Below are 51,951 nucleotides of genomic sequence, written 5' to 3'. Positions count from 1 at the left end.
GGCTTTCGCCGGGGATCACCGGCGTTCTTGTCTCAAGGGTATAAACGCCGACGTGATCCGGAGTCAGCACGAACGGCAGAAAATGGATGCTGAAACGCGTTCAGCATGACGAACGGATGAGGTAGCGCGTCGAAACCCGACTTAGACCGCCGAGCTGAACCGGCGTGGCGAATGCTGGCGATAGGGGTCGAAGGCCGCCGCGATGCTTCGGGCGTAGGGCAGACCCTCGGGCGGAATCGCGACCGCGCCATGGTCGAACGTGCACAGCCCGGCCTCGACATAGGGTGCCAGCCGTTCCCACGCCTCGTCGACCAGCGGCTTGTCGGCCCGGGCCCGCCCGTGGCAGAGCAATTCGCTGATGACCGCGCCGCGCCGGCGATCCTCGACGTCGCGCGCCTTGCCGAGCGCGATGGGCAGGATGTCGTGCGACAACAGCATGCGATAACGGCCCGAATTCTTTTCATTCTGCGCGAGCAGCGAGGGAAAGCTGCTGATCGCCGACGCGCCGAGACCGATCAGCGCCGGCGCGCCGTCGTCGGTGAAGCCCTGGAAATTGCGCCGCAGCCGCCCGGCGCGCGCCGCCTGCGCGATCGGATCGTCGGGCAGGGCGAAATGATCGAAGCCGATCGGGATATAACCCGCCTCGACCAGCGTCCGATGGCCGAGCGCCGCCATGCGGAACCGCTCGGCTTGCCCCGGCAATGCGCTGTCGTCGATGCGCCGCTGGCGCGGGATCAGGTGCGGGACGTGGGCATAGCCGAACAGCGCGATGCGGTCGGCGCCGAAGCGCACCGTGCGGTCGAGCGTATCGGCCAGATCGTCCTGCGTCTGCCCCGGCAGTCCGTACATCAGGTCGAAGTTGAGCGATCGGATGCCGCCGCGGCGCAATGTCTCGACGCTTGCCTCGATCGTCTCGACCGGCTGGATGCGGCCTATCGCGGCCTGCAGATGCGGGGCGAAGGTCTGGACGCCCAGGCTGGCCTGCGTCGCACCGACCCCCGCGACGACATCGCCCCATGTCGGCGACATCGCACGCGGATCGAGTTCGATCGAGATGGTCGGATCGTCGAGCGGGAAATGGATGACCAGCGCTTCCATCAGGTGGATGAAATCGGTCGGCGCGATCGCATTCGGACTGCCGCCGCCAAAGGCGATGCGGCGCACCCGCGTGCTCGCGGGCAGCAATCCGGCGACCAGTGCGATCTCGCGGTGCAGCGCGGTCAGATAGCTGGTCAGCCGCTGCGCCTTATTGGCGGCGCCCGTGTTGCAGCCGCAATACCAGCAGATATGCTCACAATAGGGGATATGGAGATAGAGCGAGACGTCGCCGGTCGCGGTGGCGACCGCTTCGGCGAACCGGTCGGGACCGACGTCGGGGGTGAACTCCGCCGCCGTCGGAAAGCTGGTGTAGCGCGGGACCGGCGTTGCGAGCAGATCGGGATGATAGGGCCACATGCAGGCGCTTGTCGCCGAAGACGGGCGGGCTGTCATTGCGCCCGGTCAATTTGCTTGCGCGAACGGCTGTTGTGGCACCCCTTCGCGCAGCAGGGCGCGGGCGTGTCGCCCGACGGCGCCTGGCCGCCAAGCGGCACCGACGTCGCGCCGCCGCCGCAAAGCATGACCGCCAGCATTCGCTGCGACGTGCCCGGCAACGGCCCGGTCATCGCCGGGATCAGCGCCGACAGCGCGAAGAGCAGCGGGCTGGGCGTCATATGTCTTCCTCGTCGATCAGGATGCGCGCCGCAGAGCCGTCGGGATCGTCGAACTGGCCGTTCCGAAGCGCCCAGAAGAAGGCACCGAGGCCGAGCAGGCCGAGCGCGAGCGCGGCGGGAATCAGGATCGCAAGGCCGGTCATCGCGCGATCCTCGCCAGACGCAGCGAATTGCCGACGACGATCAGCGAACTGATCGACATCGCCAGCGCGGCGATCAGCGGCGTCACCAGCCCCGCGATGGCGAGCGGCACCGCGAAGATGTTGTAGAGGATCGCCAGCGCGAAATTCTGCCGCACGATGCGCATCGTCGCGCGCGATGCGCGCACGGCGCGGGGCAGGGCGATCAAAGAATCCTGCACGAAGACGAGGTCGGACGCCTGCAATCCGACATCGCTGGCCGTGCCCGGCGCGATCGAGGCGTCGGCGGCGGCGAGCGCCGGGCCGTCGTTGAGCCCGTCGCCGACCATCAGCACATGGTGTCCGGAGGCGCGCAGCCGGGCGATCGCCGCCTGCTTGTCGGCGGGCGTCGCGCTCGCCTGCGCCGTCAGCCCGGTTTCGCGCGCCACCTCGGCGACCGCGGCGATGTTGTCGCCCGACAGGATCGAGCATTCGACGCCGAGCGCGCGCAGCCCGGCGAGCGCTTCCGCCGCGTCGGGACGCAGCCGGTCGCTGCAGACGATCAGCCGGGCGGGGGCGCCGTCTATGTCGAGCACCACGGCCGTGCCGGTCGCCTGTTCGGGACGGCGCAAGGCCACCGCGCCATCGTCATGATGCGCGAACACACCTTCGCCGGGCCGCTCCTCGACGCCCCACAGGCTCGCGGCGCGGACGCCGCGGGCCGCAAGCGCACCGGCCAGCGCGCGCGACAGCGGGTGGCGGCTGTGCGACGCCAACGCGAGCGCGATTCCGGCCTCGGTCGGCGGCACCGCGTCGAGCGCGGCCGGATCGGGCGTCAGCCGCCCCAGCGTCAGCGTTCCCGTCTTGTCGAGCAGCGCGCGGTCGATGGTCGCAAGCCGCTCGAGCGCCGAGCCGTCCTTGACCATCAGCCCCGCTCGCATCAGCGCGCCGCTCGCCACGACCTGCGCCACCGGAACCGCGAGGCCGAGGGCGCAGGGGCAGGTGATGATCAGCACCGCGACGCCGATGACCAGCGCCTCGTACAGGCTCGCACCCGCGATCAGCCAGCCGATCACCGAGACGGCGGCGAGCGTGTGGACCGCGGGCGCATAGAGGCGCGATGCCCGGTCGGCGATGCGGACGTAGCGCGACCGGCTCTGCGTCGAGGCTTCCATCAGTCGCGCGATCTCGGCGAGCGTCGTGTCCTGCCCGGCATGGCTGACGCGCACGTCGACCGGCGCGTCGAGGTTGAGCGTGCCCGCGAGCGCGGCATCGCCGCGATGCAGCGCGATCGGCGCACTTTCGCCAGTCAGCAGCGACTGGTCGAAGCGGCTCTGACCCGCGACGATCTCTCCGTCGGCGGCGAGGCGTTCGCCCGCCGCGACGCGCATCACCATGCCGGCGGCGAGTTCGTCAGCCTTGCGCCATGCCAGCGTGCCGTCGGCGGCGACCACCGTCGCGCCCTGCGCCGCCTGGCGGATCAGCGCATCGACACCGGCGCGCGCCTTGTCGCGCATCATCGCGTCGAGCACCCGCCCCGCGAGCAGGAAGGTCAGCAGCATCAGCACACCGTCGAACCACGCATGCTCGCCGCCGACGGCGGTCTCGTAGAAGCTGAGGCCGGTAGCGATCAGGACGCCGATCGAGATCGGCACGTCCATGTTGGTGCGCCCGTGCCGCAGCACGCGCCACGCCGAGGCGAAGAAGGGGCGTCCGGCGTAGGCGACCGCGGGAATCGCGATCGCCGCCGAAATCCAGTGGAACAGCGATCGCGTCGCGCCGTCGGCGCCCGACCAGATGCTGACCGACAGCAGCATGACGTTCATCGCGGCGAAACCCGCGACCGCGAACGGGGCGAGCAGCGGCTTCACCGCCGACAGATTGGGTGCGAGTTCGTCACGGCGCGGCTGCGCCTCGAACCCCAGCACCGCAAGCGCATCGACCAGATCGCGTTCCTCGACGCGGTCGCCGTGCGCGACGGTCACCGTGCGCGCCGACAGGTTGACACGTGCGCCCGAAACGCCGGGCAGGGTGCTCAGCCCGCGTTCGACCTTGCTCATGCAACCGGCGCAATGCATCCCCGGCACCGCGAGCACGGTGCGCAGCGGCGCGACGTCGGGGCGCGGCTGTGCGCTCATTGCAGTGCTTCTTCGCGGCGCCAGCGCTGTGCGCCGTCGGCGACCGCGAGGCGCAGCGTCCACCGGCCCTCCGGCACGGCTTCGTGCGACAGATAGCGGCCCTCGCCGATCGCCTCGAAGCGGAGCGCCCGGTCGGGCAGGCGGCCGAGCGGATGACGCGCGACGCCGGCCACGCTGGCCTCCGCACCCGGTCCTTTCAGCGTCACGAGCAGCCGGCCGTCAGGACGCCACGCCGTCACCGCGTCCCAGCCGAGCGCGCGTTCCGCCTCCGCATCGTCGAGCCACTTGTTGAAATGCTGGCTAGCGACATAGCTGTTCTCGACCACGATGCCGCCGAAGGTCGAGGCGGCATAGCGCGCCATGACGACGTTGACCGCGATGATCGTGCCGAAGAAGCCGACGAGGACGAGCGCCATGTGGCGGCCGGTGAAGGGGCGGTTCATGGATTGACCTCCGGCGCTTCGAAGCGCGTTTCGCCGCTGTCCCGCTCGCCGCGCTCGTCGAGCGATCGGACGGCAAAGGTGATCGCCTGCGCCGGCGTGTCGCGCGGCGCGACGACATAGAGGCGCAGCGGCTGGGTCGCGTCGGCGGGGACGGTCAGGGTCAGCGACCGTGCCGCGTCGGCCCGGTCCATCTCGTCGGTCCACATCATGGCGCCCCGGACGCCGTCGATCGTGATCGCCATGTCGCGCGGACGGCTTTCCATGTTGCGCAGCTTGATCGTGTAGGCGTTGCGGACGCTGCCGTCGCTGAGCAGCATGAAGGGCGGGTTGCGGTCGGGCGCGACCGAAATGTCGGTGCGCGTCCGCGCGCCGAGCAGGAACAGCAGCCCGAGGCCGATCCCGCACCAGGCGAGGAAATAGACGATGGTGCGCGGACGCAGCAGCGTCTTCCACGCCGGACGCGGCGTTTCGCCGGCTGCCTCACGCTTGCAGTCGTCGAGCGTCGCATAGTCGATCAGTCCGCGCGGCCGCCCGATCTCGCCCATCACCCGGTCGCACGCGTCGATGCACAATGCGCAGGTGATGCAGCCGATCTGCGGCCCCTCGCGAATGTCGATTCCCGTCGGGCAGACCGCGACGCACTGGTTGCAATCGATGCAGTCGCCGAACGCCCCCGGGTCCTTCGCCGCCTTCTTGACGCTGCCGCGCGGCTCCCCGCGCCAGTCCTTGTAGGTGACGATCAGCGATTTCTCGTCGAGCATCGCGGTCTGGATGCGCGGCCACGGGCACATGTATATGCACACCTGCTCGCGCATGAAACCGCCGAGGGTGAAGGTCGTCGCGGTCAGGATGGCGACGGTCGCGTAGGCGACGGGCGCGGCGTCGCCGGCCCAGAAGTCGCGCGTCAGCGTCGGTGCATCGGCGAAATACATGATCCATGCGCCGCCGGTCCAGAAGCTGATGACCAGATAGATCGTCCATTTGATCGCGCGCTTCGCGATCTTCTCGGCGGTCCACGGCCCGTTGGCCAGCCGGATCTGCGCGTTGCGGTCGCCGTCGATCAGGCGGTCGACATGCTGGAACAGGTCGGTCCAGACGGTCTGCGGGCAGCTATAGCCGCACCAGGCGCGCCCGACGGCACTGGTGACGAGGAACAGGCCGATGCCGGCCATGATCAGCATGCCGGCGACGAAATAGAATTCGTGCGGCCATATCTCGATCCCGAACATGTAGAAGCGGCGATGCGCGAGATCGACGAGCACCGCCTGATCGGGCGCATAGGGGCCGCGGTCCCAGCGGATCCACGGCGTGATGTAATAGATGCCCAGGGTGACGAACATCACCAGCCATTTGAAGCGGCGGAACGGGCCTTGCACCTTCTGCGGGTAGACGCCCCGGCGCTTTTCGTAGAGCTGCGGCTCGTTCTCGGGCGGAGGCGGCGGCGTGCGTTGCTTGCGGGACGATGCACGCAGCGCCGCGGCGTCCGCCGCGAGTACGGACAGGGGGTCAGGGCCGGACATCGCCCGCCTCTTGCGGCACCGCGCCGGCCTGCGCCGCGGCGGTTTCGCCGGGCGCCGCAGCGGTGGCCGCAAAGGCTTCGCCGCCTCCCAGCGAATGGACATAGGCCGCCAGCATCTTGATCGTCACCGGATCGAGCCGTCCGCCCCACGCGGGCATCACGCCGAGCCGCGCGTTGCTGATCTGCTGCACGACCTGCGCCTTCGATCCGCCATAAAGCCATATGGCGTCGGCCAGGTTGGGGGCGCCGAACTGGCGATCGCCCTTGCCGTCGGCGCCGTGGCACGCCGCGCAATTGTCGGCGAAGATCTGTGCGCCGGTCGCATTCGGTTTTGCCCGCCCCGACAGGCTCAGCACATGGTCGGCGACCGCCGAAATCTGTCCGTCGGTCAGCATCTGGTCGCGGCCGAAGGCAGGCATCAGGCTGGTGTGCGTATCCTTGCCGCCCGGCTGGCGCGTGCCATGGATGATCGTATATTCGATCTCCTTCAGGTTGCCGCCCCACAGCCAGTCGTCGTCGTTGAGGTTCGGATAGCCGATCGAACCCGCCGCGCCGGCACCGTGGCACTGGACGCAATTGACCTTGAAGGCGGCGCGTCCGCCCGCAACGGCGGCGCGCATCAGCGCCGGATCGTCGGGCAGTTTCTCGATCGGCATGTCGGCGAGCGCCGCGACGGTCGCGGCGCGCGCCTTGTCCTGTTCCGCGATCTCGGTCGCGAGTTGTCCGCGGCTCGACCAGCCGAGCACGCCCTCGGTCGCGCGATCGATCATCGGCCAGGCGGGATAGGCGATCACATAGGCGATGCCCCAGACGATCGTGGCGTAAAAGGCCCAGAGCCACCAGCGCGGCATCGGCGTGTCGAGTTCCTCGATGCCGTCCCATTCGTGGCCGACGGTCTGCGTGCCCGTCGCTTCGTCCAGGCGGCTACCGGATGCGAGCTTGTCATTCGCCATCTTTGTCGTCCTTGAAAATCGCCTCGGCGGCTTCCTGATTGCGCGACCGGGCGCCGGGCCGGAAGGGCCATGCGCACAGGATCACGAACACGACCAGCATCGCGAGCAGCCCCCAGCTGTCGGCGAGGTGGCGCAGCGTTTCATAGGTCGAATGATCGTTCATCGGCCCTTCTCCGACGCCAGCTCTTCCTGCGCCGCCGCGCTGTTCACGTCGACCAGCGTGCCGAGCATCTGGAGATAAGCGACCAGCGCATCCATCTCGGTGACGCGGCCGGGGTTGCCGTCGAAATCGCGAATCTGCGCCTTGGGATAGCGCTTCGCGAGGTCGCCGGCGTCGGCATCGGGGTCGGCCTGCGCGCGCAGGTCGGCTTCGGCCTGCTCGATGTCGGCCTTCGTATAGGGCACGCCGACCTTGCGCAGCGCTTCCAGCCGCGCGGCGGGGTCGCCGACCTTCAGTTCCTTCTCGGCGAGGAAGGCGTAGGGCGGCATGATGCTTTCGGGCACGACAGACCGCGGGTCCTTGAGGTGCTGGACGTGCCATTCGTCCGAATAGCGGCCGCCGACGCGCGCAAGGTCGGGCCCGGTGCGCTTCGACCCCCACTGGAACGGGTGGTCGTACATGCTTTCCGCGGCGAGGCTGTAGTGGCCATAGCGCTCGACCTCGTCGCGGAACGGACGGATCATCTGGCTGTGGCAGGTATAGCAGCCCTCGCGGACATAGATGTCGCGCCCCGCCTGTTCGAGCGGCGTATAGGGACGCATCCCCTTCACCTTCTCGATCGTGTTGTCGATCCAGAACAGCGGTGCGATCTCGACGATGCCGCCGATCGCCACCGCGATGAAGGCGAAGACGCCGAGCAGGGTGACGTTGCGTTCCAGCTTCTTGTGATGTTGGGTGACACTGGCCATGGCGACTATCCTTATTCGGCCGGGGCGGGCGCGATCGGGCGATCGGCGGCCGCGTCATAGGGAGCGGAGGACATCGGGGCCTCCTCGCGCTGGCGACCCTGGATCGTGCGCCAGACGTTGACGACCATCAGCACGCCGCCCGCGAGGTAGAGCACGCCGCCGAACGCGCGGAGCAGGTACATCGGGTGCAGCGCGGCGACCGTGTCGACGAAGCTGTTCACCAGATAGCCGTCGGCGCCATATTCGCGCCACATCAGCCCCTGGGTCACGCCGGCGACCCACATGGCCGAGGCATAGAAGACGATCCCCAGCGTCGCGAGCCAGAAGTGCCAGTTGACCATGCGCAGGCTATAGAGCCGCTCGCGGTTCCACAGCCGCGGAACGAGGTAGTAGACTGCGGCAAAGGTGATCATCCCGTTCCAGCCGAGCGCGCCGGCGTGGACATGGCCGATCGTCCAGTCGGTATAGTGCGACAGCGAGTTGACGACCTTGACGCTCAGCATCGGGCCCTCGAACGTCGCCATGCCATAGAAGGCGAGGGCGACGACCATCATGCGGATGATCGGGTCGGTGCGCACCTTGTCCCACGCGCCGTTCAGCGTCATCAGGCCGTTGATCATGCCGCCCCAGCTCGGCATCCACAGGATGACGGAGAAGACCATGCCCAGCGTCTGCGCCCAGTCGGGCAGCGCGGTATAGTGCAGGTGATGCGGGCCCGCCCAGATGTAGAGGAAGATCAGCGACCAGAAGTGCAGGATCGACAGCCGATAGCTGTAGATCGGCCGCTGCGCCTGCTTGGGCACGAAATAATACATCATCGCGAGGAAGGGCACGGTCAGGAAGAAGGCGACCGCATTGTGCCCGTACCACCACTGGACCAGCGCATCCTGCACGCCCGAGAAGGCCGAGTAGGACAGCGATCCCGTCCACGACACCGGCACCGCCAGATTGTTGAGGATGTGCAGCATCGCGATGGTGATGATGAACGACAGGTAGAACCAGTTCGCTACATAGATATGCGGCTCCTTGCGCTTCAGCAGCGTGCCGACGAACACCGCGCCATAGAGGACCCAGACGATCGTCAGCCACAGGTCGACATACCATTCGGGCTCGGCATATTCGCGCGACTGCGTGATGCCGAGGACATAGCCGCTCGCCGCGAGCACCAGGAACATCTGATAGCCCCAGAAGACGAAGCGGGCGATCCCGGGGAAGGCCAGCCGCGCACGGCAGGTGCGTTGCACGACGTAGAAGCTCGTTGCGATCAGCGCGTTGCCGCCGAAGGCGAAGACGACCGCAGAGGTATGCAGCGGCCGCAGCCGCCCGAAGGTCGTGTATTCAAGGCCGAGGTTCAGCGCCGGAAAGGCAAGCTGCAGGGCGATGTAGAGGCCGACCAGGAAACCGACGATGCCCCAGAAGACGGTCGCGAGCACGCCCCAGCGCACCGGATCGTCGTCATAGGTTGTCTCGCCCGACGGCATCCGCAGGACGCCGCGCGCGATCGTGCTGTAATCCGCCTTGGAGACGCCGATCGCCATGATGACCAGTGCCGTGAAGGCGACGATCGTCATGTGGATCGAGAAGCCGGCGTCCTTCGCGGTGGCCGCGGCCACCAGGGCCACCAGCATCACGGCGATCCAGATGCCGCCGCGCGCTACGACTTTGTCCATGAATCTTACCCCTACTGAACGGGGCCGCCCTGCGCCCCGCCTGTCGGTGAAACATTGATCCGGATCAATTATCAAGCCGGGAACGACCAATATTTCGCGCCGCTTCGGCGGGGCGGAACCCTTTTTGCGCAGGATCAATGTCGCGGGTCGTGAAGCGGCGCAGCAGGCCGCCGCGCCATAATCACCCTGGGCCGCGAAGGGCGGCCGCTATGGCGCACGGAGACTATCCATGCGTAAGCTTCCCCTCCTGCTGGCAACCGCTGCCTTCGCCGCGGCCGTCCAGCCCGCCCATGCTCAGGAAGGGCAGGGCCGGTTGCAGGTCAAGCTGCTGGCGACGGGCGTGCTGCCCGACGGCAAGATCGACAAGGTGCGCACCGACCTGATCGGCCTCCCCGCGGGCACGCAGACCAGCGCGAACGACAATGTCGTCCCGACGCTGGCGATCGAATATTTCGTCTCGCCCGCCGTGTCGGTCGAAACCATCTGCTGCATGACGCAGCATGACGTCGACGGAACCGCGGGGCTTCCTGGCGCCGAACTGGTGTCCAACGCAAAGCTGGTGCCCGCGACCGTCACGGTCAAATATCATTTCAATCCCGGCGGCGTGTCGCCCTATGTCGGGGCGGGGCCGGCCTATTTCCTGTTCTTCAAGGAAAAGCCCGGCGCCGCGACGCGCACGCTCGGCGCGACGCGCTTCGACATGTCGAACGAACTCGGCTTCGCTCTGCAGGCGGGCGTCGATATTCCGGTGAATGACACCGGGCTTGCGGTCAGCCTCGATGCCAAGCGCTATTTCATCGACACCAATGCGCGCTGGTTCGCCGGCACCACGAAGGTGCTGGAAACGCGCCACCAGCTCGACCCGTGGGTGATCAGCGCCGGGGTCGCCCTGCGCTTTTGATCAGCCGGCGAGCGCCTTCAGCTCCGCGCGGTCGCGAATGACGACCGCGCGGCGCGATGGCAGGTCGACGATTCCGTCGCGCTTCAGCTTGGTGAACTGACGGCTGACGGTCTCGATCGTCAGCCCCAATATATCGCCGACCTGCTGGCGCGAGAAGGGCAGGTCGAAGCGGTCGAGCGGCTGGTCGGGCGTGTCGCAGCCCGGATCGACGAGCCGTTCCGACATGTCGAGCAGGAAGGTCGCGACCCGTTCCTCGGCATTCTTGCGCCCGAGCAGCAGCATCCAGCGTCGCGTCCGGTCGAGCTCGGTCAGCGTGCGCTGGAGCAGCTTGTGTTCGAGCGCGGGGTGGCGGCTCGCGAAGCCGTCGAAATCGGTGCGCGAAAAGACGCAGACCTTCGCTTCGGTCATCGCCGTCACCGAATGCGGCGTCGTGGCGCCGAACGGCCGACCGATGAAGTCCGAAGGATAGACGACGCCGACGATCTGCTCGCGCCCGTCCTCGGTACCGGTGGACAATTTGAGCACGCCTTCGACGACGTTGGCGACGAGGACGGACTCGCTGTCCTCCCAGATCAACGACTCTCCCGGCTCCAGCGTGCGGCGACGGCCGATCGCATTGAGCGCCTCAACCTCGACGGAGTCGAGCGCAGCGCATATCGACCGGTTGCGGACGACGCAGGCATCGCAAGAATTCATGATTTAAAGGTACCATCGGTCCGTCGCGGACGCAATGGAGCGAGGGTCAGACGTCCTCGACCAGCCGGCCATAGAGCTGCGGGCGGCGATCGCGGAAGAAACCCATTCCTGCCCGATGCTTAGCGGCGCGGTCGAGGTCGATCGTCTCGACCAGCACACCCGTTTCCACCGCTCCGAACGCCTTGGACAAATTGCCCCACTCGTCGCTGATGAAGCTGTGGCCATAGAAATCGGATTCGCCCTCGGTGCCGATGCGGTTGGCGGCGATCACCGGCATGCAGTTCGAAACCGCGTGCCCCTGCATCGCGCGGCGCCACATCTGGCTCGTGTCGAGGTCGGGGTCATAGGGCTCCGATCCGATCGCAGTCGGATAGAAAAGCAGTTCCGCGCCCATCAGCGCCATCGCGCGCGCGCATTCGGGATACCATTGGTCCCAGCAGACACCGACGCCGATCCGCGTGCCGAACAGGTCCCAGACCTTGAACCCCGTGTTGCCGGGGCGGAAATAATATTTCTCTTCATAGCCGGGGCCGTCGGGAATGTGGCTCTTGCGGTATGTTCCCATGATGGCGCCGTCGGGGCCGATCATCGCGAGCGTGTTGTAGTAATGCGGCCCATCCTTCTCGAAGAAGCTGGTCGGGATGGCGACGCCCAGTCGGGCGGCGAGCGCCCGCATCGCAACGACGCTCGGGTGCTCGGCGGTCGGCCGCGCGCCGGCGAACAATTCCTCTTCCTCGACCTGACAGAAATAGGGGCCTTCGAACAGTTCGGGCGGCAGGATGACCTGCGCGCCCTGCGCTGCGGCCTCTTCGACCAGTGTCGACACGGCCGCGATATTGGGTTCGACGGGACCGGGCAGGGGAAGCTGAAGCGCGGCGACGGTGAGGGTGCGGGGCATGGCGGATCCGTGATGGGCTCGAAACGAGCCGGAATATAGGGGGCTTTGCGCCCGATGCTAGGACGGATCGCCATTCAGAAGATAGCGAGCCGAAAAGCCGCCATTTGCAAGCCGTCAGGGCTGAATGGCGATCCGCCCTAGGCCGGAAGCTGCTGGCTCGAGCAATGGAAGCTGCCGCCGCCGACGATGATCCCGCGCGCATCGATCCCGACCGTGCGGCGATCGGGGAACAGCGCGCCGATCGTGTCGACCGCCACCCGGTCGTTCGCCGCGCCATAGGTCGGGACGACTACCACGCTGTTGCCGATATAGAAATTCATATAACTCGCCGCCGCAAGGTCGCCGTCGATTTCGATGCGGCCGGGCGAGGGCAGATCGACAATCTCGATCCCACCGAACGCCGCGGTGCGGGCGCGCGCGTCGGCATAGATGGAAGCGTTGGGGTCATGATCGTCTGTCGCCACGGGAATCGCCAGCCGCCCCTCGCCGACGAAGCGCGCCAGATTGTCGACATGCCCGTCGGTATGGTCGCCGATCAGTCCATTGCCCAACCACAGCAGTCGCTCGATGCCGAGCGACTGGCGGAGCCGCACCGCGATATCCTCGCGCGTCAGCGTCGGGTTGCGGTTCGTGTTGAGCAGGCATTCCTCGGTCGTGACACAAAGGCCGGTGCCGTCGACGTCGATGCCGCCGCCTTCGAGCACCCAGTCCTGATCGTCGACCGGCAGTCCGCCTGCATGCGCGAGCGCGGCGCCGACCTCCTGATCGCCGGGCATGACGAATTTCTCACCCCACCAGTTGAATTCGAAGTTTCGCGCCCGCCGCGCCGCGCTGGTTCCGGCGACGATCGGCCCGGTATCGCGCAGCCAGATGTCGCCGAGCGGCTGGACGAGGATGCGCACCGCCGGATCGACGAGCGCCGCCGCGACCTCGGCCTGGCGCTCGTCGTTGACGACCAGCCGCACCTCTTCGCCCCGGCCGCCGTCATGGACCGCATTGGCGAACGCCGCGACGTCGCGGCGCGCGGCGTCGATCCGGCCCGCCCACTCCGCGTCGAGGTGCGGGAAGCCGATCCACACCGCTTCGTGCGGCGCCCATTCGGCGGCCATGCGCAACGTCATGTCTGCTCCCGATCCCTTGTTTCCCGCTCCGCCATGGCGAGCGGAGCGAAGCAATCTCCAGCCGGCGTCCTTTCGGGACGGCAGCCGGAGATTACCGTGCCGCGTCGCCCCTCGCCATGACGAGGAGCGGACTCCGACCTACTTCGTCGGGCGCGACTTGTCGCGCGCGGCGCGGAACTCGTCGCCCTTCACCCAGTTCGGCCAGGCGTCGGTCGATGCGAGCATGCGGCCGGCGGCATAGAAGAGCTTGAGATCGGCGAGCATGCCGTCCCAGTTCTTGATCGCCGCATATTCGTCGGCGGGGGCGTGATAGCGGTTCTTCTCATAATCCTCCGACGCCTTCTTCCCGGCGTCGGTGCCGCCCTCGACCAGATCCTGGCCGGCGCCGAAGTTGAAGAAGGGCACGCCGCGCTTGGCGAAGCTGAAATGGTCGGACCGGTAATAGAAGCCCTTTTCCGGCGTCGGTTCGTCGACGATCGTGACGTTCGCCGCCTTGGCGATCTTTTCGAGATAGGTGTCGAGTTCCGACTTGCCGCGCCCGACGACGACGATGTCCTTGGCGGGGCCGCTGGGGTTCAGCGCGTCCATGTTCACTCCGCCGACCGTCTGGGCGAGTGGGAAGATCGGATTTGCGGCATAATATTCGGACCCGAGCAGTCCCGACTCCTCGGCCGTGACGGCGACGAAGACGACGCTGCGGTCGGGCGCTCCGGCCTTTTGATAGGCCTGCGCGAGCGTGATCAGCGCGGCGGTGCCGGTCGCATTGTCGACCGCGCCGTTGCAGATGCCGTCGCCGTTCACCGGCGTGCAGCGGCCGAGATGATCCCAATGCGCGGTATAGAGCACATATTCGTCAGGCCGCTTGGCGCCCGGCAGGATGCCGACTACATTGTGCGACAATTTCTTGGTGATGGCGTTGTCGAAGCCCAGCGAGGCCTTGACCCCGGTCAGCGGCACCGCCTTGAAGCCCTTCTTGCCCGCGGCTTGGCGCAGCTTGTCGAAATCCTGCCCGGCGCTCGCGAACAATTCCTTCGCCTTGCCGAGCTGGATCCAGCCGTTGGCGGCGGTCTGGTCGGCGCCGCCATTCTGGCTGTCGGCCAGATATTGCGTGCCGGTGTTGCTCGACTCGACGACGTTCCAGCCATAGGCGGCGGGTTCGGTGTCGTGGACGATCAGCGCCGCGGCCGCGCCCTGCCGCGCCGCTTCCTCATATTTATAGGTCCAGCGGCCGTAATAGGTCATCGCACGGCCGTTGAATTCGCCCTTCGCTTCCTTGGCCTGCCAATCGGGATCGTTGACGAGAATGACGACCGTCTTCCCCTTGACGTCGAGCCCGGCATAGTCGTTCCACCCCTTTTCGGGGGCGTTGATGCCATAGCCGACGAAGACGACGTCGCTGTCCTTGACTTCGGTCTTCGGCTGGACGCGATAGCTGAACGCGACATAATCCTTCGCATATTGCAGCGTTACGGGCGTCTTTCCGCCGGTGAAGGTCAGCGGCGTCGCATTCTTCGCGGTGATCTCGACCAGCGGCACGTCCTGCGTCCACTTGCCGTCGTTGCCCGGCTGAAGCCCCGCCGCCTCGAACTGCCTGATCAGATAGGCGAGCGTCTTCTCCTCGCCCGCGGTGCCCGGCGCACGCCCCTCGTAGGCGTCCGACGACAATTCCTTCGTCGCGTCCTGAAGCGTCTGGAGCGACAGTTCGGGAAACTGCACGTCGGGCAGGGCGGAAGAGGCCGCCTTGTCGGGAGCGCTGCACCCGGCAACGGCGAGCAGCGCCGTGACCGAAAGCGCGACCAGAGAGGTGCGGGGCATGGAAATTCCTTCTCGAAAATCGACGAAGGGCGTCTTTTGGCAGTCCGGTCGGACCGATGCAAGGGCGTGGAGACCACACATGAACAGGGTGGCTTGACGATGCCCGGCAGCAGGACCCATGAAGGGAGTCTGCCATGCCGCTCTCGTTTTCGCCCCCTTTTTGGAGGGCGGGCGGAGCATTGGGGAGGGTCGCATTTGGCGGGGGCAAAAGAAAAGGGGGCAAAAGATGACGGGTCTGAAGCGTAGGCGGGTGCTCGCGTGCGGTGTTGCGGTCGCGGCGATGGCACCATTTTGCGGATTGGCGGCAGCACAGGAGGACGATGCGGCGCGGCGCTTCGGAACGCTTCCCGGCGTCATGCAGGCTAGCCTGTCGCCCGATGGACAGCGGCTGGCGTTTATCGCTCCCAACAAAGGGCAGGCGAATGACCTCTATGTCGTCGACATCGCCGATAACAGTGCGCCTCGGCGTATATTGCGTTCGAGCGGTGATCCTGAATGGTTGTACTGGTGTCGCTGGGCCAACGACCGGCGGCTCATCTGCCAGGTCGGCGGTGTGCAGAAATATGGCGACGAGTTGCTGGGGTTCAGCAACATCGTCGGAGTCGATGCCGACGGTCGCAATCCGAAATCGCTGAGCGTTCGCCGCGGACGCAACGCACTGGGCTATGATCTGCGGGGCGGAGGCGTCATCGACTGGCTGCCCGATCAGGAAGATTCGATCCTGATGACGCGCAGCCATGTTCCGGAGGTCAACCGCTATACATCTTCGTTGATTACAAAGGATGCGGAGGGGCTGGGAGTCGACCGAGTCGACGTGCAGTCGGGCAGCGTGCGCGTGGTTGAAAAGCCGCACCCCGATGCCGTCGAATTCATCACCGACGGCAAGGGGCGTCTGCGTATCATGGGGACGCATCCGATTAAGGGGCGGACCGATAATCTGAGCCGCACGCTTACCTATCTTTTCCAACCCGCCGCTGGTGGAAACTGGCAGCCGCTGTCGACGGTCGACGTGCTGACGTCGGACGGGTTCGATCCCTATACCGTCGATGCCGCGACCGATCGTGCCATCGGTTTCGACAAGGTCGACGGGCGCCGCGCGGCGGTCGCCAGGCGACTCGACGGATCGGGGACCACCGAAACCCTCTTCGCGCATCCGCATGTTGATGTTGACGGACTGGTTCGCGTGGGTCGCGATCAGCGCGTTGTCGGCGTGACTTTCGCCACCGAAAAGCGCCAGATGGTCGTGACCGATCCCAAGGTAGAGGCGATGGCCCAGGCGCTGGCGCGCGCGCTCGGCGACAAGCAGGTCAATTTTATTGATGCGTCGGCCGACGAAAAGCATTGGTTGCTGTGGGTGGGATCCGACACCGACGCCGGACGCTATTATCGCTATACGCCTGCCGCCAAGGAATTGCGTCCGTTGCTCGATGAGCGACCGCTGCTGGCGGATATCACTCTCTCTCCCGTTCGTCCGATCCGCTATGCTTCGGCCGACGGCACGTCGATCCCTGGCTATCTGACGCTCCCGCCGGGGCGCAGCGACGCGAAAGGGCTTCCCGCCATCGTCATGCCGCATGGCGGCCCATCTGCGCGCGATGAATGGGGCTTCGACTGGCTCGCGCAATATCTCGCGCACAAGGGTTTCGCCGTCGTGCAGCCCAATTTTCGCGGTTCGGCCGGCTATGGCGACGAATGGTTCGTGATCAATGGTTTCCAGTCGTGGCGGACCGCGATCGGCGACATCGACGATGCGGGCCGCTGGCTGCTGTCGCAGGGCGCCGATCCCGCCCGCCTGTCGATCGTCGGCTGGTCCTATGGTGGATATGCGGCGCTGCAATCGGGCGTCGTCGATCCCGGCCTATTCAAGGCCATCGTCGCGATCGCGCCCGTTACCGATCTCGAAATGCGGAAGAACGACAGCAAGAAATACACTTCGGAGCGCATCGTGCGCGACTACATCGGGTCCGGGCCGCACGTCCGCGAAGGGTCGCCGTTACGGAACGCTGCTGCGATCCGGGTGCCCGTGCTGATGGTGCATGGCACGTTCGACCAGAATGTCGACATCGAACAATCGCGGGCGATGAAGCGCGCGCTCACGGCCGCGGGCGGCCGGGTGGAACTCATCGAATATCCGGGGCTGGCGCACAGTTTGTCTGACAGCAAGAGCCGGACCGAGATGCTCACGCGCATTGCAGCCTTCCTGCCGCATTGAAACGAAAAGAGGCGGCCCGTTGCCGGACCGCCTCTTTGATTTCGTGATCCGGACCGATCAGCGCGAATAGAATTCGACGACCAGGTTCGGTTCCATCTTCACCGGATAGGGCACTTCGTCGAGCGCGGGGACGCGGACGAAGGTGGCCTTGGTGCCGTCGACCGCGACATATTCGGGCAGGTCGCGCTCGGGCAGGCTCTGCGCTTCGGCGACCAGCGCCATTTCCTGCGCCTTCTTGCCCAGCGTGACTTCGTCGCCCGGCTTCACGAGGCGGCTTGCGATGTTGCACTTGACGCCGTTCACATAGACGTGGCCGTGGCTAACGAGCTGGCGGGCCGAGAAGATCGTCGGCGCGAACTTGGCGCGGTAGACGATCGCGTCGAGGCGGCGTTCGAGCAGGCCGATCAGATTCTGGCTCGTGTCGCCCTTCATTCGCGCGGCTTCGATATAGTTCTTCTTGAACTGCTTTTCGGTGATGTCGCCGTAGTAACCCTTCAGCTTCTGCTTGGCGCGAAGCTGGATGCCATAGTCGGACATCTTGCCCTTGCGGCGCTGGCCATGCTGGCCGGGGCCGTATTCGCGGCGGTTGACCGGGCTCTTCGGGCGGCCCCAGATATTCTCGCCCATGCGGCGGTCGAGTTTGTACTTGGCGCTATGGCGCTTCGACATCGGTCGTCTCCAATCTGCTGTGTGCCGAGGAATTTCGGCTTGTGTCCCGGGTCGCACCACAGGAAAGCCTTCCTGCGCGACCGCCGCTTCACCGGGGTGCGGGGTCCATTGCGAAGGCGCGCGGTTAGACGGAGCGTGTGTCCGAGTCAAGTGCGGCGACCCGCTCGACAGCGCCGAAAAAGCCGCTAAAGGCGACGCACATGACAGCCAAACCGCCCGAACAATGCCAGACGATGATCGAGGTGCGCGAAGGGGTCGACCAGGTCGACCGCGAACTGGTCGCGCTGCTGGCGCGCCGCTTCGGCTATATGGACGCGGCGGCGCGGATCAAGGCTGAGCGCGGCGCGGTCCGCGACGAGCCGCGCAAGGCGCAGGTGCTCGACAATGTCGGACGCGCGGCCGAAGCGGCGGGGCTCGACGCGGCGCGCATCCGGGCCGTGTGGAACGAGTTGGTCGAACAGTCGATCGCGCACGAATTCGACCGCTGGGACGATCTGCGCGCCTAATTATCGCCGCCGCGAGCCGATTTCCGCGCTTTCCCCAGCGTCGTAACGATGCCGTGCATCATCCTGATATCATTGTGCGACCATCCCGTCTTGGTCAGCGCGGTGCGAAGCGTGCGCAGCGTCGCGGTGGTGCGTTCGGGCGGAAAGAAATAGCCTGCCGCATCGAGATCGCGGACGAGGTGATCGATCAGATCCTCCAGTTCCCGATGCGGAGCAGGAGGATCGAGCGGCGCCTCGGGCGGGCTCGCGAGCGCTTCGCCCTTCGACCATTCATAGGCGATCAGGATCACCGCCTGCGCCAGATTCAGCGATCCGAAAGCAGGATTGATCGGCACGGTGACGATGTTGTGCGCGAGCGCGACATCGTCGCTGTCGAGCCCCGACCGTTCGGGGCCGAAGACATAGGCCGAGCGACCGGACGTGGCATGAACCTGCGTCGCGGCGGCTTCGGGCGTCAGCACCGGCTTGGTGACGCCGCGCTTGCGCACGGTCGTGGCGTAGACGTGAGTGCAGTCGGCGACCGCATCGGCGAGCGTGTCGAAGACCCGGGCGTTGGCAAGCACGACGTCGGCGCCCGACGCCGCGGGGCCGGCGGCCGGATTGGGCCAGCCGTCGCGCGGGGCGACGAGGCGGAGTTCGGTCAGCCCGAAGTTAAGCATCGCGCGCGCCACGGTGCCGATATTCTCACCGAGCTGCGGACGGACGAGGACGATAACCGGGGCGGGCGCCTTGGTCACGAGCCGCCCTTGTGCGCCGCTTCGTTGATCGTCGAGGCGAACTCCTCGAAATCCTTCGCTTCGGTGAAATCGCGATACACGCTGGCGAAGCGGATATAGGCGACGCTGTCGAAGCCTTTCAGCGCCTCCATCACCATCGCGCCGATCTGCGAGGCTTTCACCTCATTCTCGCCCGATGTTTCGAGCTGGCGCTGGATGCCCGATACCAGCCGCTCGATGCGCGCGCCGTCGATCGGGCGCTTGCGGCACGCGATCTGGACGCTGCGCATCAGCTTCTCGCGGTCGAAGGGTTCGCGGCTGCCGCCCGCCTTGAGCACCGCGACCTCGCGAAGCTGGATGCGCTCGAAGGTGGTGAAGCGCGCGCCGCAGTCCTCGCACTGGCGGCGGCGGCGGATCGCGGCGCCGTCCTCGGTCGGACGGCTGTCCTTCACCTGGCTGTCTTCATGGCCGCAATAGGGACAGCGCATCGCTCAGCGTTTCACCCGGCCATAGAGCGCGATCGCCGCTCCCGCGAGCAGGCCGACCGGCCAGCTCACGACGGGCAGTAACGCACCGGCGACCGCGCCGATCGCCCCGCCGGTCAGCACCGGGCGCGTCGAGGGGTGGTGCATACCCTGCCGGCCCATCGCCTTGACCTCTTCGATCGTCAGTTCGACCAGCGTCGGCTCCTCGGGGTGCTGGCGCGCCATCATCCTATCCCTGATAGATGGGGAAGCGTTCGCACAGGGCGCGGACGCGCGCGCGGACGTCGGCCTCGACATCGGCGTCACCCTGCTCGCCCTTGTCGCGCAGCGCTTCGAGCACGTCGGCGACCATGTCGCCGATCGCCTCGAACTCGGCGATGCCGAAGCCGCGCGTCGTGCCGGCGGGCGATCCGACGCGGATGCCGCTGGTCTTGACCGGCGGCAGCGGGTCGAAGGGGACGCCGTTCTTGTTGCAGGTGATCGCGCTGCGTTCGAGCGCCTCGTCGGCGTCGCGGCCGGTGATGCCGAGCGGGCGCAGGTCGATCAGCGCGAGGTGCGTGTCGGTGCCGCCCGCGACGATATCGGCGCCCCGCGCTTTCAGCCGGTTCGCCAGCGCCTGCGCGTTGGCGATCGTCGCCCTGGCATAGGTCTTGAACTCTGGGCGCAGCGCTTCGCCGAAGGCGACCGCCTTCGCGGCGATGACATGCACCAGCGGACCGCCCTGCAGGCCGGGGAAGACCGCCGAGTTGATCCGCTTCGCGATCGCTTCGTCATTGGTCAGCACCATGCCGCCGCGCGGGCCGCGCAGCGTCTTGTGCGTCGTCGTGGTGACGACATGCGCATGTTCCATCGGCGACGGGTGCGCGCCGCCCGCGACGAGGCCCGCGAAATGCGCCATGTCGACCATCAGCAGCGCGCCGACATCGTCGGCGATGGCGCGGAAGCGCGCGAAGTCGAGCGTGCGCGGATAGGCCGAACCGCCCGCGATGATCAGCGCCGGCCGATGCTCCTTGGCAAGGCGTTCGACCTGGTCGAAATCGACGAGATGATCGTCGGCGCGCACGCCATATTGGATGGCGTTAAACCATTTGCCCGACAGCGCCGGCGCGGCGCCGTGCGTCAGGTGGCCGCCGGCGTCGAGGCTCATGCCGAGGATCGTCGCGCCCGGCTTGGTCAGCGCCAGCATCACTGCACCGTTCGCCTGCGCGCCCGAATGCGGCTGCACGTTGGCGAAATTGCAGTCGAAAAGCTGCTTCGCGCGGTCGATCGCCAGCGTCTCGACCTCGTCCGACGGGCCGCAGCCCTGATAATAGCGGCGGCCCGGATAGCCTTCGGCATATTTGTTGGTGAAGACCGATCCCTGCGCCTCGAGCACCGCCTTGGAAACGATGTTCTCGGACGCGATCAGTTCGATCTGATAGCGTTCGCGTTCCAGCTCATGCTGCATCGCCGCCGCGACCGCGGGGTCGGTCGTACCGACGCCGTCGGTGAAATAACCGGCCGATTTGATGGGCTTGTCGAGCGTGTCTGTGGTCATCGGCTGGTCTCCAGTTGCGGGTTGGAAAGCTTGTCGACGCGGCGCGCGTGGCGGTCGCCGGCGAAATCGGTGGACAGGAAGGCGGTCAGGCACGCCTTCGCCATGTCGATGCCGGTCAGCCGCGCGCCCATCGCGATGACGTTCGCGTCATTATGCTCGCGTGCGAGCCTCGCCGACAGCGGTTCGGAAACGAGCGCACAGCGGCACGCCGGGTTGCGATTGACCGAGATCGAGATGCCGATGCCCGACCCGCACAGCGCGACGCCGCGCTCCGCGCCGCCGGTCGCGACCGCATCGGCGAGAGCGTAGCCATAATCGGGATAATCGACCGATTCCGGCCCGTTGGTGCCGAGGTCGGCAACCTCGTGCCCCTCGCCGCGCAGCCATTCCGCCAGCAGGGCCTTCAGCTCATATGCGGCATGGTCGGATGCAATGGCGATGCGCATGGCGCGTCTCCCGCTGGGTTTCGAGGGAATCGGATGAGCGCGCTTTAGGCGAAGCCGCCCCGCTTTGCCATAAGCGAGGTGGTAAATTTGTGACGCGGGCGATAAGGCGGCGCGATGTCCGACACGATCATGTCCGTTCTGGTGTTCACCGGGGTCGCGCTGACCGGCGGCGGCGCCTATCTCTTTCGCAAGGGAGACCGGCGCCGCGCGCTGCTGATGTTCGTCGCGGCGCTGGTGATGTTCGCCAATGTCGCGATCTGGCTGATCCCGACGACCTGATCCGTCGCCCCCGCGACGGATTGTTACCGGATCGGTGAATCGGGCGCGAGCCGCATGTCCAGATAATTGTCGAGGCTCTTCATCAACTGGTCGAGTTCATGCTCGAAGAAGTGGTTCGCGCGCGGAATCTCGTCGTGATGGATGGTGATGCCCTTTTGCGTCCGCAGCTTGTCGACCAGCTTCTGCACCGCGGTGGGCGGCACGATCTCGTCCGCGCCGCCCGCGACGATGATCCCCGACGAAGGGCAGGGCGCGAGGAAACTGAAATCATACATGTTCGCGGGCGGCGCCACCGACAGGAAGCCCCGGATTTCGGGGCGGCGCATCAGAAGCTGCATGCCGATCCAGGCGCCGAAGCTGAAGCCGGCGACCCAGGTCGTCTGCGCCTCGGGATGGATCGACTGCACCCAGTCGAGCGCCGACGCGGCATCGGAGAGTTCGCCGATGCCGTTGTCGAACGTCCCCTGGCTGCGTCCGACGCCGCGGAAGTTGAAGCGCAACGTCGCAAAGCCGCGCGCGACGAAGCTCTTGTACATCGCCTGGGTGATGCGGTCGTTCATCGTGCCTCCGCCCTGCGGATGCGGATGCAGGATCAGCGCGACCGGCGCGCGCGGGCGCGGCGGGGGAGAGAAGCGGCCTTCGATGCGGCCCTCGGGGCCGGGGAAAATGACGTCGGGCATGGAGCACCTTTATCTGTGTCGGGCTGGCCACCGATTCGCGTGGGGTACGGGGTGGCGGAGCGGAATTGGCGCCTATATAGAAAATCGGTGGCAAGTTGCAACTTTTGCGAATCGTTCGCAATAAGTGCTTGTTCGTCACCCGGATTTGATCCGGGGTCCATTCTTTCGACGCTGCGTGAATGGACTCCGGATCAAGTCCGGGGTGACGATGATGAGAGATGGAAGAGCAGAGACCGGCGGAATGATCTACCTCGACTACCAGGCCACGACGCCGCTCGCCCCCGAAGCGCGCCAGGCGATGCTGCGCTGGCTGTCCGATGACGGCGACAGCTTCGCCAATCCGTCGAGCACGCACAAGGCCGGCCGCGCCGCCGCCGCCGCGGTCGAGGTCGCGCGCGACCAGGTCGCGGCGCTGCTGCCGAAGGGCGGGCGCGTCTTCTTCACCTCGGGCGCGACCGAGGCGCTCAACTGGGCGTTGCTGCGCGGAGCGGAGGCGAAGCCGGGCGGCGTCGCGGGGCTCGCCATCGAACATGCCGCGTCGCTGCAATGCCTCGAACGCCTGAATGCGGCGGCCCTGCCGGTCGATGGCGAGGGGCTGGCGCTCCCCCCCGATGCGGCGCTGATTCCAGAGGGCGGCATCGTCGCGGCGATGCTCGTCAACAACGAGGTCGGGACGATCCAGCCGGTCGCCGATTTCGTCGCCGCCGCGCATGCGAGGCAAAGCCTGCTGCTGTGCGATGCGGTACAGGGTTACGGCCGCGTCGCGATCCCCGACGGGCCGGACCTGATCGCGCTGTCGGCGCACAAGATTCACGGGCCGAAGGGGATCGGCGCGCTGTGGGTGAAGGACGGCGTCGACCTGCCGCCGCTGCTGCTCGGCGGCGCGCAGGAACAGGGAATGCGGTCGGGCACCGTGTCGCCCGCACTGTGCGCTGGTTTCGGCGCGGCGGCGGCACTGATGGCGGAGCGCGCCGAAGCCGATGCGCGCCATGTCGAGCGCCTCTGGTCGCTCGCGCTCGACGGCCTGCCCGGATGGACGGTGAACGGCTCGGTCGAGCGGCGCTACCACGGCAATCTCAATATCCGGCGCGAGGGGGTGAACGGACTGCGCCTGATGTCCGATGCGCGGAACGTCGCCTTCTCGCTCGGCAGCGCGTGCGGCAGCGGCTCCGGAAAGGTCAGCCATGTGTTGCGCGCGATGGGGGTGGGCGAGGCCGACGCGCGCGCCTCGATCCGCCTCGGCTGGGGGCGCTATACCAGCGAGGCGGAATTGCGCGACGGCATGACCGCGATCAGGGACGCGGCGCGGCTGCAGGGAGTCGATTGATGCGCGTCACTTTCATCCACGCCGATGGCAAGGGCCGCACCGAGGCCGAGGCCGCCCCCGGCGACATCCTGCTCGACGTCGCGCAGGCGTATCTGATGCCGCTCGAGGGCACATGCGAAGGCCAGATGGCCTGCTCGACCTGCCACGTCATCGTCGCGCGCGGGGATTTCGACCGCCTGCCGCCCGCGAGCGAAGAAGAAGAGGATATGCTCGACCTCGCCGCCGGCGCGCGCCGCACCAGCCGCCTGTCGTGCCAGATCGTGCTGACCGAGGCGCTCGACGGGCTGACCGTGCATATCCCGGGGGAAAGCCGTAACATGCAGGGGGCGCGTTGAATCGACCTCAGACGATACCATGCTCTTTCAGAAGCGCCTGTTCGTCGCCCGATACCCAGCCGAAAACCTTTGGTTCGCCATCCAGTTTCTGAACGAAATAGTGAACGTCGAAGTCTATTGCCACGTCCGGTCGATCCTTGCGGGCATAATGTGCCGTCCAGGCGACATGGGCCACGCAATGATGCTCATCCATGGGGGAAACGCGGATGTCGCGTATCCGCATCTCCTTCGTTCCCATCGCCCGATAGCGTTCATAGCCCTGCGCCATGACCTGCTTCAGCTGGTCGTCGTTCTTGCCGGTCATCACGCCCGCGGGCGATGCTGCGATGAACTCCGACGCGTATAGCGCCGCGACCTCCTTCATATCGGTGTCGCCGGCGAGGGACCGGTTGAAGAAGCTCTCATATCTTTCGAAGAACCTTCTTATGCAGGCTTCCATCGTTCGTCCTCCGGGTGCGGCCACGATCTGTAGGAAGCCGGAAATGGAAATTCAAATCCGGAAGACATTTACAGAACGGCTCCTGCTTGCATTTCGCGCGATCCGCCGCCATATCCGCGCCGGGAGTCGGGCGGACGCAGTCTTCGCCAACCCGGTCAGGTCCGGAAGGAAGCAGCCGCAACGAATTCGCTGCGGGTCGTTCCGGCTCCCACCCTCACGACATGTCTGAATCGTCATCCCGGGATGACGTAAGCATTGGGGTGCGGCGGCCTCGCATTCCCCTTCGACAAGCGCTCCGGCCGCCCCTAAGACGGGCGCATGAGCGATTCCGCCGACGACGAACCCGCGATGCCGGGAATGGACCTGCCCGAAACGCCGGCGCAGCCCGCCGCGCAGGCCGGGCCTTACCGCGTCCTTGCGCGCAAATATCGGCCGCAGACCTTTGCCGAACTGATCGGCCAGGACGCGATGGTCCGCACGCTCGGCAATGCGATCGCCCGCGATCGGCTCGCGCATGCTTTCCTGATGACCGGGGTGCGCGGTGTCGGCAAGACCTCGACCGCGCGGTTGATCGCCAAGGCGCTCAACTGCATCGGTCCCGACGGGCAGGGCGGGCCGACGATCGATCCGTGCGGCGTCTGCGAACCGTGCCGCGCGATCACCGAAGGCCGCCATATCGACGTGATCGAGATGGATGCCGCGTCGAACACCGGCGTCGACGACGTGCGCGAGATCATCGAGGCGGTGCGCTACGCCGCGGTGTCGGCACGCTACAAGATCTACATCATCGACGAAGTGCACATGCTGTCGCGCAACGCCTTCAACGCGCTGCTGAAAACGCTTGAGGAACCCCCGCCGCACGTCAAGTTCCTGTTTGCGACGACAGAGGTCAACAAGGTGCCGGTGACGGTGCTGTCGCGCTGCCAGCGCTTCGACCTCCGCCGCATCACCCCCGACATGCTGTTCGCGCATTTCAGCGCCATCCTCCAGAAGGAAGGGGTGGAGGCGGAGGCGCCGGCGATCTGGCTGATCGCCAATGCGGCCGAGGGTTCGGTGCGCGACGGGCTGTCGATCCTCGACCAGGCGATCGCGCACGCCGATCTCGAATCCGGCGGCGGCGGTGGCCGGATCGCCGCCGAGCAGGTGCGCACGATGCTCGGCCTGTCGGATCGCTCGACGATCGCGCAACTCATGGCGGCGATCCTGGAGGGCGATGCGGGCGGCGCGATCGACCTCGCCCGCGCCCAATATGCGCTGGGGATCGAACCGGTCGCGATGGTGCGCGGGCTGATGGACCTGACGCATGCCGTCACCCTTGCCAAGGTGTCGCGCCACGAGGACCCGGCGCTGTCGGACGATGACCGCGCGCGCATCGGCGACTGGGCGCAGAAGCTGGGCTTCGCGCCGCTGAACCGCCTCTGGCAGCTCCTGCTCAAGGGGCATGAGGAGGTGCTGCGCGCGAATAATCCGCTCGAGCATCTCGAAATGCTGCTGCTGCGCGTCATCTACGCCGCCTCGCTGCCCGATCCGGGCGAGCTCGCGAAGCGCATCGAGGCGGGCGGTGCGTCCGCCCTGTCGGCGCCCCCTTCGCCGGGTCCCGCGGCGGCCGGACCGGAGAGCGCGGCAGTGGCGCCCGCCGAGACTCCGGCGGTGGCGCTCACGATCCGGCAGATTCATCATCTTCTCGACAGCAGCGGGCACCAGCAGCTCGCACGGCAGGTCCATGACGAGGTGCGCGTGATCGAGCTGGAGCCCGGGCTGCTGGTGTTCGCCGCGGTCCCGACGCTCGACGGCGATTTCGCGCGCCGGCTGGGGGAGGTGCTGCGCGCGCAGACGGGCAGTCATTGGCAAGTGCGCGCCGGCGAAGGCGAGGCGCGCCCGAGCCTGAAGGACGTGGCGGAAGCGAAGAGCGCCGACAATGACGCGCGGATTCGCGAACTGCCTGTCGTGAAGGCTGCCCTGGCGGCTTTTCCCGACGCAAGGCTTGTCGAGGACGAGCATCATCAGCAAAGGTTCCAGTCATGAAATCCATCGAGGAAATGATGAAGGCGGCGCAGGAAGCGGCCGCTTCGGTGCAGGCGCAGATGCAGGAGGCGCAGGCCAAGCTCGACACGATCGAGGTCGAAGGCGTCTCGGGCGGCGGGCTCGTGCGGATTCGCGCCAGCGCGAAGGGGCGGATCAAGGGCATCGCGATCGACGACAGCCTGATGGTCCCGGGCGAGAAGCAGATGCTCGAGGACCTGCTCGCCGCCGCCTTCAACGACGCGCGCGACAAGGCCGACCAGGCGAGTAACGAGGAAATGGGCAAGATGACGAGCGGCCTGCCGCTGCCCCCGGGCTTCAAGCTGCCGTTCTGAGGTCTCCCCGGCGCCCTGAACCCCCGTTCGCGGAGTTGGGAGGTCGCCGTTCAGCCCCGTGTCATTGAATAGGCGGCAGGTTACGCCATATTAGCGATAACGACCCTATGAACAGGGAGGCGCGTCCGCTCGGAGCGCCTTCCAGGAGCCCTGATGAGCCAGACCTTTCCCCTTCTTCCGCTACGTGACATCGTCGTTTTCCCGCACATGATCGTTCCGCTGTTCGTCGGCCGCGACCGTTCGGTCGCGGCGCTCGAGACGGCGATGGAGGCCGACAAGGAAATCTTCCTCGTCGCCCAGCTCGATCCGGGCGAGGACGATCCGGTACGCGACGACCTCTACGATACCGGCGTAATTGCAACGGTGCTCCAACTCCTGAAGTTGCCCGACGGCACCGTCCGCGTGCTCGTCGAGGGCAAGCAGCGCGCCCGGCTGATCGACCTCGCGACCGAGGACAAGGCCGTGATGGCGACCGTCGAGTCCACCGCCGACGCGGTCGACGACAGCGTTGATACCGCCGCGCTGATGCGGTCGGTCGTCGACCAGTTCGAGCAATATGCGAAGCTCAACAAGAAGATGCCCGCTGAAACTGCGGTGCAGCTCTCGCAGATCGACGACGCCTCGCGCCTCGCCGATTCGGTCGCCGGCAACCTCAATATCAAGGTCGCCGACAAGCAGGCGCTGCTTGTGGAAGAGGCGCCCGCCAAGCGGCTCGAAATGGTGTTCGCCTTCATGGAGGGCGAACTCGGCGTGCTGCAGGTCGAAAAGAAGATCCGTGGTCGCGTGAAGCGGCAGATGGAGAAGAGCCAGCGCGAATATTATCTCAACGAACAGTTGAAGGCGATCCAGCGCGAGCTCGGAAACGACAATGGCGAGGGCGGCGACGATCTTGCCGAACTCCAGACGAAGATCGACACGCTCAAGCTGTCGAAGGAAGCCAAGGCCAAGGCCGAAGCCGAATTGAAGAAGCTGCGTGCGATGGCGCCGATGTCGGCCGAGGCGACGGTCGTCCGCAACTATCTCGACACGCTGCTCGGCCTGCCCTGGGGCAAGAAATCGAAGCTCAAAAAGGATATCGCGACCGCGCAGGCCGTGCTCGACGACGACCATTACGCGCTCGAAAAGGTCAAGGACCGCATCGTCGAATATCTCGCGGTGCAGGCACGGACCAACAAGCTGAAGGGGCCGATCCTGTGCCTCGTCGGCCCGCCGGGCGTCGGCAAGACCTCGCTGGGCCGCAGCATCGCCAAGGCGACGGGCCGCGCGTTCGTGCGCCAGTCGCTGGGCGGCGTGCGCGACGAGGCCGAGATTCGCGGCCATCGCCGCACCTACATCGGCTCGCTGCCGGGCAAGATCGTCACCAACCTCAAGAAGGCGGGGGCGATGAACCCGCTGATCCTGCTCGACGAGATCGACAAGCTTGGCCAGGATTTCCGCGGCGACCCGGCGTCGGCGCTGCTCGAGGTGCTCGATCCCGAACAGAATGCGAAGTTCCAGGACCATTATCTGGAAATCGACGTCGACCTGTCGGACGTGATGTTCGTGACGACGGCCAACTCGCTCAACCTGCCGCAGCCTTTGCTCGACCGCATGGAGATCATCCGGCTCGAAGGCTATACCGAGGACGAGAAGGTCGAGATCGCCAAGCGCCATCTGATCGCCAAGCAGGTCGAAGCGCACGGGCTGAAGCTCGACGAGTTCGAACTGACCGAAGACGGGCTGCGCGACCTCATCCGCTATTACACGCGTGAAGCGGGCGTCCGCACGCTGGAGCGCGAGATCGCGCGGCTGGCGCGCAAGGCGCTGCGCCGGATTCTCGAAGGCAAGGCGACGAGCGTCACGATCACGCCCGAGAATCTGGCCGAGTTTTCCGGCGTGCGGAAATTCCGCCACGGCGTCGGCGATCGCGAGGATCAGGTCGGTGCGGTCACCGGCCTTGCCTGGACCGAGGTCGGCGGCGAACTGCTGACGATCGAGGCGGTGACCGTCGCCGGCAAGGGCCAGGTGCGCACGACCGGCAAGCTCGGCGAGGTGATGACCGAATCGGTGCAGGCGGCGCTGTCGTTCGTGAAGGCGCGCGCCCCGGCCTATGGCATCAAGCCCAGCCTGTTCGCGCGCAAGGACATCCATATCCACCTGCCCGAAGGCGCGGTGCCCAAGGACGGTCCGTCGGCGGGCGTCGGCATGGTCACCGCGATGGTGTCGACGCTCACCGGCATCCCGGTGCGCAAGGATGTCGCGATGACCGGCGAGGTGACGCTGCGCGGGCGGGTGCTCGCGATCGGCGGGCTCAAGGAAAAGCTGCTCGCGGCGCTGCGCGGCGGCATCACGACCGTTCTGATTCCCGAGGAGAATGAGAAGGATCTGGTCGAGATTCCGGCGAATATCACCGAGAAGCTCCGGATCGTGCCGGTCAGCCACGCTGACCAGGTCCTGGCCGAAGCGTTGACCGGACCCGTCGAACCGATCGAGTGGACCGAGGCCGACGAACTGGCCGCGTCGCCGCCGCTGGCGCCCGGCGCCGACCCCGAATCGGCGATCCGGCACTGACCGGGCGCCGACCGGGCGTGGCGTACGGAGCGCTTTTCGTCGCAAAAACGCCGATTCGGGGCGTTTTTCCCCGTTTTTTGCTTTGACAAGGCGGGGTGAAACGGCGTTAGTGACGCGCCATGGCAAGGCCATGAATCACTTACAACCACTCACAGGGGTTCCTTAGGCATGAACAAGCAAGACCTGATCGCCACCGTCGCTGACTCGAGCGGCCTGACCAAGGGCGATGCGAGCAAGGCGGTCGAGGCCGTTTTCGACGCGATCACCGCATCGTTGAAGAAGGGCGGCGAAGTCCGTCTCGTCGGCTTCGGGACGTTCTCGGTCAGCAAGCGCAAGGCGTCGACCGGCCGCAACCCGCGCACCGGCGAGACGATGACCATCGCGGCGTCGAACCAGCCGAAGTTCAAGGCCGGCAAGGCCCTCAAGGACGCCTGCAACTAAGGCAGGCGCCTTTTGGCGAACAAATCTCGGGCCGCGGCGCAAGTCGCGGCCCGATTTGCATACGGTGCGTGCAAAAGCTCGTTGCAATCATCGCCGCAGCGGTTATGGACGACCCGCTTTCGGACGCGGCATCAGCCGCAACAGCCGGAACGGGCGCGTAGCTCAGTGGTAGAGCACACCCTTCACACGGGTGGGGTCGCAAGTTCAATCCTTGCCGCGCCCACCATGATCCGGACGGCCGAACCCGAAGCGATATGGGGGCTGACCACGTCATTCATCGCCTATTCAATGCGTCGGACTTACAGGATGCGGTCATGACCCGCGCCCTGATCCTTTCGCTCGCTTCGGCGGTCCTGCTTTCGATGGGCGCCCCCGCGGCCGCGCGCGGCGACCGCGATCAGGACCATCTGCGCGAGGCGGCGGCGCAGGGCGAGGTGATCCCGCTCAACAAGCTGATCGCGGAGGTGCGCTCGCGTCCGCCCTATAATGGAATGACCTATCTCGGCGGGCCGCAGTTCATCGCCAGCCAGATGGTCTATGCGCTCAAGTTCATGGACGGCAGCCAGGTCGTCGTCGTCTATGTCGACGCGCGCACCGGCCGCATCGTGGGCCGCAAGCCCTGAATTCCTTCCGCTGAATCCCGCTTCGTGCAACGACATTTTGCGATGATCGTTCGGAGTTGTTAGACAGTCGCAACCCAGGCGGCCGGCGGGTGCCGGTCCGCGGCAGAAAGGCCTTTGAATGCGGATCCTGATTGTTGAAGACGAACCCACGCTCGGGCCGCAGCTCAAGGCGACGCTCGAAGCGAACGGCTATGCCGTCGACCTTGCCACCGATGGCGAGGAGGGGCATTTCCTGGGTTCGACCGAAAGCTACGATGCCGCGATCCTCGACCTCGGCCTGCCCGAGATCGACGGGCTGACCGTGCTTGACCGCTGGCGCAAGGAAAAGCGCAATTTCCCCGTGCTCGTCCTGACCGCGCGCGACAGCTGGTCGGACAAGGTCGCCGGGCTCGACGCCGGTGCCGACGACTATCTCGCCAAGCCTTTCCAGACCGAGGAACTGATCGCGCGGCTGCGCGCGCTGATCCGCCGTGCCTCGGGCAATGCGTCGAGCGAACTCGTCGCGGGCAAGGTGCGCCTCGACACCCGCTCGGGCCGCGTGACGCTCGGCGGCGAGCCGGTGAAGCTGACCGCGCAGGAATATAAGCTGCTCTCCTACCTCCTGCACCACAAGGGCAAGGTGGTGTCGCGCACCGAGCTGATCGAGCATATCTACGATCAGGATTTCGACCGCGATTCGAACACGATCGAGGTTTTCGTGACGCGCATCCGCAAGAAGCTGGGCGCCGACATCATCACCACCATCCGCGGCCTCGGATACCAGCTCGACGATCCACAGGATTGACCGTCGGCCGATGACCGAGGGGGATGCGGCGAAAGCAGAAGCGGCGAGCGACGATTTCGCATCGCGCCCGGCGCTGACGAGCCGCATCACCGGCTCGCTGGCGCGGCGCATGATCGCGATCGCCGCGCTGTGGATATCGCTGCTGCTGATCGGCGGCGGCTTCGCGCTCGACCGGGTGCTGACTGGCGCGATCACGCGCAATTTCGATTCGAACCTCGAATATGTGCTGATCGCGATGATCCGCTCGTCGGAAATCGGTCCCGACGGGGAGGTGCGGATGATCGAGCCGCTCGGCGACCAGCGATTCCTCGAACCCTACAGCGGCCTTTACTGGCAGATCAGCGGCGGCGGACAGGAGCCCTATCCGTCGCGCTCGCTGTGGGAGCGTCGCCTCGACACGTCGGACAAGCACGACGACCGGCAACTCCATACCTACGACAGCCGCCAGTTCCCCGACGAGGAACTGCGCGTGCTCGAACGCGATGTCGTGCTGCCCGGCAGCAAGGTCAACTGGCGCTTCCAGATCGCCCAGTCGCGCGAGGCGCTCGACCTTCAGATCCGGGCGGTGCGCGCGACACTGATCCCCAGCCTGGCGCTGCTCGGCCTCGGCCTGATCGTGCTCGCGGGCTTGCAGACCTTCTACGGCCTGTGGCCGCTGCGCCATATCCGCCGCGCGATCGCGGCGATGCGCGGCGGGGAAAATCGCCGCATCATCGCGCCGCTGCCGCTGGAGGTGCAGCCGATGGTCGACGAACTCAACGCGCTGCTCGCGCACAATGAAAAGCAGGCGGAGGAGGCGCGGCTGCACGCCGGCAACCTCGCCCATGCGCTCAAGACGCCGCTGACCGTCCTGCTCACCAGCGCCACCGGTTCGACGAGCGACCTCACCGACATCGTGCGGCGCGAGGCGGCGGCGATGCGGCGGCAGGTCGACCATCATCTGGCGCGCGCGCGCGCGGTCGGTCGGCGCGGCGCGGCGCAGGCGCGCGCCAATGTCTTCGCCAGCGTCGACAGCGTGTCGCGCGCGGTCGCCGCGCTCTATCCCGACGTGCGGCTGGACGCCGCGGGCGACCGGAATGTCGTCGCGCGCGTCGAGCGCCAGGACCTCGACGAACTGGTCGGCAACCTGCTCGACAATGCCGCCAAATATGGCGGCGGCAGCGTCTTCGTCACGGTGCAGCGCGACGGCAACATGGCAGAGATATTGATCGAGGACGACGGCGCGGGCATTTCGCCGACCGATCGCGATCGCATCTTCGACCGCGGCGTAAGGCTCGACAGCAACAAGCCCGGAACCGGTCTGGGCCTGGCGATCGTCCGCGACGTCGCCGAAATCTATGGCGGCAGCGTCGCGCTGGAGGAAAGCGAGGATTTGGGCGGCGCGCTCGTGCGCCTACGGCTACCGGCGGGGTAGCGGTACAGGTTGCTGGAGCGGTGGACATTCCCCATCTTCGTCATCCCCGCGAAAGCGGGGGTCCAGAGCATGCGCCAGCTGACCTTTCCTTGGGTTCCCGCTTTCGCGGGAACGACAAGGTGAAAGCAACAATGGCGCGCTCCACCTCCCGGCTCACCGAACCCGCGCGAAATTCCGCTGTCCTGCATTATCCGGCCGTGCCAGCATGACGATGGCTCGTTGACCCGTTCGCCATTCGCCTGCCCGATCGCACATGCGGGGCTTTTGTGGCTTAAGCCGCCCCGACCTCCAGCCCGCGCTGCACCGCCGGCCGCGCAAGGCCGCGGTCGAGCCACGTCTGGACGTTGCGGAACCGTTCGTATCCGACGATGTCGGCGGCGTCGTAGAACCCGATCAGGTTGCGCACCCAGCCGAGCAGCGAGATATCGGCGATGCTGTATCCCTCGTCCATGATCCACGTCCGCCCGTCGAGCCGGTCGTCGAGCACCCCCAGCAGCCGCGCGGATTCGGCCGCGTAGCGGTCGCGCGGACGCTTGTCCTCATAGTCGCGTCCGGCGAACTTGTGGAAGAAGCCGAGCTGGCCGAACATCGGGCCGGCACCGCCCATCTGCCACATCACCCACTGGATCGTTTCGTAGCGGGCGTTGGGATCGGCGGGCAGGAACATCCCCGTCTTGTCGGCGAGATAGATCAGGATCGCCCCCGATTCGAACAGCGCCAGCGGCTTTCCGCCCGGTCCGTCGGGATCGTAGATCGCCGGAATCTTGCCGTTGGGGTTCAGTGCCAGAAAGGCCGGGTCATGGCTTTCGTTCGCCATGATGTCGATGCGATGCGCCTCATAGGGCAGGCCCGTTTCCTCGAGCATGATGCTCGCCTTGACGCCGTTGGGGGTCGGCGCGGTGAAGAGTTGCAGCCGCTCGGGATGGCGCGCCGGCCATTTGGCGAAAATGGGGTGATCGAGGGTCATGCACCGGCCTCCCTTTTGAAATGTTCGTGGTGGCGGATCACTTCGTCGATGATGAAGCGGAGGAATTTCTCGCTGAACTCGGGGTCGAGGTCGGCCTCCCGGGCCAGGCCGCGCAGCCGCTCGACCTGGCGCGCCTCGCGGTCGGGATCGGCAGGCGGCAGGTCGATCCGTGCCTTCAACTCGCCCACCGCCTTCGTCACCTTGAACCGTTCGGCGAGCATATAGATCAGCGCCGCGTCGATATTGTCGATGCTCTGGCGGTAACGGCTCAACTGGTCGTCCATGCGCGGCTCCTCTCGTGCCCGGCACGCTTGGCACCGGCGGGGGGCGGCTGGCAAGCCGAAAGTCGTTGCAAAATCGGGATGGCGCGGCCAAGGCTCGCCGCGTCATGACTGCCGAAATCCTCCAGCTCCACGGCGACCGGCCGCCCTCGCTCGACCCGATGATGGCGCTCGTCGCCGCCGATATGAACGAGGTGAATGCGGTCATCCTCGACCGCATGCAGTCGCAGGTGCCCTTGATCCCCGAGCTGGCGGGTCATCTGATCGCGGGCGGCGGCAAGCGGATGCGGCCGATGCTGACGCTGGCGTGCGGAAAGCTGCTCGATTATCCGGGCCACCGCCATTGCAAGCTCGCCGCGGCGGTCGAGTTCATCCACACCGCGACGCTGCTCCACGACGATGTCGTCGACGGGTCGGACCTGCGCCGCGGCCGCAAGACCGCGAACATCATCTGGGGCAACAGCGCGTCGGTCCTCGTCGGCGATTTCCTGTTCAGCCGAGCTTTCGAGGTGATGGTCGAGGATGGTTCGCTGAAGGTGCTGAAGATCCTCTCCCGCGCGTCCGCGGTGATTGCCGAGGGCGAGGTGAACCAGCTTTCGGCGCAGCGCCGGATCGAGACGAGCGAGGACCAGTATCTCGAGATCATCAACGCCAAGACCGCCGAACTGTTCGCCGCGGCGTGCAAGATCGCGGCGGTGGTCGCCGAGCGCGACGAGGCGACCGAGGCGGCGCTCGACGCCTATGGCCGCAATCTCGGCATCGCCTTCCAGCTTGTCGACGATGCGATCGACTATGTCTCCGACGAGGCGACGATGGGGAAGGGGGTCGGCGACGATTTCCGCGATGGCAAGGTCACGCTGCCCGTCATCCTCGCCTATGCGCGCGGCACGGCGGAGGAGCGCGAATTCTGGAAGCAGGCGATCGTCGGCCACCGGACCTCGGACGACGACCTCGCCCATGCGACCGCGCTGCTGCTGAAGCACGACACGATTGCCGACACGCTGGCGCGGGCGCGTCACTACGGCCAGCGCGCGGTCGATGCGATCGGCGGCTTCCGTGCCAGCCGGGCCAAGGCGGCGCTGACCGAAGCCGTCGCCTTCGCGGTCGCCCGCGCCTATTGAACCGGGGATGACGCGCGGGTCGACGATCCTGCCGATCGACGCGGTGCTGCCCGACATATTGGCGGCGCTGACCCTGAAACCCAATGCTGTCGTCGTCGCGCCGCCCGGTGCGGGCAAGACGACGCGCGTCGCGCCCGCCCTGCTCGACCAACCGTGGTGCAAGGGCGCGATATGGCTGCTTTCGCCGCGCCGGCTCGCGGCGCGCGCCGCGGCCGAACGGATCGCCGAGGAAATGGGCGCCGCGGTCGGTGGGCTCGTCGGCTATGCGACGCGGCTCGACAGCCGCCAGTCGCCCGCGACGCGGCTGCTGGTGATGACCCCCGGCCTGTTCCGCAATCGCATCCTCGCCGACCCGGAGCTTCAGGGCGTGTCGGCGGTGCTGTTCGACGAGGTCCACGAACGCAGCCTCGACGGCGATTTCGCGCTCGCGCTGGCCATCGACGCGCAACAGGGGCTGCGCGACGACCTGCGTCTCGTCGCCATGTCGGCGACGCTCGATGGCGCACGCTTTAGCGCCCTGCTCGGCGACGCGGCGGTGATCCGGAGCGAGGGGAAAAGCTGGCCGCTCGACCTGCGGCATGTCGGCCGCCGTGCCGAGGATCGGCTCGAAGCATCGCTGCTGGCGACGGTGCGGCAGGCGATGGCCGACGAACCGGAGGGCGACATGCTCGCCTTCCTGCCCGGCGCTGCCGACATCGAGCGCGCCGCGGCGGCGGTCGAGGCGGCCGGCCTGCCTCTCGTCGTCCATCGCCTCCATGGGCAGGTCGACCCGGCGCAGCAGCGCAAGGCGCTTGTGCGCGACCCCGATGGCGCGCGCAAGCTGATCCTCGCGACGAGCATCGCGGAGACCAGCCTGACCATCGACGGCGTGCGCATCGTCATCGACGCCGGCTTGTCGCGCCGCCCGCGTTTCGACAAGGCGGCGGGGATCGCGCGGCTCGTCACCGAACGGGCAAGCCAGGCATCGGCGACCCAGCGTGCGGGGCGCGCGGCGCGTCAGGGGCCGGGGGTTGCCTATCGGTTGTGGGAAGCGGCGGCGACCGCGGGCATGCCGCCGTTCGACCCGCCCGAGATCCACGAGAACGACCTGATGCCGGTCGTGCTCGATTGCGCGAGCTGGGGCATCGTCGATCCGCGGCAGCTCGGCTGGCTCGATCCGCCGTCGCCGGCCGCCGTCGCCGAAGCAAAGGGGCGATTGCAGGCGATCGATGCGCTCGGCGACGACGGGCGCATCACGCCGCATGGTCAGGCGCTCGCGGCCGTACCGTTGCCGGTGCCTCTCGCGCACATGCTGCTCGACGCGGCAGGGGCGGGCGAGGCCGGTCTCGCGGCGCGGCTCGCGGTGCTGCTTACCGAGCCGGGGCTCGGCGGTCGCGGCGTCGATATCGAGGCGCGGCTCGGCCGCTGGAAGGCGATGAGGGGCGACCGCGCCGAGGGCGCGATACGTCTGGTCCGGCGCCTTGCCGCGCTGGGCGAACGATTGGCGGAGCCATCCGGATCGAGCGAAACGCGCTCGATCGGCGGCTGGATCGCGACGGCTTGGCCTGACCGCGTCGCGCGCCGGCGCGCTGGCCAGCGCGGCGAATATCTGGGCGTCGGCGGGCGCGCCTATCGCATCGATCCTGTCGATCCGCTCGCGGGTAGCGAATGGCTCGCCATCGCCGACGCGCAAGGGCATGCGGCGGGCGTGCGCATCCTCGCCGCGGCGGCAATCGACGCGGCCGAGGTCGAGGCGATCTTCGCCGACCGCATCGTTCAGCAGACGGCGAGCCGCTACGACGCCGATACCGACCGCGTCGACCACCGCCGCGAACGGCGGTTGGGCGCGGTTGTGCTGACAAGCGGCCGGACGGCGCGCGAGGCCGGGGCCGAGGACGACGGTGCGGTGCGGCTTGCCGCGGTGCGCGATAAGGGGCTCGGGCTGATCGGCTGGGGTCCGGCATCGCAGGCGCTGCGCCAGCGGGCCTCTTTCGCCGGCCTCGACGCGCTGTCGACGGCCGCGCTTGCCGACAGCCTCGACATCTGGCTCGAACCGTTGCTCGGCAATTGCCGGGGGCTGCGCGACATCGGCGACCGGCGGCTGGCCGACGCGTTGGCGGGCCTGCTCGATTGGCCGGCACGGCAGTTGCTCGAAAAGCTGGCGCCCGCCGACTATGCGACGCCGGCGGGCAGCCGCCACGCGATCGACTATGGCGCCGAGGGCGGACCGACGGTCAGCGTGCGGGTGCAGGAGATGTTCGGCCTCGCGCGCCATCCGACCGTCGGCGATCCGCCGATGCCGCTCGTCCTCGCGCTGACCTCGCCGGCGCATCGCCCGATCCAGACGACGCGCGACATCGTTTCATTCTGGAAAGGAAGCTGGCACGAGGTGGCGCGCGAGATGCGCGGACGCTATCCGAAACACAGCTGGCCCGACGACCCGGCAAGCGCGCGGCCGACCTTGCTCACCAAGGCGGCGCAGGCGCGGCGCGATGCGCGATAAGCCCTCTTTCCGGGCGCGCCGCAAATGGCTAAGGCGGCGGCATCGGCACCAGCACCAGTTGAGGACGAACCATGAAAGCGCGGATTTTCCAGAAGCCCAAGAATGCGATGCAGTCAGGCCGCGCCGGAACGCAGCGCTGGATGCTGGAGTTCGCCCCCGCCGAACCGCGCAAGGCCGATCCGCTGATGGGCTGGGCGGGCAGCGGCGACACGCAGCGTCAGCTTCGCCTGGGCTTTGCGACCCGCGACGAGGCGCTCGCCTATGCCGCGCGCGAGGGTCTGGAAGTCGAAATCATCCCGACGCCGACGCGCCGTCTGAAGATCCAGGCCTACGCCGACAATTTCCGCTGACGCATCATCCCGGCAAGGAAGCGTGTATCGCGGCTGAGTTGAGAGCCTGGCGAAACCCGTCAAGGCGGCTCTGGATCAAGGCGCGATAGGCATCGAGCGGCATCTTGCGATCTTCGACGGCTCCGACGCCGCGCGAGGCGGAAGCGAGCACGGGCCCGGTCGGCGTCGCGAGGGTGGAAGTCGCGCGCGGGTCCCCGCCCTGAAAACCCAGGCCCGGCGCGAGAAAAGCCGATCGCGGCATGACGGTTCGCAATCGTTGCCCCTGCGACGGGTAGGTCGCGCCGACGACGGCGCCGACCGCGCCTATCCCATGATCGCCGATGGTTTCGTCCGCCCACTCGGCCACGGTTTCGGCTACGCGCTCCGACACGGGAGCGCCGTCCGCGCTTTGATCCTGAAGCCAACCCGATCCGGGATTGGAGGTCTTGACGAGAACGAAGAGCCCCTTGCCGTAATCGCGGGCGCAATTGACGAAGGGCTCGAGCGTTTCCGGCCCCAGGAACGGGTTGACCGTCAGGCAGTCGACTTCAAGGTCCGAGCCGCCCGGCACCAGATAGGCGCGCGCGTAAGCATCGGCGGTCGATCCGATATCCCCGCGCTTCGCATCGAGGATCACCGCCATCCCACGTTCGCGCGCGATCGCGACGCATCGTGCGAGGCTGGCCACCCCGCCGCTGCCGAACGCCTCGAAATGAGCCGACTGGAATTTGACGAAGCCGACCTTGCCTTCCGCGCCGTCGAGAAGGGCCGTGACGTATCGTTCCAGGAACAGATCGGACCGGTCGCACAGCGACAAGGGCGCATGATCTGGCGCCGGATCGATTCCCAGAACGAGGGAGCCGACCGTTTCGATCTTCGATTTTACGGTGTCGCCCCAGTGCATATCCCGTTTCCCGCCGATCCAGCGCCGGTCATCTGCCACTTCGTCGCCGAATCCGCAAACGATTAGCGTGGACCGAGCAGACGGCGGATGTGGGAAAGGAAACGAGTGATCGCGGCTTGCGGCGGAACGACGGATCAGGCGTCGGCGTCGGGCTGCAGCAGTTTGTGCAGGTGGACGACGACATATTTCATCTCGGCGTCGTCGACGGTGCGCTGCGCGGCGGCGCGCCATGCCTTTTCGGCGGCCTTGTAGTCGGGGAACAGGCCGACGATGTCGAGGTTGTTCAGGTCGACGAAATCGAGGCCCTGGGGATCGCTGACGCGACCACCGAAGACGAGGTGCAGCTTGCTCATTGTCTATATTCCTTGGCGTGCAGCGCTGGGGAGGGAAGGGCGCGCCCCTAACAGCCCCGCGCCGTTACGGCAAGGGGCCACCATGGTCGCAGCAGGCCACCGCGGACCTGCTTCGGCGCTCCCGGCTCAGCGCGCCGGCTCAGTGCGGATGACGGCCTATTCGGAATCCCCGCGGTTCGGCAGCAGCGAGCCGAGCAGAGCCCCCACCGCCGCGGCGCCGGCGAGCAGGGCAAGCGGCTGTTCCTCGGCCACGGTCTTGAGCTTGCCGCCCGCACGCTTCGCCTGGGCCTTGCCCTTCTCATAGGCTTGCTCAGCGGCCTCGCGTGCCGCGTCAGCCTGTTCGCGGCCTTTGGACGCGAGCTCGCTCGTCGCCGCGCGGGCGCGGCCATAGCCTTCCTGGATGCGCGCCTTAGCCGCCTCGGCGGTTGCGCGGGCATTTTCGGCGGTTTTCTCCGCAAGTTCATTCGCTTTCGCCTGCGCGTCGCGGGCGGTCTCACCGAAGGGCTTCATCGTCATTCTCCATCGTCTGTGCACTTTCGTCCGCGGCCGTGTCGGCGGGGCGCAGTCGTTCGGCGAGCGCGTTCGCGAGATCGCGTGCCTTGCGCCCGACCGTGGGGGCGTACGTTCTGATCGGTTCGCGAAACATCCATGCGAGCCCGGCGACGGCGGCCAGCGTGATCGGCAGGCGGTTGTCGCGAAACTGCTTGCGGACCGCGTGCGCGGTGTCGTCGACCGCAGCGCTCAGGCGATATTTGCCGCGATCGACGAGCGCCTGCGGTTTGAAGGCCTGCTGCGCCACGTCCAGTTTGCGGCGCAGCTGCGCGCGCTGCATCATCGACCGGCGCGCGGCGTTGATCAGGCGGTTGCGCGATGCGGGCATCAGTCGTCGTCTCCCTCGTGCATCAGATCGCGGCGCAGCGCCGTCCTGACATCGCCGACGCTGACCTTCGCGCGCCAGCCGGCGAAGCCCGCAAGCGCGATCAGCGACGCAAAGACGATCAGCGTCGCGAGCAGCGGTCCGACGTGCGGGGCGAGGACCAGGATCGCGCCGAACGCCACCGCCAGCATCGCCACGAGCAGCGCGCAGGCGGCGACGAAACCCCAAGCCGACGCCCATTTGACCCCGTGTCCGGCGAGCGCGCCGCGTGCTTCGAGCAGCGCCAGTTCCGCTCTGGCGGTCGTCGACAGATTGTCGACGACATCGCGGACGATGTCCTCGAGCGGCACCGGTGGCGGCGGCGCGGCGGGACCGTTGGGCGCGTAACCGTGGCTTACGCCATCGAAGGCGCGCCTATCGGAGGCGGGCGGCGTGTCGGGATCGTGCGGCGGCAAGACAGATCAGCCGTTGTTCGAGCCCTTCAGCATCCGGGCGAGAACGAAACCGATCACCGCCGCGGCGCCGACAGCAACCGCCGGGCTCTTCTTGACGAAATCGCGCGTCGAAGCAGCGAGTTCGTCGAGGTCCTTCTGGTCGAGCGTCGAGGCGAGGCCCGCGACGGTCGAGGCCGCCGAGCGGGCATAGTCGCCATATTGCTTGCCGAACTTGCTGTCGACGGTACCGGCGCTGTCCTCGAGCATCTTGGCGAGGCTGCCGACGGCTTCGGCGGCCTTGTCCTTGCCCTTGGTTGCCGCGTCGCGGGCCTTCGTCGATGCCTGGTTGGCGAGCGTCGTCGCTTCGTCCTTCAGCGAGGCGGCCTTCTTGCCGGCTTCGGTCTTGATCGTGTCGCGCGTCGCGGCAAGCTGATCGCGGATCGGATGGTCCTTCGCCGCCTTCACGGTCGCGGGATTGCGAGCCGGGGCAGCCTTGGTCGCACCGGCCTTTGCCGGTGCCTTGGCGCGGGGAGCAGCCTTTTTCGTCGCGGGAGTAGCGGCTTTGGCCATCACGTCATCCTCTTCATCTGTGTCGAACGCCACGCCTGCCGTGCCGTCGATGATCCTGTCCCCACTATATAGCAAGGCGCGCCGAATGGTTCCATAGCGCCGCGAATTTCCCGCGAAAATTCCCGCGGCACCGGTTGCCTTGCCGGCGCGGCGTCGATAACAGGCGGGCGCCTTCCTCATCCGGCCAGCGATGGCCTTTTCAACAGGACCCGACCCATGACCGCGATCATCGACATCCACGGCCGCGAAATCCTCGACAGCCGCGGCAATCCCACCGTCGAAGTCGATGTGCTGCTGGAGGACGGCAGCTTCGGCCGCGCCGCGGTGCCCTCGGGCGCCTCGACCGGCGCGCACGAGGCGGTCGAACTGCGCGACGGCGATAAGGCGCGCTATCTGGGCAAGGGCGTGACCAAGGCCGTCGCGGCGGTGAACGGCGAGATCGCCGAGGCGCTGATCGGCATGGAGGCCGAGGATCAGCGCGACCTCGACATGGCGATGATCGACCTCGACGGCACGCCGAACAAGGGTCGCCTCGGCGCCAATGCGATCCTGGGCGTCAGCCTGGCCGCCGCGAAGGCCGCGGCCGATGCGCGCGGCCTGCCGCTCTACCGCTATGTCGGCGGCGTGTCGGCGCGTACCCTGCCGGTGCCGATGATGAACATCATCAACGGCGGCGAGCATGCCGACAATCCGATCGACGTGCAGGAATTCATGATCATGCCGGTCGGCGCGAGCAGCATCGCCGATGCCGTGCGCTGGGGCAGCGAAATCTTCCACACGCTGAAGAAGGGGCTCGCGCAAAAGGGGCTCGCGACCGCGGTCGGCGACGAGGGCGGCTTTGCCCCGAACCTCGCCTCGACGCGCGACGCGCTCGACTTCATCGCCGCGTCGGTCGAGCAGGCCGGGTTCAAGCTGGGCAGCGACGTCGTGCTGGCGCTCGATTGCGCCGCGACCGAATTCTTCAAGGGCGGCAAATATGAGATCAGCGGCGAAAGCCTGTCGCTGACCCCCGAACAAATGGCCGATTATCTCGCGGCGCTGGTCAGGGATTACCCGATCAAGTCGATCGAGGACGGGATGAGCGAGGATGATTTCACCGGCTGGAAGGCGCTGACCGATCTGATCGGCGACCGGTGCCAGCTTGTCGGCGACGACCTGTTCGTCACCAACCCGGCGCGCCTCGAAGAGGGGATCAAGAGCGGGCTCGCCAATTCGCTGCTCGTCAAGGTCAACCAGATCGGCACGCTGTCGGAGACGCTCGACGCGGTCGATATGGCGCATCGCGCGCGCTACACGGCGGTGATGTCGCACCGTTCGGGCGAGACCGAGGATGCGACGATCGCCGACCTCGCGGTCGCGACCAACTGCGGCCAGATCAAGACCGGCAGCCTCGCGCGGTCCGACCGGCTCGCCAAATACAACCAGCTCATCCGCATCGAGGAGGAACTGGGCGATATGGCGCGCTATCCGGGTGCGTCGATCTTCGGTTGAGCTACGCGGCTTCGAACAGCGCCATGTCGATCGTGAAGGAGCCGTCGGCCTCGATCGCATAATGGCGCGCGACCGTATCGCTCGCCGCTGCCTGCAACGCGCGGATCGCTTCGACCTGGACGGACGGCGTTCGCATGCGCGCGGTCCAGTCGGCGAAATCCATTCGCAGCCGTGCCGTGACGACGGCGCCGACCGAGAAGCCGGCGCGCGTCAGCATCGCGGCCCATTCGGCCTGGGAATAATCGCGGACATGCGATGTATCGCGCAATAGCTCGACCGACTGAAGGTGCGTGTCGCGCGCGGCTTCGCCGGGGGACACGATATCGATGAACAGGGCCGGGGCCCCGCGCGCCAGCACGCGCCGCGCTTCGCGCAGCCCCGCCTCGGCGTCGCGCCAGTGATGGGCCGAAAAGCGGCAGGCGAGGAAATCGAAGCCGCCGTCGGGAAGGGGCAGGGCTTCGGCCGAGGCGACGATCGTCTCGATATTGCCGATCTGCCGCCGCGCGGCTTCGGCTTCGACCGCCGCGAGCATGTCGGACGACAGGTCGCACGCCGTGACGGCACCCGCGTGCGGCGCGATCGCATAGGCGACATGGCCTCCGCCGCAACCGAGGTCGAGCGCGCGCCGCGGACGCAACGCCGCGGCGCGCGCGGCGATCCGCGCAAGATCGTCCCCCGTCGCATGCACGGCGCTGGTGACATAGGACCGGGCGGTCGGGCCGAACTGTTCGCGGACGCGATCATCGTGATGGCTGCTCATTTCGGGCGTCTTCCCACAGGCTTTTGCCCCGCGCAAGCCCGGTTCCCGCCTGTTTCGTCCGAAGGCGGAGGAGGATCGCATCATGCCGCTTGACGTCTGGAATCACTTGTGATTCAACGCCCGAATGACGCAGCGCCACAAATTCCGCAAGTCGATGAGCCGGGCCGTCGGTCCCGCCGTGGCGCTGATCGCGGTGCTGGCGATGATCGGCTATATCATCTTCGGTCCGACCGGGCTCTACGCCTGGGGCGACTACAGCCAGTCGGTCGAGAAGAAGCGCGTCGTGCTGAGCGAACTGGCCAAGAAGCAGAACGAACTGCAGAACCGCGTCAACCTGCTCGATCGCCGGCGCGTCGACCCCGATCTGGCGGACGAATATGTGCGCGAGAAACTGGGCGTCAATCACCAGGACGAGGTGATCATTCCGATGGACGGATCGGAAAAGCCCTAGGTCACAGACCTAGACGTCCCGACGGGACGGAGAAACCCGGAAAGGCATATCGGGCGGCCCGAAGCGGGCGTTGCCAATCATGGCTGGGCAGTCCTATAGGAGGCCTTGCCGTAACGGCTAAACGCAAAGGAAACCGCCTTGGCCAAAGCACCTGCGCGCAAGACTGCCGCGCCAAAAAAAACTGCATCCACCCCAGCCCCCACGTCCAACCGCGAAACACCGCGCGATCCCGCCCCCTATGAGGCGACACCGGAGGAACTCGAGACATTCTATCGCGAGATGCTGCTCATCCGGCGTTTCGAGGAGAAGGCCGGCCAGCTCTACGGCCTCGGCCTGATCGGCGGCTTCTGTCACCTCTATATCGGGCAGGAGGCCGTCGCGGTCGGCCTGCAATCGGCGCTCGACGGCGACAAGGACAGCGTCATCACCGGCTATCGCGACCATGGCCACATGCTCGCCTATGGCATCGATCCCAAGGTGATCATGGCCGAACTGACCGGCCGCGCCGCGGGCATTTCGCGCGGCAAGGGCGGTTCGATGCACATGTTCAGCGTCGAGCATAAATTCTATGGCGGTCACGGCATCGTCGGCGCGCAGGTCGCGCTCGGTACCGGTCTTGCCTTCGCGCACAAATATCGCGGCGACGGCGGCGTCGCCATGGCCTATTTCGGCGACGGCGCCGCGAACCAGGGTCAGGTGTACGAAAGCTTCAACATGGCCGAGCTGTGGAAGCTGCCGATCATCTTCGTGATCGAGAACAACCAGTATGCGATGGGCACGTCAGTCAACCGCTCGTCGGCCGAGGATCAGCTCTATCGCCGCGGCGAGAGCTTCCGCATTCCCGGCATGCAGATCGACGGCATGGACGTGCTCGCGGTGCGCGGCGCGGCCGAGGCGGCGCTCGAATGGGTGCGCGCGGGCAAGGGACCGATCCTGCTCGAACTCAAGACCTATCGCTATCGCGGCCACTCGATGTCCGACCCCGCCAAATACCGCAGCCGCGAAGAGGTGCAGGCGGTGCGCGACAAGTCGGACGCGATCGAGGGGCTGAAGAAGCTGATGCTCGATGCCGGGATCGGCGAGGAAAAGATCAAGGAGATCGACAAGGAAATCCGCCAGGTCGTGAACGAGGCCGCAGACTTCGCCGAAAGCGCGCCGGAACCGGAGCTTTCCGACCTTTATACCGATGTGCTGGTGGAGCAATATTGAGATGGCGATCGAACTGAAGATGCCGGCGCTGTCGCCGACGATGGAAGAAGGCACGCTCGCCAAATGGCTCGTCAAGGAAGGCGACGAAGTGAAGTCGGGCGACATTCTCGCCGAGATCGAGACCGACAAGGCGACGATGGAATATGAAGCGGTCGACGAAGGCACGGTCGCGCAGATCCTGATCGCCGAAGGGACCGACAATGTGAAGGTCGGCACGGTGATCGCGCTGATCGCGGGCGAGGGGGAGGAGGCCGCTCCGGCAACTGGGCCTGCCCCCGCCCCCGCTCCCGCGGAACAGGCGCCGACGGCGGCCGAGGCGAAGAGCGAGAGCGCGGAGGCGCCGAAGAAGGCCGAATCGGGCACCGATCAGCTTGCCGTCAAGGCGAAGGCGCAGGTCGCGGACCCCGACATTCCCGCCGGCACCGCGATGGTCAAGCTCACCGTCCGCGAGGCGCTGCGCGATGCTATGGCCGAGGAAATGCGCGCCGACGACCGCATCTTCGTGATGGGCGAGGAGGTCGCCGAATATCAGGGCGCCTACAAGGTCACGCAGGGGCTGCTCGACGAGTTCGGGGCGCGGCGCGTCGTCGATACGCCGATCACCGAATATGGCTTTGCCGGGCTGGGCACCGGCGCGGCGATGGGCGGACTGCGTCCGATCATCGAGTTCATGACCTTCAACTTCGCGATGCAGGCGATCGACCACATCATCAACTCGGCGGCAAAGACCAATTACATGTCGGGTGGACAGATGCGCTGTCCGATCGTGTTTCGCGGCCCCAACGGCGCCGCGTCGCGCGTCGGGGCGCAGCACAGCCAGAATTATGCCCCGTGGTATGCGAGCGTCCCCGGCCTGATCGTGATCGCGCCCTATGACGCGGCCGATGCCAAGGGGCTGCTCAAGGCCGCGATCCGCAGCGAGGACCCGGTGGTCTTCCTCGAGAACGAGTTGCTCTATGGCCGCAGCTTCGAGGTTCCCGACGTCGAGGATTATGTGCTGCCGATCGGCAAGGCGCGGATCATGCGCGAAGGCAATGACGTTACCATCGTCAGCTATTCGATCGGCGTCGGGCTCGCGCTCGAGGCGGCTGAGGCGCTGGCGGGCGAGGGCATCGACGCAGAGGTCATCGACCTGCGCACGCTGCGCCCGCTCGACACCGCGACGGTGCTCGCCAGCCTGAAGAAGACGAACCGCATGGTCGTCGTCGAGGAAGGCTGGCCGACCTGCTCGATCGCCAGCGAACTGGCGATGGTCGCGATGGAGCAGGGTTTCGACGATCTCGATGCGCCCGTGATGCGTGTGACCGACGAGGATGTGCCGCTGCCCTATGCTGCCAATCTCGAAAAGGCGGCGCTGGTCGACACGCCGCGCGTGATCGCGGCGGTGAAGGCCGCGTGCAACCGCGGTTGACCGCATCTTTGCCATGACCGTCGCCCGCGCGGAGGCGGGGCGACGGTCGGGCGGCAAGCGATGAGTGTGTCGAGGTCGCAATGACGGCTTTGAAATGATAGCGCGCCGCACATGACCGGCGACGACGAATCCGAGGCAAGCCTCTATCCCGACCTGCGCGATCCGCGCGTCATGGTCGCCGTGCCGCGCGACCGCCGCGCCGCGATGACGGCGCTGTGGGCGCTGGCCGAGCGGCTGGGCAAGTTGGTCCGCGATGCGCGCGAGCCGCTGATCGCGCAGATCAAGCTCGCCTGGTGGCGCGACATGATGGCGACGCTCGAAAACGACCCGACCGCGCTGCCGAAGGGCGAGCCGCTGCTCGCCGAACTGCAGACGGACTGGGCGGGGAAGGCCGGGCTTGGCGCGCTTCCCGATGCCGCCGAGGCGCTGCTGCTTGCCGACGATGGTGCGGTACGGAGCGCGGCCGCGTGCGACTTCGGCACGGCGCTTTTCGCTCTGTCGGGCGGCGGCGGCGGTGAGCGCTGGGGCCTCGTCTGGGCAGCGACATTGCAGGGCGAAGCGGAGGCGGCGCACCGGCTGTTCGCCGATGCCCGCGACCGTCCGCGACCGTCGCGGGCCGCCGTCGGTCATCGCGCGCTGCTGATGCTTGATCGCTGGGCTGGGGCGATCGCCGCGCATGGGGGCGAGCGCCGCTGGCGCCGCGAGGAACTGCTGCTTTTCCGGATCGGGCTTCTGGGCCGCTGACGAAAGTGCGGCGCCGGGGGTGGAAATGCGCCCGCCGAACCTCTATCTTGCCGCGAACAAGACAGGGTCGCAGGGGAAAAATGCGATGTTCAACGGGCTCGTCGCCTATCTGGATTCGATCAAGGCGCGCGACCCCGCGCCACGGACCCGCTGGGAAATCCTGCTCTATCCGGGCTTGCTCGCGGTCGGCATGCACCGCATCGCGCACTGGTTGTTCGAGGCCGACCTGTTCTTCCTCGCCCGCTTCGTCAATCATCTGGCGCGCTGGCTGACCGGGATCGATATCCACCCGGGGGCGACGATCGGCCGCCATCTGTTCATCGATCACGGCTTTGGCGTCGTCATCGGCGAAACGGCGGAGATCGGCGACAATGTCTCCATCTATCAGGACGTGACGCTGGGCGGCACCGATCCCGCCAACGGCATCGGCGGCAAGCGGCACCCGACGCTGTGCGACGATGTCATCGTCGGATCGGGCGCGCAGATATTGGGGCCGGTCGTCGTCAACGCGCGCGCGCGTGTCGGCGCCAACGCCGTGGTGACCAGGGACGTGCCCGAGGGCGCGGTGATGGTCGGCATTCCGGCGCGCTCGACGCTGGTCGATGCGACCGAATATGCGCGCGAGTTCGTGCCCTATGGCACGCCGTGCAGCGAAACCTTCGATCCGGCTACGCAGAAGATCGAGCTGCTCCAGTGCCAGCTCGACCAGCTTCAGAAGCAGCTCGCCGCGTTGATCGCGGAACGCGATGCCGACGGGGCCGAGGACAATGCGCCGCGGCGCAAGGGAGGTCGGAAAAGCGCCTGATGGGGACGGTCACGCCGCTCCCCTTCGCCGGTCGCGCCGCTCCGCGGCAGACGGTGTTCGACCGGCACGAACTGACCCGCATCCTCGATCTCTACGGCCGCATGGTCGCGGCCGGGAAGTGGCGCGACTATGCGATGGACTTCCATCACGACGTCGCGATCTTCTCCGCCTTTCGCCGCAGCGCCGAGCGTCCCGAATATCGCATAGAGAAACGCCCCGCCTTGCGGAGCCGCCAGGGCATGTGGGCGCTGGTGTCCGAGGGCGGGGCGGTGCTGAAGCGCGGGGACGAGCTGACGAATGTGCTCGCCCCCGTCGAGCGCAAGCTTATGAAGCTGGTTGTGGGCGGATCGTAGCGGGAAGCTGTTCCGCCAGCCCGGCGGGCAGCATCGCGACGATCACCGCGCGGGCGTTCTGCCAGAAGGCGGAAAGCAGCAGCAGCGCCGATCCGATCACGAAGGCGGTCAGCGCGACGTTGAGTTCGACGGCGCCGAAGGTGCGGAAAAGCTGGGTCAGCGCGAAGAGCACGTAGGCGAGCGCCGAAACGAGCAGCGCGCGGCGGTCGACCGCCAGCGCGATCAGCCCGAACAGCACATAGATGCCGACGACCATCACCGCGGCGGCGCTGGAAATATCGTCGCCCTGCGTCACGCCGAGCAGATGGAAGATTGGGTGCGCGATCATCGGCGCCGCGAGCAGGTGCAGCCAGAAGGCGACGTCGCTGCGGCGCGTCGTGCGCGTGCGGTCGCTGCGGTCCCACCACATGGCGAGCGCGAAGACGCCGAGCCCCGCGACCAGCACCAGCGCCATCACCAGGTCGGGCGACCCGAAGCTGCCGACGACCGACAGGATCAGCGCGACCGCCGTCGCGGCGAGCGCGGCGGTGCCGGCGGCGACGGTGATCGGCACCATGAAGCGCTTCCAGTGCAGCCAGGTCGCCGCCGCGGTGACGAGCGCGATGCCGCCGATCAGCAGGGCGCCGGCCGTGTCGCCGAGACGCGGACCGAACAGCGCCTCGCCGTGCCGAAAGAAGAAACCGAGCATCGCCGCGCAGACGCCGCCCGAAAAGGCGAGGACGAGCACGATACTGGGGAGCGCCATCCGGCGGTGCCGGGTGAAATATTCGGCGAGCAGCCACGCCGACGCCGCGACGAAGGCGCCCGCGAGCGCCGTGTGGATCGATTCGCCGATCCAGCCCACCGCGACGAGCAGGATGACCGCCGCGATGCTGACGAAAATATCGTTGAATCCGGTGATGAGGCGGAAGGATTCCTCGTCCGCTCCGGGGGCGTCGCGCACCGATGCGACATGCGACCGAAAAGCCTGAACGGCTTCCGGCGTCAACACCTTCGCATCGACCGCGGCTTGCAGGTCGCTTTCACTATACATCGGGGTCGTCCTTTCGTCCGATCCCCTTGCCCCGCGACGGTTATCGCATGAGCGTGTTAGTGTGTCAATACGGTGAAGCGCTGCGGCCTCCCCATCGCCATGCGACAGGGAGGGTTTTTCGCGTCAGCCCAGCGCCTGCAACGCCTTCATCACGATCATCGACTGCTCGCTGCCCGATTGCGGGACGATTTCGCCGTTGCGGTCGATGATCTTCTCCCATGCCGCGGCGATGCCCTCGGGCGTGCGCTCGTCCTCGGGCAGCGCGACGCCCGGCGTGGCGGTGACATAGGCGGCATGGAAGGCCCCGGCGCCCGCGCCGACGATCATGTTGGTCGGGGCGTCCTCACTGACGAGGAACAGCGCGGCGGGCACGACGTTTTCGGGCGTGAACTTCTCGAACAGTTCGGGCGGGAAGATATCCTCGGTCATGCGCGTGCCCGCGACCGGGGCGATCGTGTTGCAGCGGACGTTGTATTTCGCGCCTTCGAGATGCAGCGTCTTGGTCAGGCCGGCCAGGCCGAGCTTCGCCGCGCCGTAATTGGCCTGGCCGAAATTGCCGTAGAGGCCGGTCGACGAGGCGGTCATCAGGATGCGGCCATAGGCCTGGTCGCGCATGATGTCCCAGCACGCCTTGGTGACGTTGGCGCTGCCGAGCAGGTGAACCTTCACGACGAGGTCGAAGTCGTCCATCGTCATCTTCGCGAAGCTCTTGTCGCGCAGGATGCCGGCGTTGTTGATCAGGACGTGGACGCCGCCCCATTCTTCCTTCGCCTTGGCGACCATTTCGACCATCTGTTCATATTCGGTGACGCTGCCGCCGTTCGACATGGCGGTGCCGCCGGCGGCGCGGATTTCCTCGACCACCTGCAGCGCGGCGTCCGAATGGCCGGTGCCGTCGCGCGCGCCGCCGAGGTCGTTGACGACGACCTTTGCGCCGCGCCGCGCGAGTTCGAGCGCATAGGCGCGGCCCAGCCCGCCGCCGGCGCCGGTGACGATGGCTACACGTCCGTCGAATTTGATCGCCATGATGATCTCCTGAATTGAGCCGTCCGCGAAGCGTTGCGGAAGAAAACGGGGATGTCCTTAGCCGTTCGGGCCGTGCTGGCAAGGGGGAAGGACACAAGGGCGATATTCATCGAAATGTCATTCAAATGACGTGCAACTGTCATCTATCGGTCATACGGCCCCCCCGAATAGCCACCCTTTCGCAATGGAGCGATTTCGATGCGCCTCGCCTGTCCAGCGGCCCTGCTCGCGACCACGATGCTTTGTCTGCCTGCAACCGCGCACGCCCAGGCCATGACCGCCGACGAGGCTTCGGCGCTCCGCGCGGAACTTGCCGCGCTGCGGACGCAGGTGGAGAGGCTGGAGGCGCGGCTCGATGCGGCGGACGCGGGATCGCCGGGCGCGTCGCCTTCCGCCTCCGCACCGGCCCCCGCGGCATCCGCCGCACCGGTGACGACGTGGAAGGGCGCGCCCGAGATCGGCAATGCCGACGGGTGGAGCTTCAAGCCGCGCGGGCGGGTGCAGATCGACGTTGCGGGCATCGACACGCCCGGCGCAACCGGGAACCGCGGTGGTATCGGGAGCGAATTCCGCCGTGTCTATCTGGGCGTCGACGGCAAGATTCCGGGCGGTTTCTCCTATCGGATCGAGGCGGATCTGGCGAACGGTTCGGTGGAACTGACCGACGTCTACCTCACCTATGGTCCCGGACCGCTGTCGGTCACGGTGGGGCAGGTCAAACCCTTCTGGTCGCTCGACGAGATGACGAGCGACCTGTTCACCAGCGTCATGGAGCGTGCCGCCTTCACCCAGGCGTTCGGATTCGAACGCCGTCTGGGGCTGTCGGCGCAGTATAAGGGCAAGGCATTCCTCGCGCAGGCGGGCGTCTTCGGCGACAATGCCAACGATCTGCTCGACGATGCCAACAACAGTTTCGGCGTCGACGGCCGCGCCGTGTGGATGCCGAAGTTCGGCGACACGCAACTTCATCTCGGCGGGTCGGCGCATTGGCGCGACTTCAACGATTCCGCGGCGACGACCCGTTATCGCGCGCGCCCGTTCGCGCACACCACCGACGTCCGGCTGGTCGATACCGGCGCGATCGCGGCTACCGGCGAGCGCGGGCTGGGGCTGGAGGCGGCGCTGTTGTCGGGGCCTTTCCATGCCGCGGGCGAAACCTTCTGGCAGACGGTGCGGCGGCCAGGGCTTCCCGATCCGACCTTCTTCGGCGGCTATGCGGAGGTCGGTATGGTGCTGACGGGCGAGAGCCGGACCTATAAGGACGGCGCCTTCGACCGGCTGAAACCGTCCAGCCCGATCACCGCGGGCGGGATCGGCGCGTTCGAAGTGAACGCGCGGTACGACCATCTCGACCTCAATGATGCGGGCATCGCCGGGGGACGGCAGAGAGCGGCCTTGGTCGGGCTGGTCTGGGCACCGATCGACTATGTCCGCATCACCGCCAACTACGGCAGGCTGTGGATCGACGACGCACGCATCGCGACGGCGGCGGGCGACCGCGATTATTCGGCGGATACGTTCGGACTGCGGACGCAGATCGATTTCTGACGGAGCGGTTTTAAAGGGGCGGCGAGCGTTCCCCAAATTCCGTCATCCCGGACTCGATCGGCATATACACCCTTCAGGCAAGTCAGGAACTGTTCCCCGGCGAAAGCC

General features: G+C 66.9%; 57 protein-coding genes, 1 tRNA gene and 1 other RNA gene. 26 read left to right on the top strand and 33 right to left on the bottom strand.

Going from position 1 to position 51,951, the window contains the following annotated elements; genetic code table 11:
- Window positions 1–141 precede the first annotated feature (141 nt).
- The 10 genes from hemN to ccoN are packed head-to-tail and all read right to left on the bottom strand — an operon-like array spanning window position 142 to window position 9,463.
- Window positions 142–1,455, bottom strand: a complete 1,314-nt coding sequence (gene hemN, locus SGR02S_RS08180) for an oxygen-independent coproporphyrinogen III oxidase (RefSeq protein ID WP_067107794.1) — start codon at window positions 1,453–1,455, stop codon at window positions 142–144.
- Window positions 1,456–1,487: 32 nt separating this feature from the next.
- Window positions 1,488–1,712, bottom strand: a complete 225-nt coding sequence (locus tag SGR02S_RS08175) for a hypothetical protein (protein WP_067107790.1) — start codon at window positions 1,710–1,712, stop codon at window positions 1,488–1,490.
- Window positions 1,709–1,855, bottom strand: a complete 147-nt coding sequence (gene ccoS / locus SGR02S_RS08170; protein WP_067107787.1) for a cbb3-type cytochrome oxidase assembly protein CcoS — start codon at window positions 1,853–1,855, stop codon at window positions 1,709–1,711. Before ccoS ends, SGR02S_RS08175 begins: the two co-directional genes overlap by 4 nt.
- Window positions 1,852–3,969, bottom strand: coding sequence for a heavy metal translocating P-type ATPase (locus tag SGR02S_RS08165; protein ID WP_067107784.1), 2,118 nt, complete (start codon window positions 3,967–3,969; stop codon window positions 1,852–1,854). The genes ccoS and SGR02S_RS08165 overlap by 4 nt, the downstream gene beginning before the upstream one ends.
- Window positions 3,966–4,412, bottom strand: a complete 447-nt coding sequence (locus SGR02S_RS08160; protein ID WP_067107781.1) for a FixH family protein — start codon at window positions 4,410–4,412, stop codon at window positions 3,966–3,968. Before SGR02S_RS08160 ends, SGR02S_RS08165 begins: the two co-directional genes overlap by 4 nt.
- Entirely contained in the window at window positions 4,409–5,932 is a 1,524-nt protein-coding gene (gene ccoG / locus SGR02S_RS08155) for a cytochrome c oxidase accessory protein CcoG (RefSeq protein ID WP_082797030.1), read from the bottom strand. Before ccoG ends, SGR02S_RS08160 begins: the two co-directional genes overlap by 4 nt.
- The gene (ccoP, locus tag SGR02S_RS08150; protein WP_067107778.1) at window positions 5,919–6,884 is read right to left on the bottom strand and encodes a cytochrome-c oxidase, cbb3-type subunit III; all 966 of its coding nucleotides are present in this window, start codon (window positions 6,882–6,884) and stop codon (window positions 5,919–5,921) included. Before ccoP ends, ccoG begins: the two co-directional genes overlap by 14 nt.
- Window positions 6,874–7,047: a cbb3-type cytochrome c oxidase subunit 3 gene (locus SGR02S_RS08145; protein WP_067107775.1), complete on the bottom strand. Its 174-nt coding sequence runs from the start codon at window positions 7,045–7,047 to the stop codon at window positions 6,874–6,876. Before SGR02S_RS08145 ends, ccoP begins: the two co-directional genes overlap by 11 nt.
- Window positions 7,044–7,793, bottom strand: coding sequence for a cytochrome-c oxidase, cbb3-type subunit II (gene ccoO / locus SGR02S_RS08140; RefSeq protein ID WP_067107773.1), 750 nt, complete (start codon window positions 7,791–7,793; stop codon window positions 7,044–7,046). Before ccoO ends, SGR02S_RS08145 begins: the two co-directional genes overlap by 4 nt.
- 11 nt (window positions 7,794–7,804) lie before the next feature.
- Complete coding sequence (ccoN, locus tag SGR02S_RS08135) at window positions 7,805–9,463, bottom strand: cytochrome-c oxidase, cbb3-type subunit I (protein ID WP_067107770.1); 1,659 nt, start codon at window positions 9,461–9,463, stop codon at window positions 7,805–7,807.
- A gap of 229 nt (window positions 9,464–9,692) precedes the next feature.
- Here ccoN and SGR02S_RS08130 point away from each other — a divergent pair, with 229 nt between their 5' ends.
- Window positions 9,693–10,364 (top strand): OmpW/AlkL family protein, encoded by a 672-nt coding sequence (locus SGR02S_RS08130; RefSeq protein ID WP_067107767.1) that lies wholly within the window; start codon window positions 9,693–9,695, stop codon window positions 10,362–10,364.
- Here SGR02S_RS08130 and SGR02S_RS08125 read toward each other — a convergent pair whose 3' ends face one another.
- From SGR02S_RS08125 to SGR02S_RS08110, 4 genes are all read right to left on the bottom strand, one after another.
- Window positions 10,365–11,060 (bottom strand): Crp/Fnr family transcriptional regulator, encoded by a 696-nt coding sequence (locus SGR02S_RS08125; protein ID WP_067107764.1) that lies wholly within the window; start codon window positions 11,058–11,060, stop codon window positions 10,365–10,367.
- A gap of 46 nt (window positions 11,061–11,106) precedes the next feature.
- On the bottom strand, window positions 11,107–11,958 hold the full coding sequence (aguB, locus tag SGR02S_RS08120) for an N-carbamoylputrescine amidase (protein ID WP_067107761.1): 852 nt from the start codon (window positions 11,956–11,958) through the stop codon (window positions 11,107–11,109).
- Between the two features lie 137 nt (window positions 11,959–12,095).
- Complete coding sequence (locus SGR02S_RS08115) at window positions 12,096–13,079, bottom strand: agmatine deiminase family protein (RefSeq protein WP_067107758.1); 984 nt, start codon at window positions 13,077–13,079, stop codon at window positions 12,096–12,098.
- 138 nt (window positions 13,080–13,217) lie between these two features.
- Entirely contained in the window at window positions 13,218–14,894 is a 1,677-nt protein-coding gene (locus tag SGR02S_RS08110; protein ID WP_067107755.1) for a M28 family metallopeptidase, read from the bottom strand.
- 226 nt (window positions 14,895–15,120) lie between these two features.
- Here SGR02S_RS08110 and SGR02S_RS08105 point away from each other — a divergent pair, with 226 nt between their 5' ends.
- On the top strand, window positions 15,121–17,106 hold the full coding sequence (locus SGR02S_RS08105) for a S9 family peptidase (protein WP_082797029.1): 1,986 nt from the start codon (window positions 15,121–15,123) through the stop codon (window positions 17,104–17,106).
- Between the two features lie 57 nt (window positions 17,107–17,163).
- Here SGR02S_RS08105 and rpsD read toward each other — a convergent pair whose 3' ends face one another.
- Window positions 17,164–17,775, bottom strand: a complete 612-nt coding sequence (rpsD, locus tag SGR02S_RS08100; RefSeq protein WP_067107752.1) for a 30S ribosomal protein S4 — start codon at window positions 17,773–17,775, stop codon at window positions 17,164–17,166.
- A gap of 200 nt (window positions 17,776–17,975) precedes the next feature.
- Here rpsD and SGR02S_RS08095 point away from each other — a divergent pair, with 200 nt between their 5' ends.
- Window positions 17,976–18,281, top strand: coding sequence for a chorismate mutase (locus SGR02S_RS08095; RefSeq protein WP_067107749.1), 306 nt, complete (start codon window positions 17,976–17,978; stop codon window positions 18,279–18,281).
- Here the strand turns inward: SGR02S_RS08095 and SGR02S_RS08090 are convergent.
- From SGR02S_RS08090 to rpiB, 5 genes are read right to left on the bottom strand one after another with little or no spacing between them, the layout of a single operon-like run.
- Window positions 18,278–19,018, bottom strand: a complete 741-nt coding sequence (locus tag SGR02S_RS08090) for an RNA methyltransferase (protein ID WP_067107746.1) — start codon at window positions 19,016–19,018, stop codon at window positions 18,278–18,280. The genes SGR02S_RS08095 and SGR02S_RS08090 overlap by 4 nt on opposite strands.
- On the bottom strand, window positions 19,015–19,485 hold the full coding sequence (gene nrdR, locus SGR02S_RS08085; protein ID WP_067107743.1) for a transcriptional regulator NrdR: 471 nt from the start codon (window positions 19,483–19,485) through the stop codon (window positions 19,015–19,017). Before nrdR ends, SGR02S_RS08090 begins: the two co-directional genes overlap by 4 nt.
- A gap of 3 nt (window positions 19,486–19,488) precedes the next feature.
- Window positions 19,489–19,707, bottom strand: a complete 219-nt coding sequence (locus tag SGR02S_RS08080; RefSeq protein WP_067107819.1) for a hypothetical protein — start codon at window positions 19,705–19,707, stop codon at window positions 19,489–19,491.
- Window positions 19,708–19,711: 4 nt separating this feature from the next.
- On the bottom strand, window positions 19,712–21,019 hold the full coding sequence (gene glyA, locus SGR02S_RS08075) for a serine hydroxymethyltransferase (RefSeq protein ID WP_067107740.1): 1,308 nt from the start codon (window positions 21,017–21,019) through the stop codon (window positions 19,712–19,714).
- Window positions 21,016–21,465 (bottom strand): ribose 5-phosphate isomerase B, encoded by a 450-nt coding sequence (gene rpiB, locus SGR02S_RS08070; RefSeq protein WP_067107737.1) that lies wholly within the window; start codon window positions 21,463–21,465, stop codon window positions 21,016–21,018. The genes glyA and rpiB overlap by 4 nt, the downstream gene beginning before the upstream one ends.
- Window positions 21,466–21,579: 114 nt before the next feature.
- Here rpiB and SGR02S_RS20230 point away from each other — a divergent pair, with 114 nt between their 5' ends.
- Window positions 21,580–21,744: a hypothetical protein gene (locus SGR02S_RS20230; RefSeq protein WP_169799658.1), complete on the top strand. Its 165-nt coding sequence runs from the start codon at window positions 21,580–21,582 to the stop codon at window positions 21,742–21,744.
- A 23-nt stretch (window positions 21,745–21,767) separates the two neighbouring features.
- On the opposite strand, the gene SGR02S_RS08065 is transcribed toward SGR02S_RS20230, so the two are convergent.
- A complete protein-coding gene (locus SGR02S_RS08065; RefSeq protein ID WP_067107735.1) occupies window positions 21,768–22,424 on the bottom strand; it encodes an alpha/beta hydrolase in 657 nt (218 codons plus the stop codon).
- A 241-nt stretch (window positions 22,425–22,665) separates the two neighbouring features.
- Here SGR02S_RS08065 and SGR02S_RS08060 point away from each other — a divergent pair, with 241 nt between their 5' ends.
- Both SGR02S_RS08060 and SGR02S_RS08055 read left to right on the top strand, forming a co-directional pair.
- The gene (locus tag SGR02S_RS08060; RefSeq protein ID WP_067107732.1) at window positions 22,666–23,751 is read left to right on the top strand and encodes a cysteine desulfurase family protein; all 1,086 of its coding nucleotides are present in this window, start codon (window positions 22,666–22,668) and stop codon (window positions 23,749–23,751) included.
- A complete protein-coding gene (locus tag SGR02S_RS08055; protein WP_156483009.1) occupies window positions 23,748–24,086 on the top strand; it encodes a 2Fe-2S iron-sulfur cluster-binding protein in 339 nt (112 codons plus the stop codon). Before SGR02S_RS08060 ends, SGR02S_RS08055 begins: the two co-directional genes overlap by 4 nt.
- 7 nt (window positions 24,087–24,093) lie before the next feature.
- On the opposite strand, the gene SGR02S_RS08050 is transcribed toward SGR02S_RS08055, so the two are convergent.
- Complete coding sequence (locus SGR02S_RS08050) at window positions 24,094–24,525, bottom strand: DUF6841 family protein (protein ID WP_067107726.1); 432 nt, start codon at window positions 24,523–24,525, stop codon at window positions 24,094–24,096.
- Window positions 24,526–24,643: 118 nt separating this feature from the next.
- On the opposite strand from SGR02S_RS08050, the gene ffs reads away from it, so the two are divergent.
- The 9 genes from ffs to SGR02S_RS08005 all read left to right on the top strand — a co-directional run bounded on the left by ffs (window position 24,644) and on the right by SGR02S_RS08005 (window position 32,694).
- An RNA gene (gene ffs / locus SGR02S_RS08045) (signal recognition particle sRNA small type) lies at window positions 24,644–24,741 on the top strand.
- Between the two features lie 102 nt (window positions 24,742–24,843).
- Window positions 24,844–26,550, top strand: coding sequence for a DNA polymerase III subunit gamma/tau (locus tag SGR02S_RS08040; RefSeq protein WP_082797028.1), 1,707 nt, complete (start codon window positions 24,844–24,846; stop codon window positions 26,548–26,550).
- The gene (locus SGR02S_RS08035) at window positions 26,547–26,882 is read left to right on the top strand and encodes a YbaB/EbfC family nucleoid-associated protein (RefSeq protein ID WP_067107723.1); all 336 of its coding nucleotides are present in this window, start codon (window positions 26,547–26,549) and stop codon (window positions 26,880–26,882) included. Before SGR02S_RS08040 ends, SGR02S_RS08035 begins: the two co-directional genes overlap by 4 nt.
- A 153-nt stretch (window positions 26,883–27,035) precedes the next feature.
- Entirely contained in the window at window positions 27,036–29,432 is a 2,397-nt protein-coding gene (gene lon, locus SGR02S_RS08030; RefSeq protein WP_067107720.1) for an endopeptidase La, read from the top strand.
- A gap of 168 nt (window positions 29,433–29,600) precedes the next feature.
- Complete coding sequence (locus SGR02S_RS08025) at window positions 29,601–29,873, top strand: HU family DNA-binding protein (protein ID WP_067107716.1); 273 nt, start codon at window positions 29,601–29,603, stop codon at window positions 29,871–29,873.
- Window positions 29,874–30,024: 151 nt separating this feature from the next.
- A tRNA-Val gene (locus SGR02S_RS08020) sits at window positions 30,025–30,099 on the top strand.
- Window positions 30,100–30,187: 88 nt separating this feature from the next.
- The gene (locus SGR02S_RS08015; protein ID WP_067107713.1) at window positions 30,188–30,496 is read left to right on the top strand and encodes a hypothetical protein; all 309 of its coding nucleotides are present in this window, start codon (window positions 30,188–30,190) and stop codon (window positions 30,494–30,496) included.
- Between the two features lie 118 nt (window positions 30,497–30,614).
- Complete coding sequence (locus tag SGR02S_RS08010; RefSeq protein WP_067107710.1) at window positions 30,615–31,280, top strand: response regulator transcription factor; 666 nt, start codon at window positions 30,615–30,617, stop codon at window positions 31,278–31,280.
- Window positions 31,281–31,290: 10 nt separating this feature from the next.
- Entirely contained in the window at window positions 31,291–32,694 is a 1,404-nt protein-coding gene (locus SGR02S_RS08005) for a sensor histidine kinase (protein ID WP_082797027.1), read from the top strand.
- Window positions 32,695–32,965: 271 nt separating this feature from the next.
- Here the strand turns inward: SGR02S_RS08005 and SGR02S_RS08000 are convergent, their stop codons facing one another.
- Window positions 32,966–33,661 (bottom strand): glutathione S-transferase N-terminal domain-containing protein, encoded by a 696-nt coding sequence (locus SGR02S_RS08000; RefSeq protein ID WP_067107708.1) that lies wholly within the window; start codon window positions 33,659–33,661, stop codon window positions 32,966–32,968.
- Window positions 33,658–33,945 carry a chorismate mutase gene (locus SGR02S_RS07995; RefSeq protein WP_067107705.1) on the bottom strand — a complete coding sequence of 96 codons (288 nt, stop codon included), beginning with the start codon at window positions 33,943–33,945 and terminating at the stop codon, window positions 33,658–33,660. The genes SGR02S_RS08000 and SGR02S_RS07995 overlap by 4 nt, the downstream gene beginning before the upstream one ends.
- Before the next feature lie 104 nt (window positions 33,946–34,049).
- Here SGR02S_RS07995 and SGR02S_RS07990 point away from each other — a divergent pair, with 104 nt between their 5' ends.
- From SGR02S_RS07990 to SGR02S_RS07980, 3 genes are all read left to right on the top strand, one after another.
- Window positions 34,050–35,063 carry a polyprenyl synthetase family protein gene (locus tag SGR02S_RS07990; RefSeq protein WP_067107808.1) on the top strand — a complete coding sequence of 338 codons (1,014 nt, stop codon included), beginning with the start codon at window positions 34,050–34,052 and terminating at the stop codon, window positions 35,061–35,063.
- Window positions 35,064–35,070: 7 nt separating this feature from the next.
- Window positions 35,071–37,545, top strand: coding sequence for an ATP-dependent helicase HrpB (gene hrpB, locus SGR02S_RS07985; protein WP_067107703.1), 2,475 nt, complete (start codon window positions 35,071–35,073; stop codon window positions 37,543–37,545).
- 71 nt (window positions 37,546–37,616) lie between these two features.
- Window positions 37,617–37,895, top strand: coding sequence for an ETC complex I subunit (locus SGR02S_RS07980; RefSeq protein WP_067107702.1), 279 nt, complete (start codon window positions 37,617–37,619; stop codon window positions 37,893–37,895).
- Between the two features lie 4 nt (window positions 37,896–37,899).
- Here SGR02S_RS07980 and pyrF read toward each other — a convergent pair whose 3' ends face one another.
- From pyrF to SGR02S_RS07950, 6 genes are all read right to left on the bottom strand, one after another.
- Window positions 37,900–38,778 carry an orotidine-5'-phosphate decarboxylase gene (gene pyrF, locus SGR02S_RS07975; RefSeq protein ID WP_067107701.1) on the bottom strand — a complete coding sequence of 293 codons (879 nt, stop codon included), beginning with the start codon at window positions 38,776–38,778 and terminating at the stop codon, window positions 37,900–37,902.
- Window positions 38,779–38,912: 134 nt separating this feature from the next.
- Window positions 38,913–39,131, bottom strand: coding sequence for a DUF4170 domain-containing protein (locus tag SGR02S_RS07970; protein WP_067107700.1), 219 nt, complete (start codon window positions 39,129–39,131; stop codon window positions 38,913–38,915).
- A 156-nt stretch (window positions 39,132–39,287) separates the two neighbouring features.
- On the bottom strand, window positions 39,288–39,641 hold the full coding sequence (locus SGR02S_RS07965; protein ID WP_067107805.1) for a hypothetical protein: 354 nt from the start codon (window positions 39,639–39,641) through the stop codon (window positions 39,288–39,290).
- The gene (locus tag SGR02S_RS07960) at window positions 39,625–39,966 is read right to left on the bottom strand and encodes a hypothetical protein (protein ID WP_243469403.1); all 342 of its coding nucleotides are present in this window, start codon (window positions 39,964–39,966) and stop codon (window positions 39,625–39,627) included. Before SGR02S_RS07960 ends, SGR02S_RS07965 begins: the two co-directional genes overlap by 17 nt.
- 44 nt (window positions 39,967–40,010) lie before the next feature.
- Window positions 40,011–40,463, bottom strand: a complete 453-nt coding sequence (locus tag SGR02S_RS07955; protein ID WP_067107697.1) for a phage holin family protein — start codon at window positions 40,461–40,463, stop codon at window positions 40,011–40,013.
- Window positions 40,464–40,469: 6 nt separating this feature from the next.
- Window positions 40,470–41,012: a hypothetical protein gene (locus tag SGR02S_RS07950; protein ID WP_067107802.1), complete on the bottom strand. Its 543-nt coding sequence runs from the start codon at window positions 41,010–41,012 to the stop codon at window positions 40,470–40,472.
- A gap of 216 nt (window positions 41,013–41,228) precedes the next feature.
- On the opposite strand from SGR02S_RS07950, the gene eno reads away from it, so the two are divergent.
- Window positions 41,229–42,503: a phosphopyruvate hydratase gene (gene eno, locus SGR02S_RS07945; protein ID WP_067107695.1), complete on the top strand. Its 1,275-nt coding sequence runs from the start codon at window positions 41,229–41,231 to the stop codon at window positions 42,501–42,503.
- Window position 42,504: 1 nt separating this feature from the next.
- Here eno and SGR02S_RS07940 read toward each other — a convergent pair whose 3' ends face one another.
- Complete coding sequence (locus SGR02S_RS07940) at window positions 42,505–43,263, bottom strand: class I SAM-dependent methyltransferase (protein ID WP_067107693.1); 759 nt, start codon at window positions 43,261–43,263, stop codon at window positions 42,505–42,507.
- Window positions 43,264–43,387: 124 nt separating this feature from the next.
- Here SGR02S_RS07940 and SGR02S_RS07935 point away from each other — a divergent pair, with 124 nt between their 5' ends.
- From SGR02S_RS07935 to SGR02S_RS07910, 6 genes are all read left to right on the top strand, one after another.
- The gene (locus tag SGR02S_RS07935; RefSeq protein ID WP_067107690.1) at window positions 43,388–43,714 is read left to right on the top strand and encodes an FtsB family cell division protein; all 327 of its coding nucleotides are present in this window, start codon (window positions 43,388–43,390) and stop codon (window positions 43,712–43,714) included.
- A 138-nt stretch (window positions 43,715–43,852) separates the two neighbouring features.
- Window positions 43,853–44,923 (top strand): pyruvate dehydrogenase (acetyl-transferring) E1 component subunit alpha, encoded by a 1,071-nt coding sequence (gene pdhA, locus SGR02S_RS07930; protein ID WP_067107687.1) that lies wholly within the window; start codon window positions 43,853–43,855, stop codon window positions 44,921–44,923.
- 1 nt (window position 44,924) lies between these two features.
- Complete coding sequence (locus SGR02S_RS07925) at window positions 44,925–46,334, top strand: pyruvate dehydrogenase complex E1 component subunit beta (protein WP_067107684.1); 1,410 nt, start codon at window positions 44,925–44,927, stop codon at window positions 46,332–46,334.
- A gap of 111 nt (window positions 46,335–46,445) precedes the next feature.
- Window positions 46,446–47,078: a hypothetical protein gene (locus tag SGR02S_RS07920; protein WP_067107680.1), complete on the top strand. Its 633-nt coding sequence runs from the start codon at window positions 46,446–46,448 to the stop codon at window positions 47,076–47,078.
- An 85-nt stretch (window positions 47,079–47,163) separates the two neighbouring features.
- Entirely contained in the window at window positions 47,164–47,883 is a 720-nt protein-coding gene (gene epsC, locus SGR02S_RS07915; RefSeq protein WP_067107799.1) for a serine O-acetyltransferase EpsC, read from the top strand.
- Complete coding sequence (locus SGR02S_RS07910; RefSeq protein ID WP_067107677.1) at window positions 47,883–48,236, top strand: DUF2794 domain-containing protein; 354 nt, start codon at window positions 47,883–47,885, stop codon at window positions 48,234–48,236. Before epsC ends, SGR02S_RS07910 begins: the two co-directional genes overlap by 1 nt.
- Here the strand turns inward: SGR02S_RS07910 and SGR02S_RS07905 are convergent.
- Both SGR02S_RS07905 and SGR02S_RS07900 read right to left on the bottom strand, forming a co-directional pair.
- On the bottom strand, window positions 48,208–49,269 hold the full coding sequence (locus tag SGR02S_RS07905) for a hypothetical protein (RefSeq protein WP_067107673.1): 1,062 nt from the start codon (window positions 49,267–49,269) through the stop codon (window positions 48,208–48,210). The two genes, SGR02S_RS07910 and SGR02S_RS07905, sit on opposite strands and share 29 nt — an antisense overlap.
- Window positions 49,270–49,392: 123 nt before the next feature.
- Window positions 49,393–50,295 (bottom strand): SDR family oxidoreductase, encoded by a 903-nt coding sequence (locus SGR02S_RS07900; RefSeq protein WP_067107670.1) that lies wholly within the window; start codon window positions 50,293–50,295, stop codon window positions 49,393–49,395.
- Between the two features lie 273 nt (window positions 50,296–50,568).
- Here SGR02S_RS07900 and SGR02S_RS07895 point away from each other — a divergent pair, with 273 nt between their 5' ends.
- A complete protein-coding gene (locus SGR02S_RS07895) occupies window positions 50,569–51,843 on the top strand; it encodes an OprO/OprP family phosphate-selective porin (protein WP_255211418.1) in 1,275 nt (424 codons plus the stop codon).
- Window positions 51,844–51,951: the final 108 nt, after the last annotated feature.

The sequence above is a fragment of the Sphingopyxis granuli NBRC 100800 genome, assembly GCF_001591045.1.
In the GTDB taxonomy this organism is placed as follows: Bacteria; Pseudomonadota; Alphaproteobacteria; order Sphingomonadales; family Sphingomonadaceae; genus Sphingopyxis; species Sphingopyxis granuli.
This window is presented reverse-complemented; position numbering and strand designations above follow the sequence as displayed.

What these genes read in the sequence shown, in the direction of transcription:
- hemN (WP_067107794.1), bottom strand. Translation starts at nt 1,455, where the DNA reads ATGTGGCCCTATCATCCCGATCTGCTCGCAACGCCGGTCCCGCGCTAC.
- SGR02S_RS08175 (WP_067107790.1), bottom strand. Translation starts at nt 1,712, where the DNA reads ATGACGCCCAGCCCGCTGCTCTTCGCGCTGTCGGCGCTGATCCCGGCG.
- ccoS (WP_067107787.1), bottom strand. Translation starts at nt 1,855, where the DNA reads ATGACCGGCCTTGCGATCCTGATTCCCGCCGCGCTCGCGCTCGGCCTG.
- SGR02S_RS08165 (WP_067107784.1), bottom strand. Translation starts at nt 3,969, where the DNA reads ATGAGCGCACAGCCGCGCCCCGACGTCGCGCCGCTGCGCACCGTGCTC.
- SGR02S_RS08160 (WP_067107781.1), bottom strand. Translation starts at nt 4,412, where the DNA reads ATGAACCGCCCCTTCACCGGCCGCCACATGGCGCTCGTCCTCGTCGGC.
- ccoG (WP_082797030.1), bottom strand. Translation starts at nt 5,932, where the DNA reads ATGTCCGGCCCTGACCCCCTGTCCGTACTCGCGGCGGACGCCGCGGCG.
- ccoP (WP_067107778.1), bottom strand. Translation starts at nt 6,884, where the DNA reads ATGGCGAATGACAAGCTCGCATCCGGTAGCCGCCTGGACGAAGCGACG.
- SGR02S_RS08145 (WP_067107775.1), bottom strand. Translation starts at nt 7,047, where the DNA reads ATGAACGATCATTCGACCTATGAAACGCTGCGCCACCTCGCCGACAGC.
- ccoO (WP_067107773.1), bottom strand. Translation starts at nt 7,793, where the DNA reads ATGGCCAGTGTCACCCAACATCACAAGAAGCTGGAACGCAACGTCACC.
- ccoN (WP_067107770.1), bottom strand. Translation starts at nt 9,463, where the DNA reads ATGGACAAAGTCGTAGCGCGCGGCGGCATCTGGATCGCCGTGATGCTG.
- SGR02S_RS08130 (WP_067107767.1), top strand. Translation starts at nt 9,693, where the DNA reads ATGCGTAAGCTTCCCCTCCTGCTGGCAACCGCTGCCTTCGCCGCGGCC.
- SGR02S_RS08125 (WP_067107764.1), bottom strand. Translation starts at nt 11,060, where the DNA reads ATGAATTCTTGCGATGCCTGCGTCGTCCGCAACCGGTCGATATGCGCT.
- aguB (WP_067107761.1), bottom strand. Translation starts at nt 11,958, where the DNA reads ATGCCCCGCACCCTCACCGTCGCCGCGCTTCAGCTTCCCCTGCCCGGT.
- SGR02S_RS08115 (WP_067107758.1), bottom strand. Translation starts at nt 13,079, where the DNA reads ATGACGTTGCGCATGGCCGCCGAATGGGCGCCGCACGAAGCGGTGTGG.
- SGR02S_RS08110 (WP_067107755.1), bottom strand. Translation starts at nt 14,894, where the DNA reads ATGCCCCGCACCTCTCTGGTCGCGCTTTCGGTCACGGCGCTGCTCGCC.
- SGR02S_RS08105 (WP_082797029.1), top strand. Translation starts at nt 15,121, where the DNA reads ATGACGGGTCTGAAGCGTAGGCGGGTGCTCGCGTGCGGTGTTGCGGTC.
- rpsD (WP_067107752.1), bottom strand. Translation starts at nt 17,775, where the DNA reads ATGTCGAAGCGCCATAGCGCCAAGTACAAACTCGACCGCCGCATGGGC.
- SGR02S_RS08095 (WP_067107749.1), top strand. Translation starts at nt 17,976, where the DNA reads ATGACAGCCAAACCGCCCGAACAATGCCAGACGATGATCGAGGTGCGC.
- nrdR (WP_067107743.1), bottom strand. Translation starts at nt 19,485, where the DNA reads ATGCGCTGTCCCTATTGCGGCCATGAAGACAGCCAGGTGAAGGACAGC.
- SGR02S_RS08080 (WP_067107819.1), bottom strand. Translation starts at nt 19,707, where the DNA reads ATGGCGCGCCAGCACCCCGAGGAGCCGACGCTGGTCGAACTGACGATC.
- glyA (WP_067107740.1), bottom strand. Translation starts at nt 21,019, where the DNA reads ATGACCACAGACACGCTCGACAAGCCCATCAAATCGGCCGGTTATTTC.
- rpiB (WP_067107737.1), bottom strand. Translation starts at nt 21,465, where the DNA reads ATGCGCATCGCCATTGCATCCGACCATGCCGCATATGAGCTGAAGGCC.
- SGR02S_RS20230 (WP_169799658.1), top strand. Translation starts at nt 21,580, where the DNA reads ATGTCCGACACGATCATGTCCGTTCTGGTGTTCACCGGGGTCGCGCTG.
- SGR02S_RS08065 (WP_067107735.1), bottom strand. Translation starts at nt 22,424, where the DNA reads ATGCCCGACGTCATTTTCCCCGGCCCCGAGGGCCGCATCGAAGGCCGC.
- SGR02S_RS08060 (WP_067107732.1), top strand. Translation starts at nt 22,666, where the DNA reads ATGATCTACCTCGACTACCAGGCCACGACGCCGCTCGCCCCCGAAGCG.
- SGR02S_RS08050 (WP_067107726.1), bottom strand. Translation starts at nt 24,525, where the DNA reads ATGGAAGCCTGCATAAGAAGGTTCTTCGAAAGATATGAGAGCTTCTTC.
- SGR02S_RS08040 (WP_082797028.1), top strand. Translation starts at nt 24,844, where the DNA reads ATGAGCGATTCCGCCGACGACGAACCCGCGATGCCGGGAATGGACCTG.
- SGR02S_RS08035 (WP_067107723.1), top strand. Translation starts at nt 26,547, where the DNA reads ATGAAATCCATCGAGGAAATGATGAAGGCGGCGCAGGAAGCGGCCGCT.
- lon (WP_067107720.1), top strand. Translation starts at nt 27,036, where the DNA reads ATGAGCCAGACCTTTCCCCTTCTTCCGCTACGTGACATCGTCGTTTTC.
- SGR02S_RS08025 (WP_067107716.1), top strand. Translation starts at nt 29,601, where the DNA reads ATGAACAAGCAAGACCTGATCGCCACCGTCGCTGACTCGAGCGGCCTG.
- SGR02S_RS08015 (WP_067107713.1), top strand. Translation starts at nt 30,188, where the DNA reads ATGACCCGCGCCCTGATCCTTTCGCTCGCTTCGGCGGTCCTGCTTTCG.
- SGR02S_RS08010 (WP_067107710.1), top strand. Translation starts at nt 30,615, where the DNA reads ATGCGGATCCTGATTGTTGAAGACGAACCCACGCTCGGGCCGCAGCTC.
- SGR02S_RS08005 (WP_082797027.1), top strand. Translation starts at nt 31,291, where the DNA reads ATGACCGAGGGGGATGCGGCGAAAGCAGAAGCGGCGAGCGACGATTTC.
- SGR02S_RS08000 (WP_067107708.1), bottom strand. Translation starts at nt 33,661, where the DNA reads ATGACCCTCGATCACCCCATTTTCGCCAAATGGCCGGCGCGCCATCCC.
- SGR02S_RS07995 (WP_067107705.1), bottom strand. Translation starts at nt 33,945, where the DNA reads ATGGACGACCAGTTGAGCCGTTACCGCCAGAGCATCGACAATATCGAC.
- SGR02S_RS07990 (WP_067107808.1), top strand. Translation starts at nt 34,050, where the DNA reads ATGACTGCCGAAATCCTCCAGCTCCACGGCGACCGGCCGCCCTCGCTC.
- hrpB (WP_067107703.1), top strand. Translation starts at nt 35,071, where the DNA reads ATGACGCGCGGGTCGACGATCCTGCCGATCGACGCGGTGCTGCCCGAC.
- SGR02S_RS07980 (WP_067107702.1), top strand. Translation starts at nt 37,617, where the DNA reads ATGAAAGCGCGGATTTTCCAGAAGCCCAAGAATGCGATGCAGTCAGGC.
- pyrF (WP_067107701.1), bottom strand. Translation starts at nt 38,778, where the DNA reads ATGCACTGGGGCGACACCGTAAAATCGAAGATCGAAACGGTCGGCTCC.
- SGR02S_RS07970 (WP_067107700.1), bottom strand. Translation starts at nt 39,131, where the DNA reads ATGAGCAAGCTGCACCTCGTCTTCGGTGGTCGCGTCAGCGATCCCCAG.
- SGR02S_RS07965 (WP_067107805.1), bottom strand. Translation starts at nt 39,641, where the DNA reads ATGAAGCCCTTCGGTGAGACCGCCCGCGACGCGCAGGCGAAAGCGAAT.
- SGR02S_RS07960 (WP_243469403.1), bottom strand. Translation starts at nt 39,966, where the DNA reads ATGATGCAGCGCGCGCAGCTGCGCCGCAAACTGGACGTGGCGCAGCAG.
- SGR02S_RS07950 (WP_067107802.1), bottom strand. Translation starts at nt 41,012, where the DNA reads ATGGCCAAAGCCGCTACTCCCGCGACGAAAAAGGCTGCTCCCCGCGCC.
- eno (WP_067107695.1), top strand. Translation starts at nt 41,229, where the DNA reads ATGACCGCGATCATCGACATCCACGGCCGCGAAATCCTCGACAGCCGC.
- SGR02S_RS07940 (WP_067107693.1), bottom strand. Translation starts at nt 43,263, where the DNA reads ATGAGCAGCCATCACGATGATCGCGTCCGCGAACAGTTCGGCCCGACC.
- SGR02S_RS07935 (WP_067107690.1), top strand. Translation starts at nt 43,388, where the DNA reads ATGACGCAGCGCCACAAATTCCGCAAGTCGATGAGCCGGGCCGTCGGT.
- SGR02S_RS07925 (WP_067107684.1), top strand. Translation starts at nt 44,925, where the DNA reads ATGGCGATCGAACTGAAGATGCCGGCGCTGTCGCCGACGATGGAAGAA.
- SGR02S_RS07920 (WP_067107680.1), top strand. Translation starts at nt 46,446, where the DNA reads ATGACCGGCGACGACGAATCCGAGGCAAGCCTCTATCCCGACCTGCGC.
- epsC (WP_067107799.1), top strand. Translation starts at nt 47,164, where the DNA reads ATGTTCAACGGGCTCGTCGCCTATCTGGATTCGATCAAGGCGCGCGAC.
- SGR02S_RS07910 (WP_067107677.1), top strand. Translation starts at nt 47,883, where the DNA reads ATGGGGACGGTCACGCCGCTCCCCTTCGCCGGTCGCGCCGCTCCGCGG.
- SGR02S_RS07905 (WP_067107673.1), bottom strand. Translation starts at nt 49,269, where the DNA reads ATGTATAGTGAAAGCGACCTGCAAGCCGCGGTCGATGCGAAGGTGTTG.
- SGR02S_RS07900 (WP_067107670.1), bottom strand. Translation starts at nt 50,295, where the DNA reads ATGGCGATCAAATTCGACGGACGTGTAGCCATCGTCACCGGCGCCGGC.
- SGR02S_RS07895 (WP_255211418.1), top strand. Translation starts at nt 50,569, where the DNA reads ATGACCGCCGACGAGGCTTCGGCGCTCCGCGCGGAACTTGCCGCGCTG.